Origin of the sequence: Paenibacillus melissococcoides, assembly GCA_944800085.1 — a bacterium.
Lineage (GTDB): Bacteria > Bacillota > Bacilli > Paenibacillales > Paenibacillaceae > Paenibacillus_B > Paenibacillus_B melissococcoides.
The window spans coordinates 1-56,323 of sequence record CALYLO010000007.1; the positions used below are offsets into that span (position 1 = coordinate 1).

Annotated in this window: 67 protein-coding genes, 1 pseudogene and 1 other annotated feature (1 of these 69 cut by a window edge); of the genes and pseudogenes, 8 read left to right on the plus strand and 60 right to left on the minus strand. The window is 53.1% G+C overall.

Translation table 11 applies throughout. The features are described from left to right. Nucleotides 1–317 precede the first annotated feature (317 nt). The 5 genes from OCY70_RS22750 to OCY70_RS22770 all read right to left on the minus strand — a co-directional run bounded on the left by OCY70_RS22750 (nt 318) and on the right by OCY70_RS22770 (nt 2,806). A complete protein-coding gene (locus tag OCY70_RS22750) occupies nt 318–692 on the minus strand; it encodes a hypothetical protein (RefSeq protein ID WP_261948804.1) in 375 nt (124 codons plus the stop codon). 465 nt (nt 693–1,157) lie between these two features. Continuing rightward, nucleotides 1,158–1,400: a hypothetical protein gene (locus OCY70_RS22755; protein ID WP_261948805.1), complete on the minus strand. Its 243-nt coding sequence runs from the start codon at nt 1,398–1,400 to the stop codon at nt 1,158–1,160. Nucleotides 1,401–1,695: 295 nt separating this feature from the next. Next, nucleotides 1,696–1,824: a hypothetical protein gene (locus OCY70_RS35845; RefSeq protein ID WP_315973931.1), complete on the minus strand. Its 129-nt coding sequence runs from the start codon at nt 1,822–1,824 to the stop codon at nt 1,696–1,698. Nucleotides 1,825–2,168: 344 nt separating this feature from the next. Further along, a complete protein-coding gene (locus tag OCY70_RS22765; RefSeq protein WP_261948806.1) occupies nt 2,169–2,540 on the minus strand; it encodes a hypothetical protein in 372 nt (123 codons plus the stop codon). 29 nt (nt 2,541–2,569) lie between these two features. After that, nucleotides 2,570–2,806: a hypothetical protein gene (locus tag OCY70_RS22770; protein ID WP_261948807.1), complete on the minus strand. Its 237-nt coding sequence runs from the start codon at nt 2,804–2,806 to the stop codon at nt 2,570–2,572. Nucleotides 2,807–3,338: 532 nt separating this feature from the next. On the opposite strand from OCY70_RS22770, the pseudogene OCY70_RS22775 reads away from it, so the two are divergent. After that, nucleotides 3,339–4,510 (plus strand): annotated as a pseudogene (locus OCY70_RS22775) (IS110 family transposase). A 158-nt stretch (nt 4,511–4,668) separates the two neighbouring features. On the opposite strand, the gene OCY70_RS22780 reads toward OCY70_RS22775, so the two are convergent. The 21 genes from OCY70_RS22780 to OCY70_RS22880 all read right to left on the minus strand — a co-directional run bounded on the left by OCY70_RS22780 (nt 4,669) and on the right by OCY70_RS22880 (nt 17,485). Next, complete coding sequence (locus OCY70_RS22780; RefSeq protein WP_261948808.1) at nt 4,669–5,163, minus strand: phage neck terminator protein; 495 nt, start codon at nt 5,161–5,163, stop codon at nt 4,669–4,671. Further along, nucleotides 5,141–5,428, minus strand: a complete 288-nt coding sequence (locus OCY70_RS22785; protein ID WP_261948809.1) for a hypothetical protein — start codon at nt 5,426–5,428, stop codon at nt 5,141–5,143. Before OCY70_RS22785 ends, OCY70_RS22780 begins: the two co-directional genes overlap by 23 nt. A 73-nt stretch (nt 5,429–5,501) precedes the next feature. Beyond that, entirely contained in the window at nt 5,502–6,017 is a 516-nt protein-coding gene (locus tag OCY70_RS22790) for a hypothetical protein (protein WP_213430764.1), read from the minus strand. Then, a complete protein-coding gene (locus OCY70_RS22795; RefSeq protein ID WP_213430763.1) occupies nt 6,017–6,577 on the minus strand; it encodes a phage gp6-like head-tail connector protein in 561 nt (186 codons plus the stop codon). Before OCY70_RS22795 ends, OCY70_RS22790 begins: the two co-directional genes overlap by 1 nt. Before the next feature lie 3 nt (nt 6,578–6,580). Further along, on the minus strand, nt 6,581–6,757 hold the full coding sequence (locus OCY70_RS22800) for a hypothetical protein (RefSeq protein ID WP_213430762.1): 177 nt from the start codon (nt 6,755–6,757) through the stop codon (nt 6,581–6,583). A gap of 40 nt (nt 6,758–6,797) precedes the next feature. Next, entirely contained in the window at nt 6,798–8,003 is a 1,206-nt protein-coding gene (locus OCY70_RS22805; protein WP_213430761.1) for a phage major capsid protein, read from the minus strand. Nucleotides 8,004–8,048: 45 nt separating this feature from the next. Next, nucleotides 8,049–8,642 (minus strand): HK97 family phage prohead protease, encoded by a 594-nt coding sequence (locus OCY70_RS22810; protein ID WP_213430760.1) that lies wholly within the window; start codon nt 8,640–8,642, stop codon nt 8,049–8,051. A 14-nt stretch (nt 8,643–8,656) separates the two neighbouring features. Then, nucleotides 8,657–9,880, minus strand: coding sequence for a phage portal protein (locus OCY70_RS22815; protein WP_249725570.1), 1,224 nt, complete (start codon nt 9,878–9,880; stop codon nt 8,657–8,659). A gap of 87 nt (nt 9,881–9,967) precedes the next feature. Then, nucleotides 9,968–11,677 (minus strand): terminase large subunit, encoded by a 1,710-nt coding sequence (locus OCY70_RS22820; protein ID WP_213430759.1) that lies wholly within the window; start codon nt 11,675–11,677, stop codon nt 9,968–9,970. Next, a complete protein-coding gene (locus OCY70_RS22825; RefSeq protein ID WP_213430758.1) occupies nt 11,674–12,162 on the minus strand; it encodes a phage terminase small subunit P27 family in 489 nt (162 codons plus the stop codon). Before OCY70_RS22825 ends, OCY70_RS22820 begins: the two co-directional genes overlap by 4 nt. A gap of 216 nt (nt 12,163–12,378) precedes the next feature. Then, nucleotides 12,379–12,666: a hypothetical protein gene (locus OCY70_RS22830; RefSeq protein ID WP_261944632.1), complete on the minus strand. Its 288-nt coding sequence runs from the start codon at nt 12,664–12,666 to the stop codon at nt 12,379–12,381. Between the two features lie 39 nt (nt 12,667–12,705). Further along, entirely contained in the window at nt 12,706–12,861 is a 156-nt protein-coding gene (locus OCY70_RS22835; RefSeq protein ID WP_213430757.1) for a hypothetical protein, read from the minus strand. After that, complete coding sequence (locus OCY70_RS22840; protein WP_315973932.1) at nt 12,836–13,219, minus strand: HNH endonuclease signature motif containing protein; 384 nt, start codon at nt 13,217–13,219, stop codon at nt 12,836–12,838. Before OCY70_RS22840 ends, OCY70_RS22835 begins: the two co-directional genes overlap by 26 nt. 801 nt (nt 13,220–14,020) lie before the next feature. Next, nucleotides 14,021–14,413 carry a hypothetical protein gene (locus OCY70_RS22845; RefSeq protein WP_261944630.1) on the minus strand — a complete coding sequence of 131 codons (393 nt, stop codon included), beginning with the start codon at nt 14,411–14,413 and terminating at the stop codon, nt 14,021–14,023. 204 nt (nt 14,414–14,617) lie between these two features. Continuing rightward, complete coding sequence (locus tag OCY70_RS22850; RefSeq protein WP_213431360.1) at nt 14,618–15,133, minus strand: hypothetical protein; 516 nt, start codon at nt 15,131–15,133, stop codon at nt 14,618–14,620. Further along, nucleotides 15,130–15,399, minus strand: coding sequence for a hypothetical protein (locus tag OCY70_RS22855; RefSeq protein ID WP_261944629.1), 270 nt, complete (start codon nt 15,397–15,399; stop codon nt 15,130–15,132). Before OCY70_RS22855 ends, OCY70_RS22850 begins: the two co-directional genes overlap by 4 nt. Further along, a complete protein-coding gene (locus OCY70_RS22860) occupies nt 15,387–15,773 on the minus strand; it encodes a hypothetical protein (RefSeq protein WP_249725677.1) in 387 nt (128 codons plus the stop codon). Before OCY70_RS22860 ends, OCY70_RS22855 begins: the two co-directional genes overlap by 13 nt. Before the next feature lie 3 nt (nt 15,774–15,776). Beyond that, nucleotides 15,777–16,238, minus strand: a complete 462-nt coding sequence (locus OCY70_RS22865) for an ASCH domain-containing protein (RefSeq protein WP_213431362.1) — start codon at nt 16,236–16,238, stop codon at nt 15,777–15,779. 14 nt (nt 16,239–16,252) lie between these two features. Next, the gene (locus OCY70_RS22870) at nt 16,253–16,426 is read right to left on the minus strand and encodes a hypothetical protein (RefSeq protein WP_213431363.1); all 174 of its coding nucleotides are present in this window, start codon (nt 16,424–16,426) and stop codon (nt 16,253–16,255) included. Continuing rightward, nucleotides 16,419–16,835: a hypothetical protein gene (locus OCY70_RS22875; protein ID WP_213431364.1), complete on the minus strand. Its 417-nt coding sequence runs from the start codon at nt 16,833–16,835 to the stop codon at nt 16,419–16,421. Before OCY70_RS22875 ends, OCY70_RS22870 begins: the two co-directional genes overlap by 8 nt. 5 nt (nt 16,836–16,840) lie before the next feature. Next, nucleotides 16,841–17,485 carry a hypothetical protein gene (locus OCY70_RS22880; RefSeq protein ID WP_261944628.1) on the minus strand — a complete coding sequence of 215 codons (645 nt, stop codon included), beginning with the start codon at nt 17,483–17,485 and terminating at the stop codon, nt 16,841–16,843. A gap of 407 nt (nt 17,486–17,892) precedes the next feature. Here OCY70_RS22880 and OCY70_RS22885 point away from each other — a divergent pair, with 407 nt between their 5' ends. Continuing rightward, nucleotides 17,893–19,137 carry an IS110 family transposase gene (locus tag OCY70_RS22885; protein WP_261944499.1) on the plus strand — a complete coding sequence of 415 codons (1,245 nt, stop codon included), beginning with the start codon at nt 17,893–17,895 and terminating at the stop codon, nt 19,135–19,137. 618 nt (nt 19,138–19,755) lie between these two features. Here OCY70_RS22885 and OCY70_RS22890 read toward each other — a convergent pair. From OCY70_RS22890 to OCY70_RS22930, 9 genes are all read right to left on the minus strand, one after another. Continuing rightward, nucleotides 19,756–20,124: a hypothetical protein gene (locus OCY70_RS22890; protein ID WP_249725676.1), complete on the minus strand. Its 369-nt coding sequence runs from the start codon at nt 20,122–20,124 to the stop codon at nt 19,756–19,758. Between the two features lie 119 nt (nt 20,125–20,243). Beyond that, nucleotides 20,244–21,056 (minus strand): DNA adenine methylase, encoded by an 813-nt coding sequence (locus OCY70_RS22895; protein ID WP_213431348.1) that lies wholly within the window; start codon nt 21,054–21,056, stop codon nt 20,244–20,246. Further along, the gene (locus tag OCY70_RS22900; protein WP_213431349.1) at nt 21,053–22,204 is read right to left on the minus strand and encodes a DNA cytosine methyltransferase; all 1,152 of its coding nucleotides are present in this window, start codon (nt 22,202–22,204) and stop codon (nt 21,053–21,055) included. Before OCY70_RS22900 ends, OCY70_RS22895 begins: the two co-directional genes overlap by 4 nt. Before the next feature lie 13 nt (nt 22,205–22,217). Further along, nucleotides 22,218–22,823, minus strand: a complete 606-nt coding sequence (locus OCY70_RS22905; protein ID WP_213431350.1) for an HNH endonuclease — start codon at nt 22,821–22,823, stop codon at nt 22,218–22,220. Nucleotides 22,824–22,835: 12 nt separating this feature from the next. Next, nucleotides 22,836–23,729 (minus strand): ParB N-terminal domain-containing protein, encoded by an 894-nt coding sequence (locus OCY70_RS22910; protein WP_261944627.1) that lies wholly within the window; start codon nt 23,727–23,729, stop codon nt 22,836–22,838. Between the two features lie 5 nt (nt 23,730–23,734). Further along, nucleotides 23,735–24,520, minus strand: coding sequence for a ParA family protein (locus OCY70_RS22915; protein ID WP_261944626.1), 786 nt, complete (start codon nt 24,518–24,520; stop codon nt 23,735–23,737). Then, nucleotides 24,502–24,882, minus strand: a complete 381-nt coding sequence (locus OCY70_RS22920; protein WP_213428349.1) for a RusA family crossover junction endodeoxyribonuclease — start codon at nt 24,880–24,882, stop codon at nt 24,502–24,504. The genes OCY70_RS22915 and OCY70_RS22920 overlap by 19 nt, the downstream gene beginning before the upstream one ends. Before the next feature lie 313 nt (nt 24,883–25,195). Next, nucleotides 25,196–25,987 (minus strand): rolling circle replication-associated protein, encoded by a 792-nt coding sequence (locus tag OCY70_RS22925; protein ID WP_213428348.1) that lies wholly within the window; start codon nt 25,985–25,987, stop codon nt 25,196–25,198. 260 nt (nt 25,988–26,247) lie between these two features. Next, nucleotides 26,248–26,457, minus strand: coding sequence for a hypothetical protein (locus tag OCY70_RS22930; RefSeq protein WP_213428347.1), 210 nt, complete (start codon nt 26,455–26,457; stop codon nt 26,248–26,250). 57 nt (nt 26,458–26,514) lie between these two features. Here OCY70_RS22930 and OCY70_RS22935 point away from each other — a divergent pair, with 57 nt between their 5' ends. Further along, a complete protein-coding gene (locus OCY70_RS22935) occupies nt 26,515–26,859 on the plus strand; it encodes a hypothetical protein (RefSeq protein WP_213428346.1) in 345 nt (114 codons plus the stop codon). Here the strand turns inward: OCY70_RS22935 and OCY70_RS22940 are convergent. From OCY70_RS22940 to OCY70_RS22960, 5 genes are all read right to left on the minus strand, one after another. Further along, complete coding sequence (locus tag OCY70_RS22940; protein WP_213428345.1) at nt 26,819–27,055, minus strand: hypothetical protein; 237 nt, start codon at nt 27,053–27,055, stop codon at nt 26,819–26,821. The two genes, OCY70_RS22935 and OCY70_RS22940, sit on opposite strands and share 41 nt — an antisense overlap. A 184-nt stretch (nt 27,056–27,239) precedes the next feature. After that, complete coding sequence (locus tag OCY70_RS22945; protein WP_213428344.1) at nt 27,240–27,698, minus strand: hypothetical protein; 459 nt, start codon at nt 27,696–27,698, stop codon at nt 27,240–27,242. A gap of 14 nt (nt 27,699–27,712) precedes the next feature. Next, on the minus strand, nt 27,713–27,841 hold the full coding sequence (locus OCY70_RS22950) for a hypothetical protein (protein ID WP_261944625.1): 129 nt from the start codon (nt 27,839–27,841) through the stop codon (nt 27,713–27,715). 13 nt (nt 27,842–27,854) lie between these two features. Continuing rightward, nucleotides 27,855–28,064 carry a helix-turn-helix domain-containing protein gene (locus tag OCY70_RS22955; RefSeq protein ID WP_315973933.1) on the minus strand — a complete coding sequence of 70 codons (210 nt, stop codon included), beginning with the start codon at nt 28,062–28,064 and terminating at the stop codon, nt 27,855–27,857. 55 nt (nt 28,065–28,119) lie between these two features. Next, on the minus strand, nt 28,120–28,326 hold the full coding sequence (locus OCY70_RS22960) for a helix-turn-helix transcriptional regulator (protein WP_165643521.1): 207 nt from the start codon (nt 28,324–28,326) through the stop codon (nt 28,120–28,122). A gap of 142 nt (nt 28,327–28,468) precedes the next feature. On the opposite strand from OCY70_RS22960, the gene OCY70_RS22965 reads away from it, so the two are divergent. Both OCY70_RS22965 and OCY70_RS22970 read left to right on the plus strand, forming a co-directional pair. After that, nucleotides 28,469–29,149 carry a LexA family protein gene (locus OCY70_RS22965; RefSeq protein WP_249725112.1) on the plus strand — a complete coding sequence of 227 codons (681 nt, stop codon included), beginning with the start codon at nt 28,469–28,471 and terminating at the stop codon, nt 29,147–29,149. Between the two features lie 61 nt (nt 29,150–29,210). Further along, complete coding sequence (locus tag OCY70_RS22970) at nt 29,211–30,356, plus strand: tyrosine-type recombinase/integrase (protein ID WP_213428343.1); 1,146 nt, start codon at nt 29,211–29,213, stop codon at nt 30,354–30,356. A 92-nt stretch (nt 30,357–30,448) separates the two neighbouring features. Here OCY70_RS22970 and lepA read toward each other — a convergent pair whose 3' ends face one another. The 5 genes from lepA to OCY70_RS22995 all read right to left on the minus strand — a co-directional run bounded on the left by lepA (nt 30,449) and on the right by OCY70_RS22995 (nt 36,773). After that, a complete protein-coding gene (gene lepA, locus OCY70_RS22975; protein WP_213428342.1) occupies nt 30,449–32,269 on the minus strand; it encodes a translation elongation factor 4 in 1,821 nt (606 codons plus the stop codon). Between the two features lie 132 nt (nt 32,270–32,401). Next, a complete protein-coding gene (locus OCY70_RS22980) occupies nt 32,402–32,806 on the minus strand; it encodes a translation initiation factor 2 (protein ID WP_213428341.1) in 405 nt (134 codons plus the stop codon). Nucleotides 32,807–32,866: 60 nt separating this feature from the next. Next, complete coding sequence (locus tag OCY70_RS22985; protein WP_213428340.1) at nt 32,867–34,153, minus strand: stage II sporulation protein P; 1,287 nt, start codon at nt 34,151–34,153, stop codon at nt 32,867–32,869. Between the two features lie 95 nt (nt 34,154–34,248). Beyond that, nucleotides 34,249–36,012, minus strand: a complete 1,764-nt coding sequence (locus OCY70_RS22990) for a sensor histidine kinase (protein WP_213428339.1) — start codon at nt 36,010–36,012, stop codon at nt 34,249–34,251. Beyond that, nucleotides 36,009–36,773: a response regulator transcription factor gene (locus OCY70_RS22995; RefSeq protein ID WP_213428338.1), complete on the minus strand. Its 765-nt coding sequence runs from the start codon at nt 36,771–36,773 to the stop codon at nt 36,009–36,011. Before OCY70_RS22995 ends, OCY70_RS22990 begins: the two co-directional genes overlap by 4 nt. A 238-nt stretch (nt 36,774–37,011) precedes the next feature. Here OCY70_RS22995 and OCY70_RS23000 point away from each other — a divergent pair, with 238 nt between their 5' ends. After that, the gene (locus tag OCY70_RS23000) at nt 37,012–38,082 is read left to right on the plus strand and encodes a M23 family metallopeptidase (protein ID WP_213428337.1); all 1,071 of its coding nucleotides are present in this window, start codon (nt 37,012–37,014) and stop codon (nt 38,080–38,082) included. Between the two features lie 1,126 nt (nt 38,083–39,208). Here OCY70_RS23000 and gpr read toward each other — a convergent pair. After that, nucleotides 39,209–40,210 carry a GPR endopeptidase gene (gene gpr, locus OCY70_RS23005; protein ID WP_213428336.1) on the minus strand — a complete coding sequence of 334 codons (1,002 nt, stop codon included), beginning with the start codon at nt 40,208–40,210 and terminating at the stop codon, nt 39,209–39,211. Between the two features lie 240 nt (nt 40,211–40,450). On the opposite strand from gpr, the gene rpsT reads away from it, so the two are divergent. Next, complete coding sequence (rpsT, locus tag OCY70_RS23010) at nt 40,451–40,723, plus strand: 30S ribosomal protein S20 (RefSeq protein ID WP_213428335.1); 273 nt, start codon at nt 40,451–40,453, stop codon at nt 40,721–40,723. A gap of 86 nt (nt 40,724–40,809) precedes the next feature. On the opposite strand, the gene holA is transcribed toward rpsT, so the two are convergent. The 6 genes from holA to OCY70_RS23040 form a co-directional block, all read right to left on the minus strand. Beyond that, on the minus strand, nt 40,810–41,856 hold the full coding sequence (gene holA, locus OCY70_RS23015; RefSeq protein WP_213428334.1) for a DNA polymerase III subunit delta: 1,047 nt from the start codon (nt 41,854–41,856) through the stop codon (nt 40,810–40,812). 297 nt (nt 41,857–42,153) lie between these two features. Then, nucleotides 42,154–43,449 (minus strand): anti-sigma factor, encoded by a 1,296-nt coding sequence (locus OCY70_RS23020; RefSeq protein ID WP_213428333.1) that lies wholly within the window; start codon nt 43,447–43,449, stop codon nt 42,154–42,156. Next, nucleotides 43,446–43,991 carry an RNA polymerase sigma factor gene (locus tag OCY70_RS23025; protein WP_213428332.1) on the minus strand — a complete coding sequence of 182 codons (546 nt, stop codon included), beginning with the start codon at nt 43,989–43,991 and terminating at the stop codon, nt 43,446–43,448. Before OCY70_RS23025 ends, OCY70_RS23020 begins: the two co-directional genes overlap by 4 nt. 213 nt (nt 43,992–44,204) lie before the next feature. Then, nucleotides 44,205–46,814, minus strand: coding sequence for a ComEC/Rec2 family competence protein (locus tag OCY70_RS23030; RefSeq protein ID WP_249725110.1), 2,610 nt, complete (start codon nt 46,812–46,814; stop codon nt 44,205–44,207). 189 nt (nt 46,815–47,003) lie between these two features. Next, entirely contained in the window at nt 47,004–47,522 is a 519-nt protein-coding gene (locus OCY70_RS23035) for a deoxycytidylate deaminase (protein ID WP_213428331.1), read from the minus strand. Between the two features lie 112 nt (nt 47,523–47,634). Continuing rightward, nucleotides 47,635–48,270 carry a ComEA family DNA-binding protein gene (locus OCY70_RS23040; RefSeq protein ID WP_213428330.1) on the minus strand — a complete coding sequence of 212 codons (636 nt, stop codon included), beginning with the start codon at nt 48,268–48,270 and terminating at the stop codon, nt 47,635–47,637. Nucleotides 48,271–48,386: 116 nt separating this feature from the next. On the opposite strand from OCY70_RS23040, the gene comER reads away from it, so the two are divergent. Next, nucleotides 48,387–49,256 (plus strand): late competence protein ComER, encoded by an 870-nt coding sequence (gene comER, locus OCY70_RS23045; protein WP_261944624.1) that lies wholly within the window; start codon nt 48,387–48,389, stop codon nt 49,254–49,256. Here the strand turns inward: comER and leuS are convergent. The 8 genes from leuS to aroE all read right to left on the minus strand — a co-directional run. Next, nucleotides 49,237–51,678: a leucine--tRNA ligase gene (gene leuS / locus OCY70_RS23050; RefSeq protein WP_261944623.1), complete on the minus strand. Its 2,442-nt coding sequence runs from the start codon at nt 51,676–51,678 to the stop codon at nt 49,237–49,239. The two genes, comER and leuS, sit on opposite strands and share 20 nt — an antisense overlap. Before the next feature lie 290 nt (nt 51,679–51,968). Continuing rightward, nucleotides 51,969–52,197: a binding site (T-box leader), on the minus strand. 112 nt (nt 52,198–52,309) lie between these two features. Next, the gene (locus OCY70_RS23055; protein ID WP_213428354.1) at nt 52,310–53,071 is read right to left on the minus strand and encodes a class I SAM-dependent DNA methyltransferase; all 762 of its coding nucleotides are present in this window, start codon (nt 53,069–53,071) and stop codon (nt 52,310–52,312) included. A gap of 87 nt (nt 53,072–53,158) precedes the next feature. Then, complete coding sequence (locus tag OCY70_RS23060) at nt 53,159–54,115, minus strand: CvfB family protein (RefSeq protein ID WP_213428327.1); 957 nt, start codon at nt 54,113–54,115, stop codon at nt 53,159–53,161. Next, nucleotides 54,112–54,459 (minus strand): ribosome silencing factor, encoded by a 348-nt coding sequence (gene rsfS, locus OCY70_RS23065; protein WP_213428326.1) that lies wholly within the window; start codon nt 54,457–54,459, stop codon nt 54,112–54,114. The genes OCY70_RS23060 and rsfS overlap by 4 nt, the downstream gene beginning before the upstream one ends. Nucleotides 54,460–54,545: 86 nt before the next feature. Next, nucleotides 54,546–55,121 (minus strand): bis(5'-nucleosyl)-tetraphosphatase (symmetrical) YqeK, encoded by a 576-nt coding sequence (gene yqeK / locus OCY70_RS23070; protein ID WP_213428325.1) that lies wholly within the window; start codon nt 55,119–55,121, stop codon nt 54,546–54,548. Beyond that, nucleotides 55,093–55,701, minus strand: a complete 609-nt coding sequence (locus OCY70_RS23075) for a nicotinate-nucleotide adenylyltransferase (RefSeq protein WP_213428324.1) — start codon at nt 55,699–55,701, stop codon at nt 55,093–55,095. The genes yqeK and OCY70_RS23075 overlap by 29 nt, the downstream gene beginning before the upstream one ends. Nucleotides 55,702–55,718: 17 nt before the next feature. Next, nucleotides 55,719–56,009, minus strand: a complete 291-nt coding sequence (gene yhbY, locus OCY70_RS23080) for a ribosome assembly RNA-binding protein YhbY (RefSeq protein ID WP_006676288.1) — start codon at nt 56,007–56,009, stop codon at nt 55,719–55,721. A gap of 38 nt (nt 56,010–56,047) precedes the next feature. Then, nucleotides 56,048–56,323, minus strand: partial view of a shikimate dehydrogenase gene (gene aroE, locus OCY70_RS23085; protein ID WP_213428323.1) — the end only. It continues 618 nt past the right edge of the window; 276 of the gene's 894 nt are visible here — the last part of the coding sequence; the start codon falls outside the window, past its right edge; it ends in the stop codon at nt 56,048–56,050.

The following is a 56,323-nucleotide window of genomic DNA, read 5'->3' on the forward strand; positions in this document are numbered from 1 at the left end:
GCTGTATCAAGTAGCCCTGGCATGGCCGCAATCATGTCATTTGTCTTAAATCCGCCATCGCCAAAAACTGCATACCCTCAGCGGCTTGACTTGCGGTGAATACTGTTTCAGCGCCAAGCCTTTTGGCAGTATCAGTAAGTCGCTGCATTTCCTCGACCGAAGCACCGGACATGCACCAACCCTCGACATTGACGATTCAAATCTGCTGCAAGCTTGATTGATGAACCCATTCCTGCCGCGAGAACGCCGCCTGCGGCCCCATGGCTACGCCGGCAAACGGATGCTGCCGGACGCCTGGTCAATCTGATCCAGCGCCTTCAAAGAGCCGTTGGAGAAATCTCCGTATTTTTTTCGAGCTGGTCCATTTCCTTTGCTGCCCGCTGGGCGGCTTTGCTTTGCCTGTCTACCGCCTGCGTGACGCTGTTAGATGCTTGCCTAACCCTATTGCCTGCGGCTGCAGCCTGTTCCTGTGCAATACGCCATTTTTCATCCGCTTTTTGGGCACGCACAGCGGCAGCCGTAGCCTTTTCGTTTGCCGCCTGTGCTCTTTGTATCGCTTTGGTAACCTTCTCTTGCGAGCTGGTAGATACCGCTGCGACCTCAGCAGCTTTTGCTGTTGCAGCTCTTGCCCTCTCGGTCGCCTTGGCTGCCGCGTCATTTGCCTTCTGCAGCCGGTCAGCGGCCTTCGTCAATCGTTCATTCGCTGCTGCAGCCTTATCAGCCGCTTTCGCAGCCTGGGCTGTGATGCCTTGTGACTTCGATACAGCGAGGCCATTGCTCCCGATTTTTGCGAAACTCCTTGCATCGCCTTTCCGGCCCGCCCCATGCTCGACTCCATCCGCTCAACACTTTGGAGTTTGTGCCGGAAAGCTTGTTCAGGCTCTTATCCAGCGTTTCAAGAGGGCTGGTACTTATGTTGTATCCGACATCTACTGTTAATTTGCGGAGTGACATGCGACCGCCCCTTATTTTTGTTTGTTTCTCTGGCTCTGGGCATGTAGGATATCGAGTGCAGCGTTTGCCTCATTAAGATCGTCCCAATCCATTTCGCATGCGTCGGAATACGTAATACCACCATCAGACAAAACAACGCGCCAGAAGGCCCAATTCTCCTTGGCGCGTTGTTTATATCTCGCACTACTTGTCGCTGGGCGGGTTCAAAAATTCACTGCTGCCAGCATTACATCGTCAAATACATCTGGGTGCTCGTCAAAGTAATCCCAATTCACCTTTGGCTGCACAATGACGTGCGTCATCAATTCTTGATAATATTTTTCCTCGACGAGTTGCCCACTCTTATTTTTGGATCGGTCCCGCAAGCGGACGGACTCCCGGACACCTGGATGCTGGAAGGTATACTCTACGCCTTGAATTTCAACCGTTGTCTGTTTCTTTGACATTTGAATCATTCTCCTTAGTTATAGTGGAATAAAAAAAGCCGCCTTCATTGGCGACTAGCTTTCAACCGTATAGTCCAAACACCTGCAGTTCAAACTCCCGATCCTCTGCCTCGTTGGAATAGCTAGCCGTGGCCGGTTTCTTTACTCGCGCCCGGCTGCCGCCAAACTTCTCCTTCGGTGCGCCGTTATATATCACCCACACGGGCCCATTTTCTTGGCATTAGCCACTGGTTGAGGAATGACACTGAAGGAGAAGTTTGCTGAAGTGTAATCGTAATGGTCCCTAGTGGGTTGTTCACTTCGGACACACCACATCTCCCTGTGCTCCAACCGATGCCGCGAAGTTGTCCTCGTCCTTCTCGCCTTCACCATAGACCCCTCGGCAAAGCCGGTAATAAATGTCCATCGACCGTGACTGTGACATCCATTGCATCATAATTCGTTGATGCTGCCATCTATCCTCACCTCACCCTTAAAATTTGATAGAGCCTTTTATTTTCACACTGTGTACCGCTCCGGCCAGTTCAAACTCAAAAGAACCCTCGTTGTATTCCCGCGTTGCCCGAATGTCCGCCGGATCTCTTCGCGCTTTTTAAAATACACCGAATACAATGGCAATCCTTCTCGTCCGCCGCGATGATCCCGTTGTTGAAGCATCCTTCAGTACGCTTGTGCATTGTCCTTCAATAAGAGCAATGCCCGCGTCCGTGAATGGGATTTTCGGCGTATTGTTGAGCAACTGCTGTAGCTGATACTCCATATTAAATTTCACGTAATCCTTGGCGTGGATGATATCAATGTATACCCCCGTGGATGTCTTGCCCTCACTTGTCCCGCCACGCCCGGCCTTTCGAAATATGCCACGGCTCCGGCGTCGTGGATTTCTTGAAGCTCCGTGGCTGAAATTTCAAGAGGGCTCAATCCTTTGATCTCTTTAAACTTCCATGTCACGGAACCAACGGGAGCCGCCGCAACTGCGCCAATCCATCCGGCCTCCGGGTAGGCATTGGCGCAGTTGTGATAGAATACAACGGTCCGCTCCATGGCTTGCCGCCTGGATCGCCTTGGCGTCCTCGATATTGTCCGTCCGGTGAAAAACATCTTCGAGCCATCCAATTCGATGACATCTGCGATCTTCAACACCTCTTCCCGGGCGTTGCTGGTACATATCAGAAAATACCAATCTTTATCGAGCAGCTTGGCGAGGTGGTCTGCAAATACTGTTCTTCTTCGTTTGCCGTATCTCGGCATGCAATTGCGATTTTATCCGGCCGCTTGTCACCCTGAGCAAAGATCGACTTTGCGGCCAGATATTCCGGGGAAGTCTCCTGGAAGTCCTTCAGGACCGCATCCAACTCGTAATAATACTTGAAATCATGCCCCTTCGCCTTGGCGCCATAAATCAACGCGTACCAAAGCCCAGCCGCCCAATCGGCTGGACAAGGTCAATAGTAACCGTTACATCCTTCAGTGCGCTCATCCGCCTCACTCCTCGTATAGTATTTCCTAAAGGCAGTTTTGAGTCTTTTTCCAGTCCTTTATAGTAACATAGAATGCCTTCAAATTTCCAGCTTGCACATTGAAAATTAATATGGGGACTGGACTTTCCGGAATGTCTCTGGACAATGGAACTTAGGGTTCCATTCGGGGAAATTCGTCTCCCTCCTGTAGTCCAATCTACTTTTTAAGTCTGTTTCTCCGGTACTCGCTTGCACTTCTTACCCGCTGGCTGTTCCCTTCGGCAACTCATGCCCGACTGTAGCAGCGTCGGGCAGCTCATGAACCGAAGCGTGTTCTCATATGCGAGGGTGATTGATCGGCGAGTGCGCCGGAGACAGTCCGGAGAGTCCGTTCCCTGAATCCCTTATAGAAAGGAGGAATTCTCTTGAAGCTTTTGTCGGTATTGACGTCAGTTCCGAAGAACTGGAAGCCTGTTTGATGAAATCGGATGGCGACCCCTGGAGACCTTCAAGACCACCAACAATCTGCACGGCGCTTCTTACTTGCGGGATCGCATCATTTCTGCTGCGGTCAAGACAGCCTGCTTCTGAGGTTCATATCGGGCTTGAAGCCACATCCGTCTACAGTTGGCATCCAGCCATGTACTTGCATGAGGATGAGGCCCTTCAACAATTGAATGCCAAGGTGTTCACCATTAATCCGAAGCTGATTAACAAATTCAAAGACGCTTATGCCGACCTGGACAAAACCGATCGCATCGATGCCTGGATCATTGCAGACCGCCTGCGTTTTGGCAGACTCACGACGACTATCGTGATGCAGGAACAGTACATCGCCTTGCAGCGGCTCACTCGCATGCGATTCCATCTCGTACACAACCTTACCCGCGAGAAGCAATACTTTTTGCAAAATCTGTTCTACAAGTGCAATGCTTTTCGCGCGGAGGTGGACAGTTCCGTGTTCGGCCATGCCATCATGGAAATGCTCTCGGAAAAGTATAGTCTGGATGAGATGGCGAATATGGATGTCGCCCGTTTGGCTGACTATCTCAAGGACAAGGGGAGAAATCGTTTCCCCGATCCCGAACACGTCGCCCGCTGTATTCAAAAGGCGGCTCGGGCCTCGTACCGTCTCTCGAAGGTTGTCGAGGATTCCATTGATTTGGTGCTGGGCACCTCAATTCAGTCGATCCGGAGCATCCAGAGTCAGCTTAAAGAGCTCGACAAGGCGATTGAGCGCATTTTAGACGGCATTTCCAGCAGCCAGTGCCTCCGTTCCATTCCGGGCATTGATCGGGTCTATGCCGCAGGCATCCTGGCCGAGATCGGCGACATCGACCGCTTCACGGATCAAGCCGCCTTGCCAAGTATGCGGGTCTGACGTGGCGCAAGCACCAATCCGGCTCCTTCGAGGCGGAAGATACAAAGCGCATTCGTTCCGGCAACCGATTCCTTCGCTACTACCTTGTTGAAGCTGCCAACTCGGTAAAAAACCGCGACCCGGAATTCGGGGAGTACTACCGGAAGAAATTCAATGAAGTCCCTAAGCATCAACACAAACGTGCCCTCGTCTTAACGGCAAGAAACTTGTGCGTCTGGTCGATGTGCTGCTACGCAACGACCAACTCTATACGCCCAGAAGGAAGGTGAAGCCGACAGAGCAATAATGCCTTGGCTCATGAATTTTCTTCTCTAATTCCCAGTTAAATTATGGTATTTTACTTAATTTTCGACTGGGTCTAGTTTGGTGATGCCTTTTTTGGGATTGATCCTGCTGCACGCCAAGGAAATTTTCCAATTCTCATCAATCAGGGACTTGACATCATACCGCTGGACTTCATTTTGATTTTTTCGATCATGTCTTCGTCATATTCGATTACATCCACCATTCGCAGATGCACATCGAAGCCTATCCTGCGCTCGTAATCATAAGTAAGCAGCGTGTCACGCGCTGTCGTTGCTTCCAACTTGACGACGACAATGCCTGCATCCTTTAGCAGGTTGCGCCCGATACCCTGAAACCAGTCCCGAGCCTGTCCTGATATCCGGTAACCGTCTTGACTCGACTTTGCATAGCAGGTAATGGAGATGGTTACCCTAGCCAGTTTTTCGATCCTGTGCCTATCCTCGCGGATTGAATGAACACCATATGGCGACTGATCAACGTATGGCGCAACGAAAGTGAATCCGATGAATGGGTATGGAGGTTGCGGCACCGCCTGATCCTGCATTTGAACCGTCACCCCAAGATAGTTACGCAGCGGCCCCACGAAGGCGGTTTTAATCTGTTGATGGTCTATCAAATAAACTCACCCGCTTCAGCACGTAACGATTGATCGCCGTATACTCGGCGTAATCGTTTTTATCATGCACTTTGTACTTGAGCCCTCCATGTAGCACCTCCGTTTGTAAGGGGAGCTCGCGCTTCGTATACAGGTGTCTATCCTCTTCGGTGTACATGCCCCCTGATTGGATCACGGTGCGTTGCGGAAGGGCCACAATTGCCCCGTAGTCCGTGACCGTTTCCGACTCACCGCCGGGAATCCAATCCCCCGTGGATTGATCCAAGTGCCACTCCGTCTTCACAATCACCTGAAAAGGCTTCGAAAGCGACGTAACAGCCCTTCAAACTGCCTTGGATTCATTGCATATGCACCTCGTATTCCAACGTGTCCATCAGCTTCTTTTCGTCTATCAGAGGATGATTCCCGCCCTTCAGCTTTTGCGTTAACTCCGAATTGGGCACGAAGGATCCTTTTTCAATGTGCGCCTGAATGTGCTTTTTGAGTTCCTTTGCTGCCCGCTCCAAAGCCCGCTCTGGCGTGATTGTGCCGGCCAAAGCTTGCCCGACAAGAGACTGCATAAGCCTCGCAAGCGCCCCTTCGTATGCGTCATATCCCGCACGTAAAAACGGCCGCTCAGGAATAGAAATGAAATGGGTGTCATCGCGTAGATGAACACCCATGGTAAGTAGTTTTTTTCTCATTTTGTCGGTTACCGGTATGTTAGCGCCGTACTCGTTAAATATCGCCTTGAGCACCTGTTCGCGGTCGCCTATCCAACCAACCTCGGCACGGGATCGCGAGAGTCTTTCCGCTTGCTGCTTATGCTTTCGAAATTGCTTCTTGTCCTCTTTTACCTTGAGTCGGATTCGCATCAGTACCACCGCCCAACATATGGGGAGATAAGCGCAGTTACTACAGGCGGCATGTCCTTTTCCGTCTGTTGTTGAGCATAGGTAACGGACATTTCCCCTAACTGCTCTTTCTGGATACCGACCGGGATGAATTGACGTTCATGAAGCGACTGAGCATACATCATACAAGCAAGCTCCAACGTTTCAGGCAATGTTCGCGGTTCCTCTTCCTTAGCATCTCCAGGCAATACATACCCACCAATATAGGTAACGGACAGATTGTGCTCGCCGCTAGGCCATCCATATGACCGATACAACCTTCCATCACCGACACTTTCGTAATCGGTAATATCACCGCCGCGAGAGGTTATGGACTCCACCTTGTGAATGGGATAGTTTCGCAAATTGATATACGGGGAACTGTCATACCCACTCAGGATCTCCGTGTAGGCCTGTTTACGAAAGGAGCGCCGGCAGTAATTTTCTATGCCTTGACTGGCGACCATCAAATATAATAGCAATTCATCGTCATTGGCTACATCGCCCATATGGCTCTTAAATCGTTCCAAGGTGCAAAGCATGGCTTATCCCCCTTTGCCAAGCTCTTCCCTAAGCTTTTTGATTTCCTGATCCACATAGGATTTATCAACCAATTCAATAGCCTTTCCATCTTTAGTTATCTTGCCGTCCTTGGTTATCGCCAGTTCCCCGCCTATATATAAAATATCGCCGGTTGAATAGTTTTTGGTCATGTACCCCATGATGATTGCCCCTTTCCGGGAGGGCAAGCCCTCCCCTTATTTATTCGCTGACTGGTACATCGGTCAAGATAACAATTGCATCCTCGTTTGCCGGCTTTCCGTCGAATCGCTGAATCACGCGGGTAAGTGTTGTGTCATTTTCAAATGCATCGCCGCCCACGTCCGTCGTCTTAGCTTCTAACGACTTTCTATCGAAGAAATAGTAGCCGACCTCGAAATTGCCGAATGCAATCTTTGTCTTTCCGTTTTCATTCTTGATGTCGTCAAAGATCTCAACCTGGAAGCCGAACAGCGTAAATACATCCGCCTTCGTTGGATCAGGCACAAGGACACTTTTACCATCCGAATACTTAATGTCTGCAAGCGTCTCGGTGGCCGACGTGTTCATTACAAACTTAGCACCTGCACGATACGAAGCATCGACCATGTTTTTAAGCTTGCGGAGTGTTTTCACGTCAACCTCTGCAGGGCATTTCAGTGTACGATATTGCGTCGAAGTGAAGATGCCTTCGCAGTCGTCCTCACCGCCTGGGCCGTAGAAAACTTCGGCGTTTTCGGTGTTAAGTGAAATCTCGCTGTACCAGTCCCGCAACTCCTCATCAATGCTTACAGCACTATCGGCCATAAGTTCGTTCGTCACCTCAAAAATACCGGCATACTTACGAACCTTATAGTTAATCTCACTGTATTGCGGCGTGTCCATTTCGTCAATTTTGGTCTTTTCTCCAACCTTCTTCATACGCATGTCTGTGCCGCGACGCTTCGGCCGGCTACCCGAAAGAGTGCCCACTGTCTTGACTCCAACTAGATTACGAACGGATCGCTTCGTCTTTTTCTGCTTGATAATATCGAACGAAATATCTTCCGGTACGAGAATGCCCCCACTTGCCTTCTCACCTTCCGACATCGAGCGAGCTTGAGTTTTCATTTCCTTCAGCGCTCGTTGTTCATCATCCGTCAGCTCTGCGTCTTTCCCGTACTTGATGTACTTCTGGAATGCGCTGCGATACTCTTTTTTAATATCGAAAGATCGCTCATCATCGGCTTTTGGTTCATCGATAGGTGTAGTTTTTCCGCCGGTGTCTGTTGCTCGCAACTCTTCATGTAGGTCAATTTGCTTTCGTAGTTCTTTGGCGGCATCCGCAGCAGCCCGGGCTTCCTCCAACTTCCCGCCATTCGTCAGGTTGCGGGCTTCATCCAACTTTGCCGCCAGTTTCTGGCGTAACTCGCGTTCTTTTTCGTCCATTTCAATTCCTCGCTTTCTGATTTTGGGTATAAAAAAATCGGCCCTTTAGATCCCCAAAAGGTCGATTTCAAGAAGTAACTTTTCTTGTTCTTGTTTCCTGCGTAGCTCATTTTGGTAACATTCCAAACTGCGGTTGGATACTAGCGATTCAGCTTGCACATAAGCCGCGTATGTGACGACACTAACATCAAAAACACGTTTTATTTTACGAATGGTTCGATTGTACAATCCTGATTTTTCGTCATAAATCCACTCGTCACCGTCATTCTCATAGTCGATCCTGAATGCGAAGCTTGACTGGTTGATATCGCCCCGCTTCATCACCTTGATAAGGTCGCTTGCGTATGTTGTATCTGGCGGATCAACCTCATATCGCAGCCCGAAGTCATCAACGGCCAGTCTCAAGGTGCCGGATGTTGTTCGCCCGAGGACTTTGCCGCTCTCATGGTCAATCAGACAGCGGACGTCGGACATGTCTGCCTCATTAATGGCCTTGGGATCTATCCGTTCGACAAATCCGCCAAGGTCCTGCGACCAAACATTGAACCGCAACCCGTATCCAACGATTCGCGGAGCTGATTCTTCATTATCTGCTCTTAATTCAACCTTGTTCGTCAGCATCCGGCGTTCCTTTTCCATCGTCCTCACCATCTTCACCTCCCCCCCTCTGTATCTTCGCTGTTCTTTATTCCTGCTTTCATGAGCTGGTACTGTTCTAAAATATCAAGTGTTGTGTAGTTCAAACTCATATAATGCTTGTCGCCTATAGGGCCGATGCCGTCTTCATCTTCCAATTCCAGCACCTTATTTATTGAATAAGGCCCGATCTGGATCATGTTCTTATAAAATTCTGCCCGACTCTTCGAATCGCCTCGCAGCTCACTGGTTACGTTGAACTTCGTATAATAAACCCGCCGTTCTGTACCAGTGAATAGCTTCCAGTCAATTTCCTGCTCCCAATTCGCAAAGATAGGCTGGAGAGTGCTTTTTACATACTCCAGGGAGAGGTTTTCCATATTGCTATATTTAGTGTCCGTAATCCCTAATTTGTAAGGCGGCACCTTATATATCTTGGCAACCTCTTTTATCCCTAATTGGGCCGTCTCAATGAATTGAGCATCCGCCAATGGCATACCTAAGCTTTGATAGTCGAAGCCTGCATCCAATATCGCAATACGATGAGCATTAGTCAGCCCGGAATTCGCCTTCTGCCATTCGTCTCGAACAACTTCCCGGGCAGGCTTATCAAGCGGCTTCGGAGTTTTGAGAATGCCCCTCGTCGTTGTCCCGCTGCTGTAAAAGCTGCCGATGAATTTTTTCTGTGCTTGCTGTACACCAATTTCCTCCCGGATGACTTGTATTGGAGTGATCCCCTTGAGCCCCGACTTACTGATCGACTTGAAATGCAGTACATCCCAATGCGGCAACTTTCTCGTTTCTCCATTCGGCAAGGTTGTAATGTACCATACTTGTCCGGTTTGGGGATCAACGTGAACATCAGTTTTCGACGGGTTAAGGGGCCACAACGCCTTGGGCATGCCATTATATGGGCCGCTTGTATGCCACTCAATGTTGGCATATCCATTTCCCCAGGCCACAACATGTACCATCATTAGTTCCTTGAAGATGTAAGCCGTCATGTATGGGTTGGGCCTGCTGCCAAGCAGTTCAGCGACGGGGTGACTGCTATCCTTTTCGCGCCCGCCCTTCTTTTTCCGGTAGACATGGATCGGAAGTTTGCCGATATCACCGCCCAGGATGCTTGCACAGGTATAAACATTACTATTCATTAGGGCCGATTCGCTGGTGACACGCTCGCCGCTGGCCGTTTTCTTTCCCCCAAACAGGTCCAAAAACCATGACTTGGGATTCTTCAAGTCCGATGTATCTTCTGAACGTCTGTGAAGGAATTGAAACCAGCCCATACGAAAGAATCTATTTCGCCGCAATTCTTCACCCCCTCCCTAGAACGAGAAATCTTCACTTAATACATGCTTGTTCAAATCTTGCTCGTTACCCGAAATGTATACTCTGACATGTGCATTTATTAATGCGGCTGCCGGGTCGATACGTTCAACACTCTTTGCTTTGTCCAGCATTATATTATCCTGTGCATCCACTTTAACAATTGCGTTTGCCATCGCCCAACCAAGTACAGGATCGTTTTCATGAATGACCTGCCCCATGTAGACGCGCTCCCTGAAATTTTTGGTCGGAGCGTTCAGCGTTTTAATGCCCTGCCTAATCTCGATCATTACAAATCCTGCGTTTGCCATTGCCGTAGAGAATTGCGTTGCATTGTATGGGTCATAACATATTTCTTTGATGTTCCAGCCTCGCCGCTCTGCTTCTTGTGGGATATAGGCCATTACAAAGTCATAATCAACTACCGCGCCAGGCGTCACCGTTAGCCACCCTTCCTTTATCCATAGGTCATATGGCATCTTGTCCGACTGTTTACGTTCAGCCAGCTTTTCCTCTGGAATAAATGAGTGACTAAAGACGGCTAGACGTCCGTCCGGCAATTCTATGTCAAAGCTGCAACTGGTTAGGTCAGTTGTACGTGACAAATCGATTCCAACAACCGCATCTAGTCCGTTAGTGTCCGGCATCGGATTGTCCTTCGTGGTACCGCATGCTTTCCACTTGCCCATGTCCATGTAGCCGGATAGTTTGGCGTCTACCCATACGTTCATGTTCTTAATTTTGAACGCGACCATCTTTTCAGGATCTGCCAGCGCCATTTTCAACTCGCTTCGCAGCATCTTGAGTCCAGCCGGGTAGCTTGCGACAATAGGGTTTGCTTTAATCCAGTTGCGTTCATCGGTAATGTCGTCATCTTCGTCCAACTCATTGACCATAGCAAAGTATTCGTCATTTTCTAGGTCAACATTTGGATCGAGCAGCTTTGATACAAAGTTGTACTCTATTCGATAACATGGATGGTTCAGATTTCGTCCCGCGGTCGTGATAATCATGAGTAACGGCTCTTCGCGGGCTATCATACCGGATGCTAAGACGTCGTAAAACTCCGTGGTTTTGTGTAGGTGATATTCATCCACAATCCCACATTGTACGTTTGTCCCGTCACCTTCTTTGCCATCCTCTTTCGAGAGAGCTTCCATAAAGGATTCTGATTTAAGGTGCTGGATCTGCCCGTTAGCTATCTTGATGGTTCCTCGTCTAATGAGTTCAGAGCAACCTTTTAGCATTGCGGCAGCTTCGTTCCAAACAATCTTGGATTGCTTCTTTTTCGTGGCAGCACAATAAACCTCGGAGGCATATTCCCCGAAGGCGATGGTTTCATATGATCCAACGCAGGCCAGTGACTGCGACTTGGCATTTTTTCGCGCTACCTGCCAGTAGGCTTTATTAAACCGCCGATATCCAGTATCGCGATGCACCCAACCGTAGATATTTCCGAATACAAACTTCTGTATGATATGCGGTTCAATATGCTGCCTTGCTAACGCGCCTTTACGGTGTTTGAAAAGCCGCATCCAGTCCAAAAAACGCTCCGCGTACTCTTCGACAAAGACATAGGGAAAATCGCCTGTATCTTGTCGTTCAAGGTCGCGCAGGAACCGCCTACACGCCTGTTTATGCTTCTTGCACGCTACTATTTCACCGCTTATGACTTGCTCGGAATACGAAACTAGCTCATCAAGAATCATATATCACCGAAACGATCCGTCACCGGATCAGATTCTTTGGGCTTCTCGTCTTTAAGAGCTATTTTTGTTCTGTCATAAACGGTTAAACCGAACTTACTTTCATATGCTTGGAGTAGCTTGATGGTAGAATTCAAGGCCGTTAGCGCCGGATTCGTGACGTAGGTTATACCTCCGCGCGAATTTTCATTTACTAACGTATATCCCTTTTCCTCCACTTCGGTTCGAAGCTCCAGCATTCGGGCATGTAAGTCACAATATTGAGCAAGTCCATTTACATCTAAATTCGTCAGCAATTCGGTTTCTTCAAGCTGCTTTACCAAGTCTCGGAACATTTTTTTTGCCTTATCATTCAGCCAAGCAGGCGCTCGGATGCGATCCCTTCTTAAGCGGCTGCTTATTTTCTGTTCCTTGTCCTGTCGCTCAAACTTCTGCTTTTTCGTCAGATGTCCTTTTATCAAATGCAGCGGTTTCGGATTCCTCCCCATCGTCACGTCACCTCCTTGCGTACCCTAAATTTGATTTCAGGAAATTTTCGTGCGCTTGAGGGGGCAGCGCTCAACGCCTCATAGCCTCACGTTTTTGACCCTAGGGGGGCGTCATCGGAACCACGACGGACTGTATCAATCGCGGTTGGTCCCCCACACCTAGGACACCTCAAGCCATCTCGTACCTTGTGACTTCGTTCGACGTAACCACAATCCTTATCCAAGCAATAGTGAGTCGTGAGTTTTTGTTTCACAATGTCCCTCCTTCCTATAACGCTCGTCTGCTTTCCTCCCGCTTTCAGTAGCTCCTATCAAGTCAGTAACCCCTATCCTTCCATCACTACATGAATGCATCCCTATTAAGCCAACACTACCACCCCATTCTTTAGGTAGTGGCTCACCCATCGTTATGTTCACAAACGCAATCATGACATCAGGTACATGTACATTCTTTTCAACAGCGCCGCACTGCCTGCACTTATATAACAAGAATCCCGAACTCAACCCCTAATCCCTCCATCCCCTCGAATAAAGAAGCTCCATTCAAAGCGCGTATGATGCTATGAGCAAGGCTGTGATCGCTGTTATTCTAGCTGCCCGCCCATAATTACGGGCATCTATTTGTTTTTCCAAATAGCGAGCATTGATTAATATAAGGATCACAATCGAAACCTTAATAGCAATCGTTGTATAGTCCATGACCGAAACCTCCGTCCTCTTTGGCCGTCTTCCTATCATGACATCGCTTGTTCATTGGTTGGTGGTTCTCTGGGTCCCAGAACAAGTTGTAATCTCCCTTGTGCGGTTTAATATGGTCCACGACATTGGCAGCCAAAGGAACCTCTTTCCTTAAACACTCTTCGCATACACATAGCGGATGGAGGGCGAGGTACTGTTCCCGGTATTTTCGCCAGCGCCGTCCGTATAGTTTGGCATATGAGCGGCTTGGCATCGCTTGTGAAGCTGCTGCCTTGTGCTTCTCGCAATAACGTTCTGTCGTCAACTCCGGGCACCCCGGCTTACTGCAGGGTCGCTTAGGCTTGGGTGGCATCTTCATCCCTCCAACATCTCAGCGGTATCAGGCATGTTTGTGCCACTCCATCCCACTTGCCCCACTCGCAGCGCCGGCACTTGTCTGGCTGTTCCCGCTCCGATGCACAATCAGGACAGTTCAGCGTTTCGAAGAATCGGATCTTCTGCTTCTCTTCATCTTCTCCCCTGAATATCTCAGTACGGTACTTCGTGTGTCCGCAAGCGTGTGTTATTTTGACACAACGCTGCAGCCTGTCATGTCTTCCTGCCATGTCTGCGTTCACCCCGGTTCCTTAGTACGGCCTTTTCCCTATATGCCGTAACCCTAATCAGCCATTTCAATAGCTTCATTCCCTCTCACCATCCTTTGCACCAAAATAAAAAGCCGCTGAATATTCAGCGACTCAATAAACAATTCGTTTTGCATGTGGATCGGGAGCATAATAGTCCTCCTGCTCTTTCCCGGCCAACCGATCACGTTTAAGCTCGTCCAAGGCATCTTGTATGTATGCTTCGGACACCGTGCAAAGTGTTGTTGGACGATATCCAGATGCAATAAGCTGCTCGATTCTTTCCTTTGTTGTTATTTCTCCATTCACGGCTACATACGAACCTGGTTCCAAATCTTTAAGGTTGACTGCTTCCGTTGTTCTTCACCCTTTCTGAGCTAATAAAAAAGCACCCTTTTAAGGATGCTCAATTAACCATACTCCATAGACGCATTTTGCTTTTAGCCTTCCATCTTCACACATGCGCTGGACCGTTCGTACGTTCATGTTTTTCATTTCCGCGTAACCCTTCACGGTCGTCACACAGTCCAGCGGTGTTACTTTCCCTCTATCACCCAAGGTTCAATACCTTTCGCGTCTGCCTCTTTACCGTAAATCGTGATTTCTCTTTGTTTAGTAACTTTGTCGCGTTTCCACTCCAGATGTAACTTTATAATTCCTCTGTCCGCTTCGTATTCTTCTGCGGTATATTCTCGTGTCGTCCCATCCGGCGACATCTTGACTTTCTTGGTACCTTCTGGCGCGTACTGCACCCACGAAACCTTAGCTTTTGCGGGGAGTACCACCGAATCCCCGTAATAATCAGACACATAAGAAATACGGTCAATATTTTTTATGATAGCGTCCTTTAAATCTGAACCCTCAATAACAATTGTCCAATCCCCACCTACTGTAGTTCTCCGATCCTGGCGCTGTACCTTGAATTCCATTTTAATTTCCCCTCTCGTTTTTTGTCGTATGTACGACTTCTTGATTCAAGAATAACATTATGTACGTCAATACTAAAGCGGAATTTTTTACACGCCATAAAAAGTGCCGCCCCCGAGGGAACGGCTTTATAGAGAAGGAGGAGCAAATGATAATTATTTCACACTACCATAGTAACATCTTATAAGGCGTGAATCAGTGGCATCTTAGTCGCATGACTGCCAAATTCCATCAACTCCGAAAAACAGCGCTGTTAAGGCATTTGTTGCCGCTTTGATGTCTCGGAATACAGTACTTCTATCGACAGAGTGGCATTCGGCAATCTCATCCGCCGTCATTTTTTCTTTGGAAATGTACATCTTGTACACCGTGTCATACCGCCTCAAGTCTTCTGCTCGTCCGGTTGACTCACACAGCAATTGATAAACCTTCAGCATCTGGTCAACGAATTTAACAATTGCCAAGGTTCGTTCTTTGGAACGTTTTATCGACTCGATGGCGAAATCTTGATCTAGCATATCGGCCTGTTCCAGCATATCAATTTCGATCAACTCAGTTTTTAGACTATCGGTATGAACCGCGAAACGTCGATAGTTCTTCAGAAGCAACCTTGTATTACGAAGGCGTCTATCTCGTTGGCTCTTCCGCTGTTTGTCTTGTTCCTTTTGTACAAACTCTATTGCAACACGCGCAGCAATCTCCGCAACTTCTGCCTGATTCATCCTTTCATCCTCTCCTCTCTTTCCCGCTTCTGCCCCGCTTCCATGTAATCAAACAAGTCCAATTGTCCATCCGCTGGGATGTAGTCCGCCGCGTCTATCACATACCCACGGAGCAGCCATGCCGGATCAACCTCTTGGGATTCTTCCGCCTCTCCCTTTATGGGCTGGCCGGCTTTTCGTCGCTCGCCGCTTTTATACCGGCCGTCCCATGTCTGATCGGCCAGTTCCGTCCACACCCAATATGACCGTGCCTTTACTTTCCCCATATCCTGTCATCTCCATCGAAAGGCCCAATGTCTTCCCCATAAGATCCTTTGTATACCTCTCTATCGTGATCCCAACAGTGCCGGCACATCTTTCCCCCATTCGGTGCCCTATCGAATATGTGCGGTTCGCGTAGCTCCTTCCGGACTTCGCCGCACCATGCACATTCACCGCCGCCCGTATACTCTGCCATGATTCGGTTGAATTGTTCTTCCTCCAATTGCACTGTGCCCACTACGGGAGCCGTGCTGATTTCTGCAAGGTCGAACGTTTCGGGAAGTCCCGTGTAGCCTTTGGCCCTGAACTGATCATCATGGTCATGCAAATCTATTACCAGACGGTCATCCACAAGCTTGAGATCATAATATCTATTCATCCCCTATGCCTCCCTGCCCCTGGGTTGCCAATTCCACAGCCCTTGTTGTCCCTTGGCTGGAATCGGCACTGGAAGCTGCTTAACGTCGGTCAGTTCCCAGGCATAGCGTCCGTCGTCATAGTAACCAAAAGCCTCTTCCCTTTTACCGATCGAATCTTCCCGCATCTCGTTACCGCCGTCCCGCTCCAGGATGATGTCACCCCGCAAGCACCGAGAGACGGACCAGCATTCGGTCAATTCAGCAATTGCCACCACCGCGCCAGTCGGTAACTCGTCCGCTGTATACCCATATTCCGCAAGAGTAGACTTTATCGGCTCTCTCTCACAAGCTTCCCGGTCCACCTTCTTCCCTGCGTGGATTGCCAGCGGACCGCGGTGCTTTGTTGCCCAGCTTCTAGTTTCAAAGTGTTTGGCGCCGATTGCGATCAACGTCGCCCAGGGCTGAATGATTGTTATGGCCTTCATGACTGCTTCCCCTCCTATAACCAACTAATCTGCACTAATACTTTTCCACCACTATGCAATGGCAAGTCGAATCCTGTCATTTTACTGTCTGCGTATTTTGCAAATGGTATTGTATACCCTTCTTCTTCAAGCACAGCTATTAACAATTCTTCTAACGCCTTTATTTCTTCTGATTGTTTTTTATTCATTTCCATTCCCCTCCTGTATGCGCTTTATAAGCTTGACAGCTTCGCTTGCCGCCCGTGCAGAGTCTTTGTCTGTGCTGTGGTCCCGTATGGATTCTAATGATTGTATAGCGTGAGTAAGGAGGTTTTCTTTTTTCTGTAAATTAAAGATAAGGGTATAAGTGGTGCGCAATTCGTTCTCCCCGTACTCTTTCCAATACTCTGCGTTTTTCTGCGCCGATTCTGCTATTTCCCGTTCACGTTCGTACATCTTGCGTAGACGTTCTACTTCTTTCCATGCTGCTTGCTCTGATTCGAGCAAATATTCAAGCCTATAGGACTCATCAACATATCCATCCCCGTACACCCACAAAAATTTCTCGATACTGGATTTCAGCCACGAACGCTCTTCATCCGTCAACCTTTTATTCATTTTCTTCACTCTCCTCGCTTCTGCATCTTGATTTGCTTGATATAGGCGTCAAACATTGTTTCTATCCGTCTTTTTGCTATGTCCACGGCCTTTTTGTATCTCTCGTGTCGGGCGACTGCTATCCCGGCCGCAACATCACTCACGACATAATTGGCATACGCGCCTGGCACGTGGCGGATAAAGAAGTGGAGCCCGCGGTGCTGGAAGACACGTTCCCCGATTACTACTTGCCGCCGCCCGCCGTTAATGGCGATGTAGAATTGCTCCGGCCGTCTCAGTTTGCGGATAGGCTGCTTAGTGACTTTACGGCGTTTCTGCTTCTTCGGTCCGTAGACTCGCCGCTTACGCTCCTGTCGTGCCATGGCAGCATCGGCGAAGGCGACCATATCAATTCCTGTTACGCTACCAAAGTCATCCCTAGCACCATCGAAGAACCGTTTTATCTCCGTCCGAAAATCCAAGTCGTTCCGCGTCTCCATTTGTTCATACCACCAAGGCTGGAACTCGGTAATATATTTCCGGTGGTAGAAAAATGCAAACTCGCCCAGAACCTTGTCGATATAAAAGTTCGGAATTGGTGCGCCTGTCTGCAGGCCATTCGCCACCCGTTTGAAATACTTTTTACGCAGCCGTTTTTTCGCCTGTTTCATCCCGCTTCCTCCTCGTATAGTATTTCCTGAAGGCAGTTTTGAGTCTTTTTCCAGTCCTTTATAGAAACATAGAATGCCTTCAAAATTTCCAGCTTGCACATTGAAAATTAATATGGGGACTGGACTTTCCGGAATGTCTCTGGACAATGGAACTTAGGGTTCCATTCGGGGAAATTCGTCTCCCTCCTGTAGTCCAATCTACTTTTTAAGTCTGTTTCTCCGGTACTCGCTTGCACTTCTTACCCGCTGGCTGTTCCCTTCGGCAACTCATGCCCGACTGTAGCAGCGTCGGGGCAGCTCGTGAACCGAAGCGTGTTCTCATATGCGAGGGTGATTGATCGGCGAGTGCGCCGGAGACAGTCCGGAGAGTCCGTTCCCTGAATCCCTTATAGAAAGGAGGAATTCTCTTGAAGCTTTTTGTCGGTATTGACGTCAGTTCCGAAGAACTGGAAGCCTGTTTGATGAAATCGGATGGCGACACCCTGGAGACCTTCAAGACCACCAACAATCTGCACGGCGCTTCTTACTTGCGGGATCGCATCATTTCTGCTGCGGTCAAGACAGCCTGCTCTGAGGTTCATATCGGGCTTGAAGCCACATCCGTCTACAGTTGGCATCCAGCCATGTACTTGCATGAGGATGAGGCCCTTCAACAATTGAATGCCAAGGTGTTCACCATTAATCCGAAGCTGATTAACAAATTCAAAGACGCTTATGCCGACCTGGACAAAACCGATCGCATCGATGCCTGGATCATTGCAGACCGCCTGCGTTTTGGCAGACTCACGACGACTATCGTGATGCAGGAACAGTACATCGCCTTGCAGCGGCTCACTCGCATGCGATTCCATCTCGTACACAACCTTACCCGCGAGAAGCAATACTTTTTGCAAAATCTGTTCTACAAGTGCAATGCTTTTCGCGCGGAGGTGGACAGTTCCGTGTTCGGCCATGCCATCATGGAAATGCTCTCGGAAAAGTATAGTCTGGATGAGATGGCGAATATGGATGTCGCCCGTTTGGCTGACTATCTCAAGGACAAGGGGAGAAATCGTTTCCCCGATCCCGAACACGTCGCCCGCTGTATTCAAAAGGCGGCTCGGGCCTCGTACCGTCTCTCGAAGGTTGTCGAGGATTCCATTGATTTGGTGCTGGGCACCTCAATTCAGTCGATCCGGAGCATCCAGAGTCAGCTTAAAGAGCTCGACAAGGCGATTGAGCGCATTTTAGACGGCATTTCCAGCAGCCAGTGCCTCCGTTCCATTCCGGGCATTGATCGGGTCTATGCCGCAGGCATCCTGGCCGAGATCGGCGACATCGACCGCTTCACGGATCAAGCCGCCTTGGCCAAGTATGCGGGTCTGACGTGGCGCAAGCACCAATCCGGCTCCTTCGAGGCGGAAGATACAAAGCGCATTCGTTCCGGCAACCGATTCCTTCGCTACTACCTTGTTGAAGCTGCCAACTCGGTAAAAAACCGCGACCCGGAATTCGGTGAGTACTACCGGAAGAAATTCAATGAAGTCCCTAAGCATCAACACAAACGTGCCCTCGTCTTAACGGCAAGAAAACTTGTGCGTCTGGTCGATGTGCTGCTACGCAACGACCAACTCTATACGCCCAGAAGGAAGGTGAAGCCGACAGAGCAATAATGCCTTGGCTCATGAATTTTCTTCTCTAATTCCCAGTTAAATTATGGTATTTTACTTAATTTTCGACTGGGTCTAGTTTGGTGATGCCTTTTTTGGGATTGATCCTGCTGCACGCCAAGGAAATTTTCCAATTCTCATCAATCAGGGACTTGACATCATACCGCTGGACTTAGAGGGCCCGAAGGCCCCTTAATCGAACTTGATTTCACCTTCAACGTATCTATTCAGGCATTCCGCACAAAGCAGGATTTCACCGGATGCTCCATCTTCTTCTGGTTCATATTGCAAAGAGAGGACTCTCCCTTTTACTTCCTCGCATTGGCTGCATTTTTATCCCGCTTTAAATTCCATGTACATGTTTCGCACTCTCCTTCGCCTTTTGTAGCTGCTCATATATCCGATCCCGTTCCTCTGCGGCCGCTGCCTCGGCTTTTTCGAGGGCTTTCCATTCACTTTCCGTTTCGACAATCCCTGTCTGGGTGTGGTCATCAGATAGGCAACACCACTGCCCATCTACATGTATTTGCGGTGCCCAAAAGGTTCTGCATGTTGGGGGCATCCGGTCAATTAATTGAGTGATCTGTTTCGCTCTAAACCGTTTCATTCCGTTCTCTCCCCTTAGGGCGCTGTGCCCTGAATGATAATCCCGTGCCTGAATAACCCTTCTTCGCCCGGCTCCAGTGGCGGCGGCATGCGGTCAAGCGGTAGCTGGAGAAGTGTCTTTCCGCTCTTGCTGAGGCCCGCCCGCCGGAAGCCCGCGGCGTGGAAGCAGCCGCCCCGCAGGTGCTGCCCGACGTATGTTATGATGCCGTCCGATGGCGGTAGCCCCCACAGGTGCCGAGTAATTCCGAGCGCCAGGACAATGAGATGCGAGGACAGATATGGACCCTCGTTCCGGAACATGGTACATTCCCATGCGTTCCACCCATCATCCCTTATGCCGGCCCATGTCACCCATAGCGCCTGTTCGTCCTCAGTCAAAAGCACAAGGTTCCGCCCTGGCCGGCAGAATTGCGGCGTTCCAGGCTTTTGGCGTGTATAATGCCTGTCTGCGAGTCGTAGCGCTCGCCAGTCAGCTTTTTGTATTTGAGTCCACATAGGTCCTCCTATAGATTCAACACGAGCTGGCCGGCCCGCGAGGCAGCCACCGGATTGATCCAAAGGACTTCCTCCCGTGCTGCGCCCGCCTCGGCCTTCGCCTTCTTCGTTTCCCTATTCCAGTGCCGCAGCCGGTCATCATAGAGGGGATGGGCGTATCCGGACAACAGTACCGGCCCCGGATGCTGATCCAGTGCGTCAAGCAGTTCGGCATGGTCGGCCTCCGTCATCTCGCATCGATATAACCGGTTGCTTCTCGTAGATAGAATGTACGGTGGGTCGCAGTATATTAAACAGTTCTTTTGTTTGTACCGCTCAATAATAGCGGTAGCTGACTTATTCTCGATTTGCACCCCTTGCAGCCTCTCTGTAACTTGAAGCAACTTTTCGGGTAAGCCCCCCCATTGCCAAGCTGTAGTTTTGCTAGGAGACTTATCTGCTTGAACATGGCTCCGCCATCCCGTTCGATCGCTCGTCTTCGCTCCAATGGCCTGCCAAGTCCGAACCAAGAAACGTCTTGCGCGTTCGAGATCATCTTTTGCCGGTTCATATGATCGGTAATATTCATCTCGGCTGTACGGCGTCCAGTATATGGCCCTAGCCAATTCCTCCGGTCTCGTCCGCACAATCTCAAACAGATTCGTAACCTCGCCATCTAAATCATTTACAGTCTCAATGGGCGAACGTGGCTTATTGAATAATACAGCTCCGCTACCAAGGAACGGCTCCAAGTATGTCTTGTGCTCTGGCATATGGGAAATGATCCATTCTGCCATGCTCCACTTGCTGCCGGGATAGTGTAGTATCCGTGGTATGCTCATGCTCTCCCCTCCCTGCTGCAGATAAAGTCCTCTATTGCTTTGATAGCTGCCAGAATCGGATAGACTTGTACCGGATCTACGGCGTTACCCAGTGCCTTAAGCCGCCCTACCCGATCCTTAACGCCGGTTGCCACTCGCGGCGGCTCCCATTCGTATTGTGGCTGTCCTAATGCTGCGGGCCATTTATATCCGTCCAACCAATTGGAAAGCCCATCAAGCATTCCACCCAGTCTGGGTTCAATTGACCATTGTTGTTCGGCTCCAATACTTGCCCCTTGATGTTCCCCCGTCGAATTTCCTCTTCCCATCTTTGAGATCCAAATGGGCTGCTCCCCTTGTGCATTGATGCCGTCGGCGTTCCCCACATTTTTACTGCACCCGTAAGGGTCGGCGTCGGCTTGCTGCGATCCCCCCGCGAATATTGATAATCCCCTGCCTCTCTCGAACGGGGCGTCGGCCAAAATTTCACCGCATCGTTCAGATTCTGGCTCCATCCCTGATTCTGCTTCCGTTCCTGCCTGGGAGAGTCCGGATTGTCTCCGCTGCGAAAGTCCCGCGCCTGTGGTGTCGGCCACATCTTGACCGCTGAATGCAAGTCTGGTGTTCTCCGTTCTCGTTCCGATGGACAATCTCCCCTTAAAGTCGCCTTCGGAGTAGGCCACAATGAAGACTCTATCTCGTCTATTCGGGGCACCGACGGCACAAGCCGGAATAACAACCGGTTGCGCGGTGTAACCGATGCTTTCCAAGTCAATAAGCACATCGTCGAGCCCCAAAGTGATGTGACCAGCAACGTTTTCACCAACAAACCAACGGGGCCGGATTTCCGATAGGAGTCGCTTAACTTCCGGCCAGAGGTGGCGGTCATCTTCCGCGCCTCTTCGCTTCCCGGCATTACTGAAAGGCTGGCAAGGGTATCCGGCTGAAATAATGTCAATTGCTCTACCTGGGCCGATGATTCCATCCCGTTCTAGTACCTCCCTCGATAATGTGCATACGTCGTCGTATATGGGGACATTGGGCCAGTGTTTGCGTAATACTCTTTGAGGGAATGGCTCACGCTCACAGAAGGCCACTGTCGTCATCCCTGCCCATTCCGCAGCAAGGTCTATTCCCCCTATGCCCGAGAATAGGCTTAGCTTGTTCACTCTATTCCCTCCCTCAATCATCGAAGAATCCATATCCGAATGGTTTTTCTTGCGGAGCCGAAGCGGTCGCGACGTCTTCCATAAGTTTAGTGAAGGTTACCGTGTCTTTTTCCGATAACGATTCTATTAGCCGTCTTTCTTTTGCTTTCAATCCACGCCCTGCTGCTGTAGAGACAAGGTTCAAGATGGGCTCCACCCGCTCCATCTTCAACCGTTCTTCTCTCTCCATGCGCTTCTGTTCAGCTAATTTGCGATTATGTTGTTCCCAATCCTCTTCGTCATACCAAAAGTAATTGCCGTGCCTTGTGCGATAGATTAGAATCCAGTATTGCAATTCTTCTTCGCTATCTTGGATGCGCTGGTGGCAGATTCTATTAACGCGCATGCCGTTTGTTTTCACCCCGCGCCCATCGCGGCCACGAGGCATAACGTGATGAGTATCTTGGTCGGGTCTTCCGCAACCGCATTGGCAAAGTCCACCCGCTTCCTCTATCAGTTCAGAGATGACCTTTTCCGGAAACTCCGCCCGATCTGCGCGGGTGGGCGTATGTTGGTGATGAGCAAGGATGTTTTGCCGCCACGGTTGAATCTCTTTCTTTTTCTTTTTTACGAATGCCAACTGTCACACCCCCTACTTTTGGTGTCTTGTATTCCAGCGTTTGTACGCCGTTTCCATATCCGGTGACAATCCGGTAGCAGCGAAGCAGCTTTCGCAACTGACTCTAAAGCCGCTTAGTTCCGCTGCATCTTTTGGAGAACCGCCGCAAAATGGGCAAGCCTTTAAACCCGCTTCGCTTGTCCGGTCATTCGATGGCTTTTCCCGCTTCCGTTGCTTCGCGTCTTTGATTGATACATTGCCCTTATCGCGATATTCCTCGTATACCTCCTGCTGCTGCTCCACGGGCAGGCCGGACAACTCGTAAGCGGTGGACATATTGACCTTTCCTTCTTGCATCTCCGCTTTAAATTCGGGGGCAAGATGTTTTGATATGGATTCCATCCTCGCTACTTGGGTTGGTGAGATGTCCAATGTTCTTGCGATGAGATCCCTTAGTCGGCCTGGTATCTTGTCCCGCTTCTTTATCTGTTCCAGAATGGTTCTCATCTCTTCTGCCTGCTTAATTTTTTCCCAATCTGACAATTGTCTCGCTGTTGAGTTGGTTGTGATGAGCAATAGCTTTTCGCGCAGCTCGTCTTCTTCGGTTTCAACAATGCAAGGCACTTTCTCAAACTCCCGCTTCCCCTCTTCTACCAAGGACAGGATAGCAAGGCGACGACGATGCCCCGCAATCACTCTGTACTTCCCGCCATCTATCGGCTTTACAATCAGGTTTTGCTTGATTCCAAACGCTGCTATAGAAGCCTTTAATTCCTCGATCTGCTCCGTGCAGTAGAAATTATCTTCTGACGGCTCCAGCTCATGAACGGGTATGTGAGTTATCTTGTAGTCCTGACTTCCGCCGCGCCCTTCTCCGTCCTCCGCCTTCCCGCCGCCCAGCAATTGGTTCAGATTGAATTTCGACACTCCGATCAACTCCCTTTTGTGTCCGATTCGGACACGTTGAGATATTCGGATACGAGTTTCAGGTAATCCATTGCAGCCCCGCAGCGGCGTGAATACTCAATTATTGGCACGGCGGCGAATGTGCTTTCATCGACCTTTTCCGTCTTCCTGATATGTGTTCGGAATAGCGGGAAGTCCTTCTGGTTGTGCAGCCATTCTTCGCCCTGCTTGTTGACCTCATTACGTTGATAGCAGGTGACGAAGCACCCTTTCAGGTTGATGCCTGGGTTTAATTCTTCCCGCGTGTTGTCGATCTGCTCTTTTAGCTCCGCCAGGCCATCAAAAGCGAACTTGTCAATCTTCACTGGTATAAGCACGTCGTCAGACGCCACCAGCGCATTGATAACGGATATGTTGATGTCGGGCGCGTTGTCTATGATGCAGTAATCATATTGACCCGCTACTTGGTTAAGGGCGTTTCTAAGTCTGGTCTGCTGCGGTCGTGATGTGTCCAGCAATACTTGCAAATTTGCTCGAAGCAAGTTCATATTTGCTGGGAGGACATCCAATCCCGCATAAGGGGTGGATGTGATGATGCCGCTAATGTTTGGGCTCCGCTCTGTCATGACTTCGGCAATGCTTGGATTGTCGTAGCTGTGAAGCCCGAACATCTTCGATGCGTTTCCCTGTTTGTCATTGTCAACCAGCAGCACCCGCTTCCCATGTACCGCTGCTAGGATGTGGGCGATATTTACCGATGAGATTGTCTTTGCCACGCCGCCCTTTAGATTGATTACAGATATCGTTTGCATCTCAGCACCTCTTCGATTTCAATTTCAACTCTCGGAAAGTTTCTATCTACTCGGAAGCGGTGTGTTACGTCGCCGATCTGTCCCCATCCATCGTTTTTGATGATTCCCGCTTCCTTCAAGCCATCGAATATGAACTTCTGCCCTGCCATGATGTTGTCTTTATCCTTCCGCTTGTCTTTGCAATACCAAATGATTGTCACATCGACTATCTCGGTTCTTTCAACCCGTGGCAGCCTCTTCGCAGTCCACGCCACAAGATTGGTGTTCATCTCTTTCATATCGCGATACACTGACCAATGGGATTTTGCCGCGTCTATGATTTCATTCAATGTAGGCAACTCGCCCTGAATTTCAATTTTCACGCTCTCAGCTCCTGACATGGTGGGTAGATATATCTTTTTCTCCACGGATACGGCATGTGATGGATGATCTGAAAAAATAGCCTTCTCTCATCGCGAACATTTTTGACTCCCGCTTTGTTCCCCTCGTAAAATTCGGTTTGCTCCAGCTCTGCGATCTCGCGGTGAAACTCGCACAGGTTCACCAGCGCCCACTCTCCCGTTGCTTCTTTTCTGCATCCTGGTACTTTGCAACATGCCATATTATCCATCCCTTTCCGATGTGTGATGTATGTTTTATGATCGTGATCATTCCCTCGTGATCATTCCCTCGTGATCATTCCCTTGCCCTTCGGAGCTTTAGGTAAATCGACCACCCGGTTATGTCGTTGTATACTGGCTTGCATTCGGTTAGATCCCATTCTGGATATTTCTTTTTCCAGAAGCTTTGATTGTCGATTTCATCCCTGACAATCCGCTCTACTTGCCGCCTTGTGTACTTGCTATCGTTTGTTCTGTATTCCGGTTTTTGGAGGTTTTGGCTGCTGCTCCAGCGCTTCTTTCCGTTGGGGCTTTTCATGAGATAGCGGGATAGGGCTTCTAGTCCGTAATCGTTCGGCTTCAAACTGTCCGCATTGGCGTATCCAATCCGTTCGCCTTTTTTCTGTCCCTTCTTCCTGGGCTTTCTCCACAGGTCTTCCACCGCATCCCTGTCCAATCCGCTATTCATGATGATGTGATGATGCACCCTTGTTGGCTTTTCCCCGTTCTTTCCGGTGTTATGTTCTGTGACGAGTACATACTTTAGAGGAGGGAGCCCCTCCCGCTTCCGTCTGTGAGATATCCGCCTAATGTAGTTCGCCACTTCCTTCTCAGCTTCTTCCACCGTATCCGGTACTTTGGCATAGGTGACGGTTACGTGTAGATCACCTTCACCAAAGTTCGTATTCACTAGCTGCACGAAGTACCGCTTTGCATTCTTATCATTCAGGTTCCGTTGCTTTGGGGCTGACACCTTTTTCTTCCTCGCCCTCCCTCTCGGTCTAGGACCCAGGATGGTGTGATTGTATATGTCCACTTCCATGTATGATCCGCAATATATCTTCTTCTCTCTAACTACATTCCGCACGGCAATTTCCCCCAGCTGTATAGTGCCGAGTATTATCTATCCTATTGCTGTATATTGGGTTGTCCTAGCCCCCTCTGTACCATGCATCGCAGGAAAGATAATACCCATTACAAGCCCGATAACGCTCTATGGCGTTGCCTTGTCGCCGCGAAATTTGATATAATCAATGAGAGCTGAATTATCGCATTTCGCTTTGACTTCGCCCCGTGGTCGCTTCTGCTAAAGCGTCCATCGGGGCGATTTCATTTCCATGTGTTTTATCATTTTGCCTCTTTGTCTTCCAATCTCTTAACCTCGATTGGACGTGCGATTACAACGCAGTTATTGTGTCGATCCATCAATTCCGCTTGAATGAACATACCCGCTTCGCTTTTGCGGTAAATGATTGCTGATATATAGCTATATGTAGTTCCTCTGTGCTCTACAGCCTCACCGCTGGTCATGGCTTCCTTCAGTTCTTCATTTGTCACTGGTCCATCCCCCTTCTATATTTGGTATAATTAGCCTAGAAAGAGAGGTGAAACGAATTGATTAATATTTCCGATATTTTGGATGATGCAACTGACTTTGATAGAGAGGTGTTTATCGCTGCCCTCGATAAGCATCTCTTAAACCTTCCACAATTCGTTGAGAACGTTTCGAGAAGGGTTAAACAAAGAGAATTGGTTATGTCCCTCAAAAAAGGATTAAATGCTGATGTTCATGAATTTAGTCTTGAAGAGGTTGATTTATTTCACGATGTTCTTTGCTTCTATAAAAATAGCGCCGAAACTTATGTGGATTTAGATCGGGCCGCTGAAGAAGCATTACAGTCAGCACTAAGGAAATATACTAGGCGTCTTGAAGATTTTCTGTATGATCTCCGAAAATAGCTACATGCATCGTTTCATAGATTTCTTTTTTCATCGCTTCTTGTTGCTGTAGTATCAACTCTACTTTTTCGTTGTACTCTTGCTCGCTCATCTCGCCCGATGAACGAGCTTTTCTACATTCCCAGTAATGGTCAGCTATCTCTTCGAATTTACGCATTACTTCATCATGTTTTTTTCTAGCTTCTTGTTTATTCACACCTCTTCGCCCCCCCTACGTACTCTTTCAATAATTTCAACGCTGTTATAATCAGTTCAACCTCTCCCGAAGTCGCTTGTATTGCCGTTGATACATTTGGCGGGCACTGGGTGATTGTGCGGTGTCGGCCATCTGCAGCAAGTTTAGGCAAACTCGCAACCATTGTTTTCGTGTCATGCCCTTCTCACTCCCTTATCAGAATTTGAGCACCTATAATAACACCTTCAAACATTACGATATGTGCGCCGATTTCAGCATTGAATACCTTTGTATCTCCCGCAATAAGCGCGCGTTGATATACTAAACTCCCCTTAGCAACCTGCGCGAATCCGCTGACCTGGGCACTGCCAAACACCTCGGAGTTATCAATGACCGCTCCACTATCAACGCAAGCGCTATCGTATATCATTGATTCATTTTTGACCTCCGCATTGCCAATAACGGAGGCGCTCCCGAATATCGCCGACTCGTCGTAAACCCAGCATTTCCCCGCATGGCTGAGATTGTGTTTTGATTCAATCCAGCCGCCCAGGTCCCCGGCTTTCACGTCGCCAAAATCCCGGATAGCGCGGATACGGTGAAGCTTGGCGCCCTCAGCGATTTCGGTTGTCATCTCGCCTGTGAACTCGTATTTCTTTTGCACGCTTGCTCCCTCCCTCATAGTCGATATCCAAGCTTCTCGGCCTGCATGGCTGCCCAGGTGGCGAATGCGCATTCGCTTGGGTCGATATACTCCCTCATGTACCTGTCGGCCAAATGGTTCAGGAGCTCATCAGGAATATTCATGCCGCCCCTTCTTTCACATATCCTTGACATTGCTTAGATCCGAAAAGTCTTTTCCTGCGCTCCGGCGCATGAAGTCATTAAGCTCAAACGTTGACACCTTGAGTCTGCCGAGTTTCAAGGCTTGAAGGTGCCCGTGCTTGATTAGGTCATAAACGTAGTTATTATTGACACCGAGTATCTCCGCCACTTCTGAAACTGGATGAAGACGATTCAATTCACACACATCCTTATAAGAACATTCATGTAATACACTTAAAGTGAAGTCTCGATCAAAAAAATTAACTTCTTGCAGGTACTCTGATCAGGTCGGCATTCATTTCAAATACATAGGCAAGTGAGTAAATCACATAAGGCTTTATTTCAACTTCTCCGTTCTCCCAACTGATTATAGTTCGCTTAGACACACCCAGTTTTTCGGCCAGGGCCTCTTGAGTGAATCCCTTCTCAACTCTGGCTGCCTTAATACTTAAATCAAACTTGTTCATGTTCACCATCCCCCTACTTGTTTGTAAACACATTTTAGTACACTTAAAGAGTAGTGTCAACACATAAAGTGAATTATAATTACTGATTGTGTTGCAAATTCTTCACTATTAGTGTAGAATCCTTTGTAGGGAGGCGAGTTCATTGCAAGTTAATAAAACGGTAGAGTATCAAAGGAAAGTTCTAGCCAAAAACATCAAAATGCTTTTGGACAAGAGAGGAAAAACGCAGACGGACATGGCAAGAGAACTGGGTATTGCAGAAACGACAGTATCTAGTTGGATGAATTGTGAAAGGTATCCTCGCTTAGATAAAATCCAGCTAATGGCTGATTACTTCAATGTCAGAAGATCTGATATAACAGAAGAGATAAATGATGCCGTTCAGCAATTTGAAGTCGCCCAATACCCATACTATCCAGTAAGCATATCGGCGGGACTGCCTATTGAAGTCATCCCGATCACACCCTCAGCAACCCAAACAATCACATTGCCCAACTCACTGATGGGGAAGTGGGCCGGTTCAAAAAACGTTTACATCATGAGGGTAAATGGTGAATCAATGAACAAGGTAATTCCTCATAGTTCATTGATTGCTGTCAAAAGCGTAGAGCTGTCATCACTTAATAGTGGCGATATCGTTGTATACAGCAACGGACACGAATATTCAGTCAAACGATTTTATAACGACGAAATAAATGAAAGGGTTATTTTTAGACCTGATTCGACGGATCTAAGTTTCACTGATCACACCGTTTCTTATGAAGAAGCGAAGAACCTGAAGATTCATGGCAAAGTTGTCGTCTATGTGGTGGAACTGGGGTGATGAGAAAAGGGCAGTTTAATAGCTGCTCTTTTCTAAATAGAACAGAAAGGAGAATCATCAAATGAAAGGCGGAGTAAGGAAACGCTATGGCTCATGGTATTACTATTTCGACTTAGGAACCGTCGACGGGAAACGGAAAAAGATTGAACGGAAAGCTGTTGGGGCCGAAACAAAATCCCAAGCAGAAAAAATCCTTCGAAAAGCAATGGAGGAATACGAAAACACCGGCACTATCTTCGAACCCTCAACAACGAGCCTTCACGACTACATGAAATTTTGGTTTGAAGAGTATGTGATGATTAACCTAAAGCACAATACCCAAGAGAATTATAAATTGGTCATCAACAAGCATATCAATCCGGGAATTGGGATGATAAAACTTAAATCGTTAACGCCGGAATTGTTACAAAAATTTATTAATGACAAGCATCGAGATGGCTATTCCCGAAAAACACTTACTATTTTTCATACAGTCCTGCAAAATGCATTAAAACAAGCGGTCTATCCGTACAAATTAATAAACGAAAACCCGATGCAATATGTCAAACTTCCAAAAAAGGAAAACAGAAAGACGACAGAAACAGATTTAAAAATCCTGCCCATGTCGTCCATAAGAAAAATAAACGAATTCCTTGAACCCACAAATTCATTTTACATCCCTTTTCACATTGGACTCAACACCGGGATGCGGGTGAGTGAAGTCTGCGCCCTTACATGGGACTGTGTAGACCTATACGAAGGCACTATAAAAGTAGACAAGATCATGATTAACGTCAACAGAGAATGGATATTCGGGACCCCTAAAACATCCTCGTCATATCGAACAATTAACATTGGTGCTACTTTAATAAAAATATTGAAGGAACACAAACTACGCCAAAAAGAGAATAAATTGAGGTATGGCGAGTTCTATGTAAGTAACGATTTCGTATGCACCAAAGAAAATGGGGAGAACGTCACCCCTGCCAGTTGCAAATGGAGCGGAAAGAATATCCGGGATAAGCTTGGCATAGAGTTTAATTTCCATTCACTCCGGCATACCCATGCGACCTTGTTGCTTGAACGAGAAGCGCCCATAAAAGAAATTCAGGCGCGATTGGGTCACAGTCGATCTGGCATCACACTAGATACTTATTCACACCTGACAGAAAAAATGAAAAGTCAGACAGTGGACATTTTTGAACGTCTTATGCATGACGTCAGATAATCTCCCCCACCATTTTAGAAATTCGGTGGCTGTACGGTGGGGGAGAGCTATTTCTAAGTGACGTCAAAACTGCCAAACCATTGATAAATCAATTATTTTTGGTCGTCAATCTTCAAAACGGCCATGAACGCTTCCTGAGGCACTTCCACGCTGCCGACCTGCTTCATGCGCTTCTTGCCTTCCTTCTGCTTCTCCAGCAGCTTCCGCTTTCGGGAGATGTCTCCCCCGTAACATTTGGCCAAGACGTTCTTGCGCATCGCCTTGACCGTCTCGCGGGCGATTATCTTCGTTCCGATCGCGGCCTGCACCGGCACTTCGAACATCTGGCGCGGAATCAGCTCGCGCAGCTTCTCGCACAGCAGCTTGCCGCGATGGTACGCCCGATCCTTGTGCACGATGACCGACAAGGCGTCGACCTGCTCGTTGTTGAGCAGAATATCCATCTTGACGAGATTCGATTTGCGGTAGCCCGACAGCTCGTAGTCGAACGAAGCATAGCCGCGCGTGCTCGATTTCAGTTGATCGAAGAAATCGTATACGATCTCGGACAGCGGAATCTGGTACGTAATCGTAACCCGGGTCGTGTCGAGATATTGCATATCTACGAATTCCCCGCGCTTGCCCTGGCACAGCTCCATAATCGCGCCGACGAAATCGTTCGGCACGATGATCGTCGCCTTGACGTACGGCTCCTCGACATAGTCGATCTTGCTCTGATCCGGGTAGTTCGACGGGTTGTCGATCGTCAGCGTCTCTCCGCTCGTCAGGGTCACATGATAAATTACGCTTGGCGCCGTCGTAATGAGCGGAATATTGAATTCGCGCTCGATGCGCTCCTGAATAATCTCCATGTGGAGCAAGCCGAGGAAGCCGCAGCGGAAGCCGAAGCCAAGCGCCGATGAGGTCTCCGGCTCGAAGGAGAGCGAAGCGTCATTCAGTTGCAGCTTCTCCAGCGCTTCCCGCAGATCATTATAGTCCGACGTATCAATCGGATACAGTCCGCAGAATACCATCGGATTGATGCGGCGGTAGCCCGGAAGCGGCTCCGCGGTCGGATGCTTCGCATCGGTGATCGTATCCCCGACGCGGGTGTCGCCCACGTTTTTGATGCCGGCGACGACGAAGCCGACATCGCCCACGTTCAGCTCGTCGATGATCGTCATGCGCGGCTTGAATGCGCCGACCTCGATGACTTCGAATGTCTTGTTTGTTGCCATCATCTTAATCTTGCTGCCTGCGCGAATGGAGCCGTTGACGACCCGGACATACACGATGACGCCCTTGTACGGATCATAGTGAGAGTCGAAGATAAGCGCCTTCAGCGGCTCCTCCGGATCTCCGGTCGGCGGCGGGACTTCCTTCACAATCTGCTCGAGAATCTCCCGGATGCCAATGCCCGCCTTGGCGGAGGCCAGCACCGCATTCGAGCAGTCGAGACCGATAACGTCCTCGATCTCCTGCTTGACCCGCTCCGGTTCGGCGCTTGGCAGATCGATCTTGTTGATGACCGGGAGAATCTCCAGGTTGTTGTCGAGCGCGAGATATACATTCGCCAGCGTCTGCGCTTCAATGCCCTGCGCCGCATCGACGACGAGGAGCGCGCCTTCGCAGGCCGCCAGGCTCCGTGACACCTCATACGTGAAGTCCACGTGGCCCGGAGTATCGATCAGGTTGAGAATGTACTCTTCTCCATCATCCGCCTTGTAGGTCAGACGGACCGCCTGGAGCTTGATCGTGATTCCCCGTTCCCGCTCCAGATCCATATTGTCAAGGACCTGCGACTGCATTTCCCGGGCGGCCAACGCTCCCGTATATTCAAGAATCCGGTCAGCAAGGGTTGACTTGCCGTGGTCAATATGCGCAATAATACAAAAATTCCGAATCTTCTTTTGTCGTGACAGTAATTCCGTCATTCGTATTCCATACCCCCACCACTAAGCCAAGTTTCAATTCATTCATTATAACGGATTGAGGGGGCAACAGCAATAAAAAGGCGATTATAGGCCCGGAGCGTCGAAAAACGGCCGATTCCGGACCCGGATTCGTCAGAATAATCCGTCGAACAAGCCGACGACGGCGCGGATGCCCGCTTGCGATAATGTCTGCAGCAAGCCTGCCGTCTGATCGGCCAGCTTGTTGACCGTCGTATCCTCCACAGGCGGAAGACCCGGCGCCGGCTGCGGAGCGGCCTCCGGCGGCCACTCCGGCGGCCGATTGTCGGGAACCGCCTCTTCCCGGCCCTGCACGGGCTCCGGTTCGGCCGGACGGCTCGCAAGCGGCTCTTGAGCGGGACGCTCAGGCCAGGCCGAATCGGCGGGAACGGAGCTCCGGTTCGCATCGACCGGACCGTATATCCGCTCGATGCTGACGGAGGTCACCTCCATTCCGATGAAGACGCCGACCACCAACAGAACCATCATGCCTACCACCTGCTTCGCAAAGCGGGACATAGCCATAGCCTCCTTTTCTCATTCTTCCATCCGTCCATTCATTCGAGCCGTTCCCGTTCCTCAACCATTGGCCGCCGGCGGAGCGTTCTTCCGGTTTGCCGTATTCCGTTCAGGCGCCTGCCGCTTCTGCTCGTTCTGCGGCTTCATCACCGGCTTCGCGTTCGTCTTCTCGCGCACAATCTCGGCAATCAGATCCGCCAGCACCTCTGCGGTCCGGTAATTTTCCTCCAGCGTATTGTCAATGCCTCCGATCTCCATAATTACGCTGTTCGGCGACAATGATTGGTTGTATTCCCCGTTCCCCTGCGCCGTCGACTTGCCCCAGATTCCCCTTGAGACGCCGGGATACCGCTCCTCCAGCCGGTCATGAATCTCCTTGGCGAACTTCTCGTTCTCTCTCCAATCGGGATTGCCGCGGCCGATGACAAAATAAACTTGGGCGTAAGAGGTTCCGTCTATCTCGACCGTCGAATCTTTGCGGCGCAGCGCGTCCCGGTGAATGTCGAAGAAGAACTGGAGATCCTGATGCTCTGCCATCGCCTGCTTTACCGTTTGCTTCGAGTATTTGTAGGAATAGTTCCAGCTATACCCTTTGATCGTCGACGCATAGTCCTGATTGGAGTGAACGGCTCCGATCCCTCGCTTCTGCAGTTCCTTCTGCAAATGTTTGCCGACCAGCGTCACGTTGATTTTGGCGTCATTCGGATTCGTGCTCTCCTTCTTCAATTCCGGGTTCCACGACTCCCGGTTATGAGAATGATAGATAAAGACATAATCTTTCAGATTGGAGCTTGGCCCGCTTCCTTCCGCATCCGACGGGGGCCCGGGCTGCACCGTCTGGGGCGGAGCCCCTCCGCCGGCATCCTCAATCGGCTCTCCCCCATGCTCCGGGAAGGTTTCTTCCGCCAGAGGCGAAGGATAATCGACCGGCCCCTTGGCCGATTGGTTCCCGGTGCCTAAGCGGAGCGGAATCGCTTGTTCGCTGTTCAGTCCCGGAACCTCTCCGGCGATGAGCGATTTCGGATCAAGCGGATTCACATTGGTTGCCATCTGTACGAGGAATTGGGCAATCTGTGTCCGGGTCAGGGAAGATTCCCCCTCTCCAGAAGGCAGATTCGGCATTTCCATCGCAAGCATATCGACAAAAATGCGGCTGGACAGCTGAGCCGCGACTCCCTTCATCGAAGCGAGCGGCGATGAATCCAGCTTCTGTTCCAGCAACCCTCCCAGGCCAAGCACGATAAAAAACATGGCAGAAGCAATCGATAATAGCAGAAATGTGCGTCCCATGAGCAGCGTCTGCATCCACTTCTGCTTCCATTTGGCAACATTGACCGTGCGGAACATAGAAATGCCCTCCTTTATCCTGCTGGTCTCACTCTCTCAATGCAATTGCGAGAGTGCATTTAGTAGAATCTATGAGGGCATTCTATGAGATAGAACTATATTTTTCGGTGCTCCGTACCAGGAAGAGATAATCGAATAACCGTGCCTCGGCCCGGCTCGCTGCTTGCCTCCAGAGTGCAGCCATGCGCTTCGGCCAGCTCTCTCGAGATCGCCATCCCCAAGCCGCTGCCTTCGGACGCCCGATCGGTAGACTGGCCCCGGTAATAGCGTGTAAACAAATGACTGAGCGTCTCCCCATCCATGCCCGCGCCGTCGTCCCGGAACTCCAGCGCATCCTCGCCATCCCGGGCAACAAAGAAGATTTGAAGCGATGTGCCTGGCGGATTGTGGAAAAAAGCATTCATGCAAATATTTTCTATGATTCTGCGAAAATATCTCGGATCGAACGAGAACCATACCGGAATATCCGGCCGCTGATAGTAAATGTGCGCCTTCGGACGCTCCGGCAGATTGAGAATGTCGTCCAGTGTCTCCTCCAGCCATGCATCGAGACATAGCCGCTCCCTCTGCAGCGGCAGACTTCCGCTCTGCAGCCGGTAGGTCAGATTCAAATCCTGCAGCAGCCGATCCATCCATTCCGCCTTTTCGGTCATGACGCCGGCGAATTCGGCCACCTCTTCCCGCGACCAATCGTACTGCTTCGCCTCCAGCATGCGCGCGTAGCCTACGATGGAGGCAAGCGGCGTCTTCAGATCATGAGACAGGCCCGCAAGCCACTCCTCGCGCTGCCGATCATGCTGCCGTCGTTCCTCTTCGGCGGAGCGGAGCCGGGAAGCAAGCTGGCGGAGCGCCTGCATGACGTCTTCATAAATGCGGTAATTCCGCTTCAGCTTGCCGCTTCGCCGTTCCGAACGCGGCCGCCCGCGATGATCGGCTGGCTCTTCATAGATGCCGTCCGCGATTCGCTCCGTCCAGCGCATGACATGAAGCTGGGGCCGGGCAAGCCGTGTGCTCTGCCACCAGGCCATGAATAGAAACACAATGATCATCGTCGCGACGACGCCCCCAATCGCAAGCAGAAAAATATCCTGATAGGAAGCAATGCGGAATCCGGCGGCAGTAACCGCCGCTCCGTCCGTCTGATGGGGCATTTGCAGCACCCATGTGTCGCCTGTTGCCGGATTGTACCGGTACGCGAGCAAATAGGCATAGTGCTCCGGCTGCAGCGACCGCAGCGCGATCTCCTGCAGCGTCAGCCGCTCGACAACGCCCGCGGGCTTGTTCCAGGATTCGAGGGTGCGGCCGGCGGCATCCAGGCGGGTCACCCATGCGTCATGCGGCGCCAGGAGCCTGCGGACGGATTCCGCAGCCGGAACCCCTTCTTCACGCGAGGCCAGCCATTCATCCAGCAGCCGCAATTGCAGCGGATAAGTTCCGTATAGCAGCGTAATGCTGCGGCCGCCGACGGATCGAATAAAAATGAAGATGCCATGCTTGCTTGGCAGCTCCCTCTGCACGTAGGCGACCGCTTCTCCCGGCGCATATTGGGTCGGCATGTCGCTGGGCGCGTTGAAGGACTCGACCACCTTGCCGTCCTCATTCAGCACCTGCAGCCAGCCCCCGCTCGCTGTCAACCGCTGGAGCACCTCGTCCGGCCAGACGACCCGCCCCTGCCGATTCACCTCCACCGATTCGACAATCCGGGTCAACTGGCTTGTTAGCAGACTGCGGCTCATATCCAGCGCGCTCATCCGATCGGCGACCCACAGGAAAGCCGCAAACATGCAGCCAAGCAGCATCGCGCCGATTAAAAGCCATTGCCATGCGTAATGCCAGGCCAGCCGTCTGCCCGATTTCATAAGCGGGACCTCCCGCTTGGCCGCCCGCCGCCCTCCTGCTCCGGCGGCACCAGCTTATATCCCATGCCGCGCACCGTGACCAGGAGGCGGGGCCTGCCCGGCACTTCTTCGATCCGCTCGCGAATGCGATGGATATGGACCATGACGGTATTGTCATCGCTCATCGCGTCGCAGCCCCATACCCGCTCGTACAGCTCCTGCTTCGTGAACATCCGGTTCGGATGCCGGCAGAAGAACAGCAGTAGCTGGAACACCATCGCCGGACATTCCACCGGGACCCCGTCGACCCGGAGCTCGCCAGCCGCCTCGTCGACCGCGAATCTTCCATAGACATAGCGGGCGGGCAGAGCGGACTTCGGCTCCGGAGCAGGCTGTCCCGCAGACGCCAGATAACGCTTGAGCTGCGCTTTGACCCGCGCCGCCAGTTCCAACGGGTTGAACGGCTTCGTCACATAATCGTCCCCGCCTAGCGCGAAGCCGGTCAGTTTGTCCAGATCGGTCGTCCGGGCCGTGACGAAAATAATCGGGGCATCGGTCGCCTCGCGCAGGAACGGAGCCAGCTCGAAGCCGCTTTTTCCGGGAAGCATCACATCGAGCACGATCAAATGGACGGGATGGCTGGCGCAATACCGGACCGCCTCCTCTCCGGTTGTAACGCAGACCACATCCGTGAACCCTTCCTTCCCCAACACCGTCCTCACCATTTTCCCAATGGCGGAGTCATCTTCGACGATTAAGATTCGGCTTTCATATGTGTTCATCTTGCCGTATTCCTCCTTAGCGGCTATTCCTCCGCGGCTCCCTGATTTTCTTTTCTTTCATTGTACCATGCCCGCCTGTCTCCCTTTGGAACGCAACCTTAACGCAATCTTAACGGAATCCCGCTTCCCGGCGGAATCGACGTCATTGTTAAGCTAAAAATGAACTGGCGTTTCGGTGATGTTCAATCCGGAGCCTTATGATCAAAGCAGAGGACAGACCAAGAAAGGAAGATGACCCATGAAGAAACGCACTCTCGCCGTATGTATGCTAGCCCTCTCCTCTGTAATCGCCATTAGCGGTTGCGCGGAGAATGCAAGCAGCCAAAAGGAGAGTCCGGCGAAGGAAGCCGGCATGGTTAAGGAAAAGGAGCCGGAATCCGGTGAGAGCCGGAAAGCAGACGAACAGCAGCCGCAAAAATCACAGGGGCAAGAAACGCAGGTCCAAGAGACGTTGACAGGCGACGACGTCAGCAGCTGGATCGCCGGTCATGAGGCGGCCAAGCTGTATGAGCATTTCTCGCCGGAGTTCCAGGAGCAGGCAACGGCCGAGGATATCGATAAGCTGCTTCGTCAAGCATGGAAAAAGGGAGAGGCTCCGGTTCAAATCTCGCGGCTGGCGGCGGACGGTACGGAGACATACGTATGGAGCAGCAAAGACGGAAAGATGTACCTCTCCGCCTTGCTGCGCGAAGGCCGGATTCACGGCCTGCTCCTGCGTCCGTCCGACCCCCGGGCCACGGATGAGAAGTATACGCGCCATGCCTACCGGATGCCCTTCGAAGGGGCATGGACGGTCGCCTGGGGAGGAGCCAACACGATGCTGAACTATCATTATGAATATCCAACGCAGCGGTATGCCTATGATTTGTTCATCGTGCGCGACGGGGCCAGCCTGGAAGGAGATCCGAAGGATAACGCCAGCTACTTCGCGTTCGGACAGCCCGTCGTGGCTCCGCTCGGCGGGAAGGTGGTCAAGGTCGTGGACGGGCATCCGGACAATGTGCCGTTCGAGAAGCCGCTTACGGAAGAAGCAGCGGGCAATCACGTCGTCATCGATCACGGCAACGGCGAATACAGCGTGCTGGCCCATCTCAAAAAGGACTCTATTCTGGTGAAGGAAGGCGATACGGTGAAGCAGGGCGATCGGCTCGGCCTGTGCGGCAATTCCGGCAATTCATCGGATGCCCACATTCACTTCCAGGTGTCCGATAGCCCTTCTCTGGAAGAAGGGTCATCCCTTCGCATCCGGTTCGAGGATGGAAGCGATCCGGTTCGGGGTGACCAGGTGCGGGGTCAGGACAAGCAGTAGCGAGCGCGTGCAGGCTCGTGCGGAGCAGCATGCGCAGGTATAGTTCGCGATAAGCGAAGCTTCAGCAGCATGCGGCTGGCTCAAAGCACCCCGCGAAGGTTAAGGTCGTGATAACGAGGTTCAGCAGGCTCAGAGCCCATCAAATGCAGATTAAGTTCGTAGAAGCCCATGCGGCAAAAAAACACCCGCTAAGGGTGTTTTTTTTCGGGGGTCCTGAGGGATTTTCATTTGTTATGCCCCGGGTGCGCGCCGAAATGGCTTCAATCGGCAGGTTAGATTGGTTAGATTGATTGGGTCGGGTCGGCATGTCCGGTTGGGGGGTGAACATTGCTGCGTTGTCCGGTTCCGAAGTGGTAATTGCTGCACAGCTACAGTAATTTGCGACAGTTGAGTCGATCTGGAATGAAATTCCTGCAAAACTACATCATTTTCGCTAGATATAGCAACGATTTGAGTGAAATCGAGGAAATTCCTGCACTTTTGCAGGAACCCCATTGCGGCATCGATACGTTCATAAGAATGCTGCACTTTTGCAGTTTTCGGGAACAGCTTGGGCAGATAACGCAGATTCAACAACCTAGTCGACTTAGTTTACTCGTTTCTCGCTCAGCCGGTTCACTTACCGCACTCAGGTACTCGTTTCTTGCTCAACCTTTTCACTTAGTGTACTCAGTTTACTCGTTTCTAGCTCCCCCAGTTCACTTAGCGCACTCAGTTTACTCGTTTCTCACTCACCCGGTTCACTTACCGCACTCAGTTTCCTCGTTTCTCGTTAGCCCGGTTCACTTAGTTTGCACAGTAGCTCGTATACTCAGTTGAGTCACCTCGCTTAATCAACTCAGTCAAGTCAATCAACCCAGTCGACTTATTCAAGCCAGTTAACGCAATTCAATCTCGGTCGACTCAAGCAACTCAAACTCAATTCAAACTCAATTCCATCTCAATCAACCCAAATCAATCTAATCAACTGAAGCGACTCAAAGCAAATCAAGCCCTGAAAGCGCAATCTCAATCAACTCCGTGCAATTCAATCCGAGGGGAGCTTAAAAGCTCCCCTATACATCATGTTGTAAAGCCAGGCAGCCGGATAGGCTCCTGGCTCCCTGGCCCTCGTCCATGTCCATCCTCAGTGCGTATAGGCGGACACGTTGCTGCTGTCGACCGCTTCGTGCAGCGCCGCGTTGAGGCCGCTGGCGATAATGTTGGCCATATCCTCCATGAATTCGTCGACTTCCTTCGGTGTCACGATCAGATCATGGCCAAGCGGCTCCAGCACTTCCTTCACCAGCAGCAGCCGGTCCTGCTCGCCAATTTCTTCGAGAATGCCGAGAATCTGCCGGGTCTGATTCGTCTCCTGCTTGAAGTGCTCCCGCATCATTTCGAAGGCGTTGTTGACGATGGTCGAAGCATAGCATACGGTCGGCACGCCGATGGCGATGCACGGCACCCCGAGAATCTCCCGGGTCAGCCCGCGCCGCTTGTTCCCGATGCCGGAGCCGGGGTGAATCCCGATATCGGCAATCTGGATTGTCGTATTGACCCGCTCCAGCGCTTTGGAGGCAAGCGCGTCGATCGCGATGATGAGATCGGGGCGGATTCGATCGACGATGCCCTGCACGATATCGCTTGACTCGATCCCCGTCACGCCGAGCACGCCGGGAGCGACGGCGCTGACCTCACGGTAGCCGGGACTGACCTGATCCGGCATCACCTCGAAGTAATGGCGGGTGACCAGCACATTCTCGACGACGAGCGGCCCAAGCGCATCGGGAGTCACATTCCAGTTCCCCAGGCCGACAATAAGCACCTTCGCGGAAGATCCGATCCCGATTTCTCCGAGAAAAGAAGCGAACAGCTGCGCGAACGATGTGGCGACGCGGTCCTGGAGGTCGGAGTCTTTCCGCCGCAAGCCCGGCACTTCAATCGTGATGTAGCGCCCCGGGATGCGGCCGATGGCGCGCGAGCCTTCCTCCGTCTGCACATGAATCCGCGTTATTTTGATGCCGCGATCCTCTTCGACATGCTCCTGCACTCCGGGAATGGAGGCGGCGCGATCAGGGGATGCCATTTCCCTGGATTCCAACGCCAAATCGGTACGAACCGAATAATTGCGTAAATCCGCCGTCATAAGTCTACCTCCCAAAAGTTCCATTTTGCAGATATTGTGTGTGATGGAGGCCAACTTTATGCGGCAGCAGCGGAACTATCGCATGCCGATGCCTATCCGGCAAATGGGGAGACCGCGGCAAACATATTGCTTTTTAGGGTATGTCATGCTAGAATATTTTAAGTTGTGAATCTATCTCATGCTGATCTGGAAATGGTATAGATTCGATTGTCGCACTACGATGCAACGGAGGTGAATGCAATGCCTAACATTAAATCCGCTGTGAAACGCGTAAAAACGAACGACAAGCGCCGTCTGTTGAACGCTTCTCAGAAGTCCGCACTTCGTACGGCTGTCAAAGCAGCTGACGCTGCATTGGCTAACAATGAAGTGGAAACTGCCAAAGGAGCTGTCGCTCTGGCTTCGAAGAAATTGGACAAAGCCGTTACAAAAGGCTTGATCCACAAAAATGCGGCTGCCCGCAAGAAGTCCCGCTTGGCACAAAAATTGAACGCTCTGCTCGTACAAGCGTAAGCAGCAGCCTTTCATACTTAAATGCAGCAAAGAAGCCCGAAGATGAACGCCTGCGCGTCCGTCTTCGGGCTTTTGTTGATGGCGGGCTAGCGGGAACCGGCCATTCCGCTCCGCGTGCTGCCCGCCGCCATCCGCATGATGAACATTTCCAGACCGAGCGTCTTGTCTACCCGCCCCGACTTCATCTCATAGTCGAGCTCGGCCGCCTCGGCCAACCATCCGGCCAATACATCGGTTCCGTAGCCGCGCGCCTGTTCGGCCGCCATCTTGGCCGCATAAGGATGGATACCGAGCTGAGAGGCGGCCTGCTGCTGCGTGAAGCTCTGGTTCGTCAGCTCCTTGACCTGAAGCATCATCCGGAGCTGCCGGACGATGAGCGCCATAATCTTAATCGGCTCCTCCTTCTGCTTCAGCAGCTCGTGCAGGGTCGACAATGCTTTGCCCGCCCTATGGCGAACGACATCCTCGACCAATTGGAAGACGTTCTGCTCCGTGTTTTTGGCAATAAGTCCTTCAATCGTCGCCGTATCAATGACGCCGCCTTCCCCGGCGAACAAGCAGCATTTCTCAATCTCGCCCGCCAGCGCCTGCAGATTCGTCCCTACCGCGTTCAACAGGGCCGTTACCGCTTCCTCCCCGATGGAACAGCCATGCTTGCCCGTCTCCCGCTTCACCCACTGCGCCAGCTCCTCGGCCCCCAGCGGCTGAAAAGCGAGCACCGCGGCCTTCGCCTTGGCGGTCTTGACCGTCTTCTTGCGCTCATCCAGCTTGTCCGCCTGCACCAGGAAGACGATGGTGCTGGTCTCCATCGGCTGTTCCATATATTTAAGCAACCGTTCGGTGCGATGCTCCATCTTGTCCTTGCCGGAGGCAAAAATCGATTGATCCTTGACCAGAATGCACTTGCGGGGCACAAGAAATGGCAGCGTCTCCGCTTCTTCGATGACGGCCTCGATCGGAGCTTCAGCCGTGTCCATCTTCATCACGGCCAATTCCCGGTTCTCCGGCTCGAAGGCATGCTCCAGCAAATAGTGAACGAACTCTTGCATTCTGTATTTTTCCGTACCATACAGTACATATATCGGGCGCGGCTCCCCGCGCTGTATCTCCTTAATCGCCGCTTTCATATCCAATGCCTGATGCCTCCCCCTGTCTATGTACTTCATGATAGCAAAAATTGAGGAACGCCGCAAAAAACAAAGGGACCGGCGCAGCCCTCGCGGGCGGCGCAAGTCCCTTTGTCCCATACCATCTATGATAAACGCCTGCAGCGAAGCTCTAGAAACTCCGCGCAAACGGTCACACGACGTACGGGAACGTCACTTGCATCTTTTCCTTGATACCTCATCATACGCGCGCCGCGCCGAATGTGTGCCGCTTCCCGGGGGATGGCCCAGCCCATTTTTGGCAGCGCGCGAGCCTTCGGCGCCCTAGGTAGCAGGCTTGGCCGTACCGGGCACCACGATAGGCTCCTTCGTATCGGCCTCGCCGGCGGCCGCTTCCTTCAATCCGTTCGAAGACACGTCATAATGGAACTGGCGCAGTCCGTCCTCTGTCCGCACCTTTACTTCCAGACGGCTGCTGTCCGAAGACCAGATCAGCTCTTCCGGCATGTCGGCGAATGCCAGCGTCTGCAGCTTGGTCTGCTCCGCGTCGTTGACGCCGTACAACATGAGCTGGCCGTTCTCCCATACGACCATCCATTTGCCGTCCGGCGATGTCGCTTCCTTCGACGCCGCGAACAGAGATTGGCGGTTCAGATCCTTATCCGCGAACCCCATGCTGCCGGCATCGGCGCTCGAGCCGTTCTCCGGATCTTCATTTTTCGGAACGGCCGCAATGGACGGCGGCACCTGGCTGTCCTGCGATTCGGCTTGCTCCGTGCCGGTATTCTGCTTGCCGGCCGCAGGCTCCTCGGCCTTCTTGCCTTGCTTTCCGCTCTTCTCTTGCTTCTCGGCAGACGATCCCACCGGCTTCCGATCTTGCTCCGGCTTCTCGCTCTTGCTCGAATGGCGATCTGCCGCGCCGCTGCCTGCCGCCGGCTTCGGCGGCGCGGTGTCCGGCGCTTCCTCCTTATTCTGTCCAGCGTCGCCTGGCGGTTGGGCATCCTGTTGTTGCTGTTTGTTGGACGCAGAGTCATCGTTGCCCGTTCCGGCGTTGGCTTCCTGCGGCACCGGCTTCCCGTCCGGTTGAGTGCTCCGAAGGACCTGGCTCGAATCCGCCGCGCCGACGGATTCCTGCGCCGGCTGCGTCAATTCCGCGAAGTCGCCTGCCTGCTCCGTCGCCGTCGGCGGCTTGAACATCACCATGAATAATCCGAAGATGAGACCTGCGGCCACCACGGCTCCCGCAGAACGCCATTGCCGCTTGTGATACCATTTCGGTATGGACGTTACGGCCTGCGGCTTCCGCTCCGGCGTCCGGGCCGTCACGCCGCTTCCCTGCCGCTCCAAGGTACCTGAGGCCGGGGAAGGCGATGCGCCCGCGGCTGCCGCCTGCTGCTTATCTATCTGCTGCAAGGAAGGCAATATCGCATCCACCAGGCTGTAAGGCGGAGCGACCTTCGGAAGCTGAACCAGCTCCCGATGAATATTCTCTAACCGTTCTGCCATCTCGGCGCAGGCGGGGCATCGGCGGATATGCTCTGTCAGCAGGCTCTCTTCCGACTGCGTCAACTCACCGTCCAAGCTGCGTTGCTTCAGTTCCATCACCTCTGCACAGTTCATCCTCGTACACCACCTTTCTCATAATCTTGCAGCATCGTCTGCAGTTGTTGCCGGGCGCGAAATAGATAGGATTTGACCGTGTTCAACGGCAAATTCAAGCTCTCCGCAATCTCGTTGTAGGAGAAATCTTGCAGATATCGCAGAACGACGACCGCACGATGATGTTCAGGCAGCCGATCTATTGCCTCACGTATGTCCTGAGCCACGTAGGCGGACATCACTTCCTTCTCTACACTCTCTTCCCCGACAAATACGAGGTCATGCTCATCGATCGAGACCGTCGGGCGATTGCGCCGGAATTTGTCAATGCAAATATTCGTCACAATCCGCTGCACCCAGGTTTTGAACTGAGCTTTTTCCTCATAAGATTGAATTTTGGAATAAATCCGGATTAAGGCTTCTTGGGACGCGTCCAGTGCATCCTGCTCATTATTGAGGATATAATAAGCCGTCCGATACACGTATTGTTCTATTTCCCGCAAAAGAGTGATTAAAGCGTCGCGATCGCCGGATTGAGCGGCTCGTATCAGTCCCGAATCCACTACCTGTTATCCCCCTCTCTTGCATATCCATTGACGTGCCTAAGCCGCAAATGGTTGCAGTGGTTCACTTCCAATTTGTAGTTTATCCTCTCATCCGCATAAATTCATCCCTTAGCATAGCAAAAGATGCTTTCAATTGCATTGCATGATACAACAAGGTGACAAGCCGCAAAAAGCACGTCAGGCCGACGTGCTTGAAGCTGCTCTCTAACTCTATGGAACTATCCTATCACGCTTTGTCCGCACCTTCAAACCCTGCACCGTCAGCCTGAACTGGATCTCTCCGTCCCAATCGGTCCGGAGCGCGGGCACCTGGGCGCGCGCCAACGTGGCGAGCACGTTCGGATGCGGGTGCCCGTAGCGGTTGTTGCGTCCGAGCGAGATGACGCCTGCCGCCGGCCGAATCGCTTCTATCCATTCCGGGATAGAGGACGTCCGGCTTCCATGATGCGCCACCTTGTAGACATCCACAGGCGGCAGCCGGCCTTGGCCCGCACCTCCTGCCAGCATGCGCCGTTCTCCATCGGCTTCCACATCCCCCGTCAGCAGCATCGTCGCCTGCGCCTTGCTGCGCGGATGGGTCAGCGTCAGCAGCAGGACGAGGGAGGCGCGATTTTGGTTCTCCTCCTCCGGGAGAAGACTCGCACCGCTATCCGCTATCGGATAAAGGACGTCGATTCGTGTCCATTCATCAACCATCCACGAATCGCCGGCCTGGCCGCCGCTGATCGGGATGCGCTTCTCCAGTGCCATCCGGTACAGCTCCGCCATCGTCGCCGAGGACTTCCACGTGCCGTTCGTCATGAAGCGGCTGACCGGCATATGCCGCAATACGGCCAATAGCCCGCCGGCATGATCTTGATCGGCATGCGTCAGCACGACCGCGTCCAATCGCCGGACGCCCCGCTGCTTCAACAGGGGAACGATCACCTTCTCGCCGATCTCGAACGGCACGCGGCGTTCCCTCCATCGATCCCCAGGCCTGCGGAAATTCGCCGTTCCTCCTCCGTCGACGAGCACATGCTTGCCGGAAGCCGTACGAATCAAGATACTGTCGCCCTGGCCGACATCAATGAAGCTGACCACCGCATCTCTGCCGAGACCATCCCGATAGCCCCAGACAAGAAGCGCGGCGAGCGGAACGACCGCCAAAACGGAGCCGATGCGGCGGATACCTCGCGGGGAAGGCCGCACCTCCACGAATGTGCCGAGCGGCTGCGTATCGCCCTCCGTTCCCGCCCGGCTGCGGGGCAACGCGCCTCCCTCTTCAGCCATCCGGCGCCATGAAGCGAAGGCGAGAGACAGACTCGCGTAGTAAGCACCAATCCACCATAGCGGGAGCTGCGGCCAGATTAAGCTCGGTCCTTCGATGGCTGCGAGCCATTCGACGATCCGGAACGTCAGCTCGTTCATCTGCGACACGATCCAGGCTAGCGGGCGGGCTGCCGGTTCATAGAGAAGACCCGCGAGGAGCGAGATCGTGCCAGCCGGGAGCACGCCAAGACTGATAATCGGGACGAGCAGGAAGTTGGCCGCGAACGACAAGAGCGAAAATTGATGGAAATAATAGACGGTCAACGGAAAAGATACGGCCTGGGCGACCAAGGTTACGGCCGCGGAAGAGGACAGCCACAAGGGCCAGGCCGGCAGGAGCCGCACGACGCGGGGCACCCCGATAATCAAGCCGGCGGTCACGGCGAACGAGAGCTGAAAGCCGATCTGAAGCGCATAATACGGGTCCCACAGAAGCATCGCCAACAAGACGAGGGCCAAAATGTGAAGTCCGTCCTTCAGCCAGCCCTTGCGCAAGCAGTACAAGGCAACTATCGACATCAGCCCCGCCCGGATGACCGAAGGAGCCGCTCCCGTCAGCAGCATATACGCCGGGAGGCAGCATTGAACGATCAACAGCCCCTTCTCCTTCGATAGGCGGAGCAGCCGGAGCAGGCCGAGCAGCGCCCCGGCGAATACCCCCACATGAAGACCCGAGATGGCAAGCACATGCGTCATACCCAGCTCCGAGAACTGGCGGTATGTATCCGGATCCAATTCCGTCCGGCTTCCAAGCACAAGCCCCTGCATATATCCGCTATGCGGCTGCTTATACAGCCGCTCCATAAGCTCCAGCAGCGCGCCGCGGACCCGGTCGACCCGGGCAAGCGCCCGGTGCGCGGCCTGTTCTGCCCGCTGGTACCCGTTCCGGTTCACTCTGTCAATGATGGCGGCCTGCTCTGCTCCTGCAACCCGGAGAATCCAATGGATGCGCTGCGGCCGCAGATACTCCCGATAGCTGAACGCCCCGAAGTTCGACGCGTCTCCCGGCGCGGTCAATTGGCCATGAAGGCGCACGGCCCGGCCCCGCTCCCATCGCGCCATCGCGCCCAGCTCCGACGGCGCGGACAGCCGAATCTGGACGAGCAGCTTCTCGTCCACGGGCTCCGGCCCGCCTCCTGCGTCCCCTTGCCATGAGACGGCCCGGAACTGGAACTGAACCCGGTCCCCGTCTTGCTCCGCCGGAGACAGGATATAGCCGTCCCAGCTTCCCTCCGCCGCCGGCTGATCCGCATCGGCAGGCAGCGTCCAGCGGCTGGCATTGCGGTGTTCCGTTACGATGTATAGCGATGCCGAACAGAGAAGCGCCGCGCCGTACAGAGCCGCCTGTCTCCCGCTGCACCAGCGAAGCGCGCAACCGAGCGGAAGCGTCAGCAGCAGCCCCGTCACGGCCAGTACGGCATGAACCGCGGATAATGCGGCCGCGGCGTGAATCCCGATCACGAAGCAGACGGCCATGGCAACAATCGGTCTGCGCGACAGCAATTTCAACCTCACCTCCCGGTTTTTACTTGGCCTGACCTCGTTGTGGGCACTCGTTGTCGTAGGCTCGGCTTGTCAGGCTGATTCAGACAGTTGTCCACCAGAGGAACGCAAAAAAAAACTCCACGCCATCGTTCCGCGGCCGCCCATGTTCATGGCATGCCCGGAATTCCGGCATGGAGGTTCTTCCCCACATCATTAATCTGTCGTATCCATTATCGTCTCCTGCGGCGGCTGGTAGGAAGCCAGCGTCCGGAACGTAATTCCCTTCTGCTTCATCATCGCCGCAACCTTCTCGCTGTCCTTCGGATAAGGGCGATGATACACGATCTCCGTGACGCCGCTGTTCGCCAGCATATTGGCGCAGGTCCAGCACGGCTCGTCCGTCACGTACACCGTGGAGCCCTCTCTGTCGATCCGATCCGTGAACAGCAGCAGATTTTGCTCGGCATGAATGGTGCGGATGCACCGTTCCTTCTTCACCATCTGCTCCTCGCCGTCAACGGCGATCTTCTCGTACTGCTCGACAATCATGCACCCCGCTTCGCTGCAATCCGGCACTCCCATAGGCGCTCCGTTATAGGCCGTTCCGAGAAGCTTCTTGCCCTGCACCAGCACAGCGCCGACATGCCGCCGGGGACAGCGTGAACGTGTAGACACCATATAGGCGATATCCATGAAGTAGGTGTCCCAATCTTTGCGTACACTTGTTGTCATCCGATTCATTCTCCCGTCTGTAGTAGGCTGATGACCGCCGCCATCGTTCTTACCCTTCATTGTAAGCACGATACCTTCGCTGCGCAACCGGATATCTCACATGTCCGTCCCGTTACTCGATCGAGGCTTGATCGCGCAGCTTGGCGAAGATAGCGGGGCCGATCCCTTTGACCTTCTTCAAATCCTCCAGCCGCTGGAACGGGCCGTGGCTCTCCCGATATTTTACGATCGCTTGCGATTTGCTGGGCCCGATTCCCGGGAGCTTCATTAAGGCTTCCGCATCGGCCTCGTTGATATTGATGCGCCCGCTCGCCGCGTCCTTCGCCTTTGCGTCTGCGGAAGACCCCGCGGAGGGAGCTTCGGCCGAGGCCGGAGCACCGCCCCCTTGGCCGGGTTCTTCCTGCTTCTTGTCTGCCTGTATCGTTGGCGGCTGATTCGGGTCTCCTGCGCCCCGAATGGCGGTCTGACCCGCGTTCGCGGCCGATTCGGGACCTTGCTCTTGTCCGTCTCGCGGCCAGGAAGAAGCAGATGCCGGATTCGGACTTCCTTTCCGTTCCGCCATTTCCCTGCCCTCCTCCTCGGCGGCCAGACGCTCGGCAATCGCTTCATTGAGCGGCGTCCAGCCGCCCGCGGCCTCCTCCCATTGCGGCTTCAGCCACAAGCCCATGGAGACGGCAAGCCCGGCAATCGCCATCCCCGTCAGAGCAATCCAAACGCGCAAGGATAACGTATGACGGCTCTTCTTCATGCATATTCTCCTTTCGATAGAATACGTATATTGGCCAACCCATCCTACATATAGGTAATAAAACATAGTATAGCCATTCGTTATATATTGGGCGTTCTGCGTCAGGGTATGCAAATGTGCAAACAGAGGAGGGAACATCCGTGAAGGTCGGATTTATCGGTACGGGAAGTATGGGGACAACGCTGATCGATGCGTTGATTCAATCCGGCGCTGTGACACCGGAGCAGGTCATAGCGAGCAACCGTACGATGGACAAAGTGCAGTGCCTTGCATCGCAACACCCCGGGCTTCAAGTCTCGCCGAGCAATGTGGAGACAGTCCGGCTGAGCGACATTGTCTTTCTGTGCATCAAACCGCTGGAATTCAAGGCGGTCCTGAAGGAGATTCAGCATGCCGCACACCCGGATCTCATCCTGGTGTCGATTACGAGCCCGGTGCTGCTGGAGCACCTGGAGCGGCAGCTGCCCTGCAAGGTCGCGAAAATCATCCCGAGCATTACGAGCTACGTTCGAAGCGGCGCTTCGCTCTGTATGTACGGGAGCCGGATTCAGACGAAGGATCGGGATCTCCTGGAGCGGCTGATGTCATCCATCAGCCAACCACTGCGCATCGATGAGAAGTACACCCGCATCTCTTCCGACTTGTCGAGCTGCGGTCCGGCGTTCATCGCTTACTTCCTGCAGCGGTGGATCGATGCCGCGACGGAAGCGACCGGCATCGGCCGTGAAGAAGCGTCGCGTCTCGCCTGCGAGATGCTGCTGGGCACCGGCAAGCTCTTGACGGAAGGGGGCTTCACTCCGGAACAGCTGCAGCAGCGCGTAGCGGTCCCCGGCGGCATCACCGCCGAGGCGCTCCGGCTGATGAAGGAAGAGCTGGCAGATATGTTCCACCAGCTCATTCAGGTCACCCACGCGAAATATGAAGAGGATCTGAAAAAGATTCACTCCCAATTCGCCGGGCAGGAAGTTAACCGACCACAATATTGACGAGCCGGCCCTTGACAGCGATGACTTTACGGACGGTCTTGCCAGCAATGGCGTCCTGAACGTTCGGCAGAGACATCGCTTTTTCCTGCATGGCGGCTTCATCCGCATCGGCGGCGATTCGAATCCGATCGGCTATCTTGCCGTTCACCTGAATGACGATCTCCACTTCGGCGTCAACCGTCAATGCTTCGTCATACGTTGGCCACGGCACATACGTGATGGTGCCGTTATGCCCCAGGCGTTGCCACAATTCCTCCGCGATATGAGGAGCAAGCGGCGACAGCAGCTGCACGAAGTTCTCCATCGCCTGGCGCGGCAGCGTCTCCGCCTTGTACGCGTCATTAATGAAGATCATCAATTGGCTGATGGCCGTATTGAAGCGCATCGCCTCAATATCCTCGGTCACTTTCTTCACGGTCTTGTGCCAGGTGCGGATGAAGCTGTCTTCTCCCGGCCCGTCCGTAATCTTGCTGTTCAACTGGCCGTCCTCCGCGATGAACAGGCGCCAGATTCGGTTCAGGAAGCGGAACATGCCTTCGACGCCCTTCTCGTTCCATGGCTTCGTAATCTCGAGCGGCCCCATGAACATTTCATACATCCGCAGCGTATCCGCGCCGAATTCGTTCACGATATCATCCGGATTGATGACATTGCCGCGGGATTTGGACATTTTCTCGCCGTTCGTGCCCAGAATCATTCCCTGGTTGACCAGCTTCTGGAACGGCTCCTTCGTATCGACGACGCCGATATCGTAGAGCACCTTATGCCAGAAGCGCGCATACAGCAAGTGGAGGACCGCATGCTCGACCCCGCCGATATACAGATCGACCGGCAGCCATTCGGCCTGCTTCTCCTTGGAGCACAGCTCCTTCCCGTTCTTCGGATCGATGAAGCGCAGATAGTACCAGCAGCTTCCGGCCCACTGCGGCATCGTGTTCGTCTCGCGGCGAGCGCTCATTCCTGTCTCCGGATCAACCGTATTCACCCACTCGGTGACGTTCGCGAGCGGCGACTCGCCGGTGCCCGATGGCTGAATGTGATCGACCTCCGGCAGCATCAGCGGAAGTTCCGACTCCGGAACCGGCTTCATGGTGCCGTCTTCCAGGTGAATAATCGGAATCGGCTCCCCCCAATAACGCTGGCGGCTGAACAGCCAGTCGCGCAGGCGGTAGGTCACCTTAGGCTGGCCGACGCCTTCCGCCGTCAGCCACTCATTCATGCGGGCAATCGCCTCGGCGTTCCCGAGCCCGTTCAGGAAGTCCGAGTTCACATGCGGCCCGTCGCCGCCGAACGCTTCCTTCGTCACATCTCCGCCGGAGACGACCTCCACGATCGGCAGATCGAATTGCTTCGCGAATTCCCAGTCCCGCTGGTCATGGCCCGGAACGGCCATAATGGCCCCGGTTCCGTAGCCGGCGAGAACGTAGTCGGCAATCCAGATCGGGAGCTTCGCCCCGTTCACCGGGTTGATCGCATACGCGCCGGTGAACACCCCGGTCTTATCCTTCGCGAGATCGGTGCGCTCCATGTCGCTCTTGCGCGCAGCCTGCTCCTGGTAAGCTTGAACCGCCGCTTGCTGCCCGGAAGCCGTGATGCGGCCAACCAGCGCGTGCTCCGGCGCCAAGACGCAGTATGTCGCGCCGAACAGCGTGTCCGGCCGGGTCGTGAATACGATGATATGGTCGTCATGCCCGTCGATCGCGAAGCGGACCTCTGCCCCTTCGGAGCGTCCAATCCAGTTGCGCTGCATATCCTTCAAACTCTCCGGCCAATCCAGCTCATCCAGATCGGCGAGCAGCCGCTCCGCATATTCCGTAATCTTCAATACCCATTGCCGCATCGGCTTGCGGATAACCGGATGGCCGCCGCGTTCCGACTTGCCGTCGATCACTTCCTCGTTCGCCAGCACCGTGCCGAGCGCCGGACACCAGTTCACCGGAATCTCCGCTTCATACGCGAGTCCGCGCTTGTAGAGCTGGATGAAGATCCACTGGGTCCATTTGTAATAGTCGGGATCGGTCGTGCTGATCTCCCGGTCCCAGTCATAAGAGAAGCCGAGCGACTTAATCTGGCGGCGGAAATTGTTGATGTTCTTCACCGTAATGTCGCGCGGATGCTCGCCCGTGTCGAGCGCGTGCTGCTCAGCCGGAAGGCCGAACGCATCCCAGCCCATCGGATGAAGCACATTGTACCCTCTCATGCGCTTGAAGCGGGAAATGATATCGGTGGCCGTATATCCTTCCGGGTGGCCGACGTGCAGCCCCGCGCCCGAAGGATACGGGAACATGTCGAGCGCGTAGAACTTCGGCTTGCCGGAGTTCTCCTCCGTAGCGAACGTCTTGTGCTCCTCCCAGTACTGCTGCCACTTCTTCTCCAAAATTTGCGGTTGATAGCCATGCGGCTGGTTGACTTCTTGACTCATCCGTATTCCTCCTTGCCGTGCCCGGCGAAGGCTGCGCGCGCAGCCCGCCCCGCACCTTATGCGAATATCATCATGCTTGAACCGCAGGAGACGGGCCCTTCCTGCCCCTCCGAGCCGAATCAGGCCATTCCGCCCGATTCGTGCGGTCACCTCCCGGTTCCGCTCCGTATCCGCAGGATACGGCCGGACACCGGGCCTGGTTCATGCTGCTGCCACCGAAACGTCATGCGCGTGCCCGCCGCTTATCTATTCCGATACAGCAAAAAAAACCTCTCGCCCTTAGCGAAAACGCTAGGGACGAGAGGTTCAATTCCCGTGGTACCACCCTAGTTAGCGAAAGGCATGCTTTGCCTTCCACTCCCTCTGCACCGTTAACGCCGGTGAATCGTCACAGCCTCCCTGCCGTTCGGCTGCGAGACTCCGAGGCGAGTTCGCTCCTGCCCATCACCGGCTTCCACCACCCGCCGGCTCTCTGTTCGATGCGCGCATCGAGCTACTAATCCTCATCACAGTCTTATTGCACTTCTTCAATTGTATGCATAACCTTGACCAGCTTACGCAAGTATTTCTATCATAATGAAAATTAAGGATATTGTCAACGATTGTCGCCTGGCCGCCGCTTCACGGGCGGCTATTCCTTCACCGCGGCATAGAAAATGCGCGCGGACTGGCTGTCCGGCGGATCCCAGGCGAAGTCGGCATACATGTCCACGCGGGCAAATCCGGCCTCGCGCAGCCAGGACGCCATCGCTTCCGTCTCATAGGCGCGCTGAACATGGGCTTCGTCGACCCGTTCGAACAGGGAGCCGCCATCTTGCCGCATGAAAAAAGTGAGCTGATGCTCGATCTCCCGTCTCGCCTCGTCATAATCGCAGAACCAGATATAGGCCAGATCGTCCTCGTCGTACGCAAAAGGCTGCGACTCCGCGTATGACTCGAATTGGCGAATATGATGCACATCGAACAAGAAGACGCCTCCGGCGCGCAGCTGCCGGTACGTGGCCGCGAACACCCGCTTCACATCCGCCTCTTCGGTAATGTAATTCAGGCAGTCGCAGAACGAGACGACAGCGTCAGCCGGCTCGCCCGCATTCCATTCCCGCATATCCTGGCACAGCCAACGGAGGCTGCCGGACTTCGCGGGCGCGGAGGCGGACTTCTGTTCGGCTACGGCCAGCATCGTCTCTGACAGATCGATGCCGGTCAGCGTATAGCCTCTAGCTGCGAGCGGAAGCGCAATGTTGCCCGTTCCGCAGCCCAGGTCGACAATCCGCTCCGGCTTCGACGGCATATAGCGCCGCCACGCCTCCTCGGCGAATTCCACCCAGGCGTCATAAGGCATATCTTCCATCAAGCGGTCATAGACCGCGGCAAAGCGGCCGTAAGATTCCATCAAGCCTCTCCGTCCTTCCCTCGCGCTGCGGCGTTGGTAGCGCGTCTTCGCCTGCGCCGTTGCTAGCGCTTCTTCCCATGCCGCGTGTCAGCGCTTCTTCGGCCGCGGAGGAGCCGGCTTCTCTGCCTGAAGGATCTGCTGGAGCTCATCCGGGCCAAGCCCCGCGCCCTTCTCCGTCAGTTCCGTCCAGCTTCCTTGCTGCTTGACGAGGTCGGCCCTCATCAACCGCCCGACCGCGCGCTTGAACGCCGATTTGCTCATTCCGAACCGCTGCTTCACAATATCGGCGGGCGTCTCGTCCGAATACGGCATCGCCCCGTTCGGACGTTCCCGCAGAAAGGAGAACAGCCGGTCCGCATCCAGATCCATGCCAATCTCCTTGCGTTCGGCCATCGTCACGTTCACGCGGCCGTCCTCGCGGATATGGGTGACGCGCACGCGCACCTTCTCCCCGAGCCGGAGCGGCCGCGGCCGAAGCGACTCGTGCAGGAATCCGATGACCCCGAAGCCGATCGGACCGCCGTCGAGCACGAGGAATGTCCCCATCTTCAGCGGCCGGTAGACGACGGCCTCATGCCATGTATTGCGCCAAGCGTCCGGCGCGTCGAAGGCCAGCGGAACGAGGTCCTGTTCCAGCGCCGCCCGCGCCACGAGCCGGCCTACCCGGTCGTGGACCATCTTCACATAGACCGTGTCCCCGACTTGGGGATGAAGCGGCTCGTATTCGGGCAGCTCGCTCTTCGGAAGCAGCAGTTGGCGCCCGATGCCCATTTCCAGGAAGCAGCCATACCGGGGATGAATGTCCGCCACCTGAAGCGGCGCAATCTCATCCAGCGTCAGATACGGGCGCTTCATCGTCGACGCGAGCCGATCCTCCGTATCATAGAATAAAAAGACGTCGACCTCGTCCCCCGGCTTTACCGGGCCTGTCAGTTCGGAATAATGAAGAATGACGTCCTGTTCCCCGTCTGTCAGAAAGTAGCCGTATGGCGACACCTCCCGTGCCACCTGCAGCCGTGTTATCGTGCCCGCGGTCAGCGTCATGCCATCTCCACAACTTTCGCGTCGGACCACAGCTTCTCGATATTATAGTATTCGCGCTCGTCGCGATGGAAGATGTGGATGACGATATCGCCGAGATCGAGCAGGACCCAGCGCGAGGATTCCAAGCCTTCCATTCCCCGGACCGCTACGCCCGCCTCGTGAACCCGTTTGCGGATCTCGTTCGTAATGGCTTGCACCTGGGTATCGGAATTCCCGTGGCAAATGACAAAATAATCCGCAATCAGAGAAATCCCCTGCAGATCGAGCACGACGAGATCCATCGCTTTTTTTTCTTCCGCCGCCGCGACGACGATGTCGAGCAGCTCTCTTGGTTGAATGGTCATACCGTAACCTCCATTAATCCTCATGTACTGGCACTCCGGCAACGGAATTGCATGCAGCTCCGTTTCCCTTCTGCCGTTAGGCTTCCCTAATTCTGCTCCAATTCTTCAATCAGCCGGTTCCGTGCAATTACCGTTAGCGGAAAAATACGCCGGCGCCGGGAGAGCAAAAAGCCGATCGTCGAGTCGAAGCCGGCGATGAGCGCGAGATTGACATCCTGTTGGGCCAATTCCCGGATTCGCTCTACGCCCGGAAAATCGCGCCCCGGCTCGATATAATCCGCCAGACAAACCACCTTGTCGAGCAGAGTCATCGGCGCCCGGCCCGATGTATGGTAACGGATCGCATCCAGAACCTCCTCGTCCCGCACCCCGTAGTCCCGGGCGGCGACGACCGCGCCGACGGGCGCGTGCCACAGCTGCTTGTCGTATTCCAGCAGCTCAGGCGGCAAATTCTCTTCGCGAATGACCTTTTCCATCCGGTCGGTCGGCCAATACTTGGCGACATCGTGAAGAATCGCCGCCAGATCCGCTTTCTCCGGATCCGCGCCGAAGCGGCGGGCCAAAATCACGGCCGTATCCATTACGCCCTGGGTATGCTGCCAGCGCGCGGCCGGCATCTGCGCCCGGACGGATTCAATCAATTGCTGGCGCGTCAGATTCATACAATCCCCACCTTGCGATATAATGTTCGACGGCTTCCGGAACGAGATAGCGGATCGAGCGTCCCGCCGCTCTTCTCTGCCGGATATCCGTCGAGGAGATATCCATCTGGGGCATGTCAGCCGCCAGGATGCGGCCGCGCCATGCGGCCGGCAGCTTCTCCTCGCTCCAGCGGATGCCCGGCCGGTGCAGCCCGACGAAGCGGATCAGACCCATCAGTTCGTCGATCCGATGCCACTTCGGCAAGTAATCAACCATATCGCCGCCGATAATCCAGTGCCAGCTGACGTCCGGATAGGCGGCCCGCAGCGAGATGACGGTGTCATAGGTGTAGGAGACACCTCCGCGGGCCAGCTCCCAATCGCTCGCCCGGAAAGACGGATTGCCCGCGATGGCCAGTCGGGTCATCTCCATGCGATGCTTGCCGTCGGCTTGAAGATGGTCCGTCTTGTGCGGCGGCACGTGAGCGGGCATGAACCACACCTCATCAAGATTTGCGGCTTCGCGGGCGCATTCGGCGGCCACCAGATGCCCCAGATGGATCGGATTGAAAGTCCCGCCCATAATCCCGATTTGTCTCACGTCTGCACCTCCGCCGGTTATGGCAGTTCAATCTGTTTATGTTCAGCCGATTCCTTGTAGAGCACGATCGTTTTCCCGATAACTTGGACCAGCTCGGCGCCCGAGCGGCTCGCCAATTCCTCCGCAACCTCGAAGCGATCGTCCATGCAGTTGTTCAAGATCGATACTTTGATCAGCTCACGCACTTCCAGCGCTTCCTCGATATGGCGGATAAGCTGATCGTTGGTTCCCCCTTTGCCTACTTGAAAAATAGGCTGCACATGATGTGCGAGCGAGCGCAAATAACGCTTTTGTTTTCCTGTTAGCATGTTTGTCCCTGCCTTATATGTCTAATAACAATAGTGGTTTATTCGTGACTTAATGTATTCCATACCTGCTCCCGCATCAACGCTGCAGGCGCAGCGGCGCCCGTCCACAGCTCCAGCGCGATCGCGCCCTGATAGACGAACATGCCGAGCCCGCTGTGCGTGCGGCAGCCGCGCTTGCCCGCTTCCCGCAGCAAGGCCGTCTCCAGCGGATTGTACACGATGTCGCTGACGATCATATCCGGGCGCAGCCAGTCCGGATCGAACGGCACCGCCTCCACGTCCGGATGCATACCGACCGAGGTCGTATGAATGAC

Bases quoted from the DNA above. Each gene is read 5' to 3' on its own strand.
- OCY70_RS22755 (WP_261948805.1), bottom strand. From the start codon at position 1,400: ATGTCAAAGAAACAGACAACGGTTGAAATTCAAGGCGTAGAGTATACC.
- OCY70_RS35845 (WP_315973931.1), bottom strand. From the start codon at position 1,824: ATGTCACAGTCACGGTCGATGGACATTTATTACCGGCTTTGCCGAGGG.
- OCY70_RS22790 (WP_213430764.1), bottom strand. From the start codon at position 6,017: ATGCGAATCCGACTCAAGGTAAAAGAGGACAAGAAGCAATTTCGAAAG.
- OCY70_RS22795 (WP_213430763.1), bottom strand. From the start codon at position 6,577: ATGCTTTGCACCTTGGAACGATTTAAGAGCCATATGGGCGATGTAGCC.
- OCY70_RS22800 (WP_213430762.1), bottom strand. From the start codon at position 6,757: ATGGGGTACATGACCAAAAACTATTCAACCGGCGATATTTTATATATA.
- OCY70_RS22805 (WP_213430761.1), bottom strand. From the start codon at position 8,003: ATGGACGAAAAAGAACGCGAGTTACGCCAGAAACTGGCGGCAAAGTTG.
- OCY70_RS22810 (WP_213430760.1), bottom strand. From the start codon at position 8,642: ATGGAAAAGGAACGCCGGATGCTGACGAACAAGGTTGAATTAAGAGCA.
- OCY70_RS22820 (WP_213430759.1), bottom strand. From the start codon at position 11,677: ATGATTCTTGATGAGCTAGTTTCGTATTCCGAGCAAGTCATAAGCGGT.
- OCY70_RS22825 (WP_213430758.1), bottom strand. From the start codon at position 12,162: ATGGGGAGGAATCCGAAACCGCTGCATTTGATAAAAGGACATCTGACG.
- OCY70_RS22835 (WP_213430757.1), bottom strand. From the start codon at position 12,861: ATGGACTATACAACGATTGCTATTAAGGTTTCGATTGTGATCCTTATA.
- OCY70_RS22840 (WP_315973932.1), bottom strand. From the start codon at position 13,219: ATGAAGATGCCACCCAAGCCTAAGCGACCCTGCAGTAAGCCGGGGTGC.
- OCY70_RS22845 (WP_261944630.1), bottom strand. From the start codon at position 14,413: ATGGAATTCAAGGTACAGCGCCAGGATCGGAGAACTACAGTAGGTGGG.
- OCY70_RS22850 (WP_213431360.1), bottom strand. From the start codon at position 15,133: ATGAATCAGGCAGAAGTTGCGGAGATTGCTGCGCGTGTTGCAATAGAG.
- OCY70_RS22855 (WP_261944629.1), bottom strand. From the start codon at position 15,399: ATGGGGAAAGTAAAGGCACGGTCATATTGGGTGTGGACGGAACTGGCC.
- OCY70_RS22860 (WP_249725677.1), bottom strand. From the start codon at position 15,773: ATGAATAGATATTATGATCTCAAGCTTGTGGATGACCGTCTGGTAATA.
- OCY70_RS22865 (WP_213431362.1), bottom strand. From the start codon at position 16,238: ATGAAGGCCATAACAATCATTCAGCCCTGGGCGACGTTGATCGCAATC.
- OCY70_RS22870 (WP_213431363.1), bottom strand. From the start codon at position 16,426: ATGAATAAAAAACAATCAGAAGAAATAAAGGCGTTAGAAGAATTGTTA.
- OCY70_RS22875 (WP_213431364.1), bottom strand. From the start codon at position 16,835: ATGAATAAAAGGTTGACGGATGAAGAGCGTTCGTGGCTGAAATCCAGT.
- OCY70_RS22880 (WP_261944628.1), bottom strand. From the start codon at position 17,485: ATGAAACAGGCGAAAAAACGGCTGCGTAAAAAGTATTTCAAACGGGTG.
- OCY70_RS22895 (WP_213431348.1), bottom strand. From the start codon at position 21,056: ATGAGCATACCACGGATACTACACTATCCCGGCAGCAAGTGGAGCATG.
- OCY70_RS22915 (WP_261944626.1), bottom strand. From the start codon at position 24,520: ATGCAAACGATATCTGTAATCAATCTAAAGGGCGGCGTGGCAAAGACA.
- OCY70_RS22950 (WP_261944625.1), bottom strand. From the start codon at position 27,841: ATGAATATTCCTGATGAGCTCCTGAACCATTTGGCCGACAGGTACATG.
- OCY70_RS22960 (WP_165643521.1), bottom strand. From the start codon at position 28,326: ATGAACAAGTTTGATTTAAGTATTAAGGCAGCCAGAGTTGAGAAGGGA.
- OCY70_RS22970 (WP_213428343.1), top strand. From the start codon at position 29,211: ATGAAAGGCGGAGTAAGGAAACGCTATGGCTCATGGTATTACTATTTC.
- lepA (WP_213428342.1), bottom strand. From the start codon at position 32,269: ATGACGGAATTACTGTCACGACAAAAGAAGATTCGGAATTTTTGTATT.
- OCY70_RS22980 (WP_213428341.1), bottom strand. From the start codon at position 32,806: ATGTCCCGCTTTGCGAAGCAGGTGGTAGGCATGATGGTTCTGTTGGTG.
- OCY70_RS22985 (WP_213428340.1), bottom strand. From the start codon at position 34,153: ATGTTCCGCACGGTCAATGTTGCCAAATGGAAGCAGAAGTGGATGCAG.
- OCY70_RS22990 (WP_213428339.1), bottom strand. From the start codon at position 36,012: ATGAAATCGGGCAGACGGCTGGCCTGGCATTACGCATGGCAATGGCTT.
- OCY70_RS22995 (WP_213428338.1), bottom strand. From the start codon at position 36,773: ATGAACACATATGAAAGCCGAATCTTAATCGTCGAAGATGACTCCGCC.
- OCY70_RS23000 (WP_213428337.1), top strand. From the start codon at position 37,012: ATGAAGAAACGCACTCTCGCCGTATGTATGCTAGCCCTCTCCTCTGTA.
- gpr (WP_213428336.1), bottom strand. From the start codon at position 40,210: ATGACGGCGGATTTACGCAATTATTCGGTTCGTACCGATTTGGCGTTG.
- rpsT (WP_213428335.1), top strand. From the start codon at position 40,451: ATGCCTAACATTAAATCCGCTGTGAAACGCGTAAAAACGAACGACAAG.
- OCY70_RS23020 (WP_213428333.1), bottom strand. From the start codon at position 43,449: ATGAACTGTGCAGAGGTGATGGAACTGAAGCAACGCAGCTTGGACGGT.
- OCY70_RS23035 (WP_213428331.1), bottom strand. From the start codon at position 47,522: ATGACAACAAGTGTACGCAAAGATTGGGACACCTACTTCATGGATATC.
- OCY70_RS23040 (WP_213428330.1), bottom strand. From the start codon at position 48,270: ATGAAGAAGAGCCGTCATACGTTATCCTTGCGCGTTTGGATTGCTCTG.
- leuS (WP_261944623.1), bottom strand. From the start codon at position 51,678: ATGAGTCAAGAAGTCAACCAGCCGCATGGCTATCAACCGCAAATTTTG.
- OCY70_RS23055 (WP_213428354.1), bottom strand. From the start codon at position 53,071: ATGGAATCTTACGGCCGCTTTGCCGCGGTCTATGACCGCTTGATGGAA.
- OCY70_RS23060 (WP_213428327.1), bottom strand. From the start codon at position 54,115: ATGACGCTGACCGCGGGCACGATAACACGGCTGCAGGTGGCACGGGAG.
- rsfS (WP_213428326.1), bottom strand. From the start codon at position 54,459: ATGACCATTCAACCAAGAGAGCTGCTCGACATCGTCGTCGCGGCGGCG.
- yqeK (WP_213428325.1), bottom strand. From the start codon at position 55,121: ATGAATCTGACGCGCCAGCAATTGATTGAATCCGTCCGGGCGCAGATG.
- yhbY (WP_006676288.1), bottom strand. From the start codon at position 56,009: ATGCTAACAGGAAAACAAAAGCGTTATTTGCGCTCGCTCGCACATCAT.